This is a genomic window from Streptomyces sp. NPDC031365 (genome assembly GCF_055569765.1).
In genome coordinates this window covers 84,164-141,834 of the sequence record NZ_JBVIIM010000012.1, presented here as the reverse complement: position 1 = coordinate 141,834, position 57,671 = coordinate 84,164, and the positions used below count along the sequence as shown (strand labels likewise).

42 protein-coding genes, 1 tRNA gene and 3 pseudogenes are annotated in these 57,671 nt (G+C 73.0%); 26 read left to right on the top strand and 20 right to left on the bottom strand.

The genetic code is table 11. The features are described from left to right. Window positions 1-385 precede the first annotated feature (385 nt). Together ACZ5C2_RS19715 and ACZ5C2_RS19710 are read left to right on the top strand one after the other, a co-directional pair. Window positions 386-973, top strand: coding sequence for a rhodanese-like domain-containing protein (locus tag ACZ5C2_RS19715; RefSeq protein WP_468792589.1), 588 nt, complete (start codon window positions 386-388; stop codon window positions 971-973). A gap of 313 nt (window positions 974-1,286) precedes the next feature. After that, entirely contained in the window at window positions 1,287-1,928 is a 642-nt protein-coding gene (locus ACZ5C2_RS19710) for an OsmC family protein (protein WP_468792586.1), read from the top strand. A 212-nt stretch (window positions 1,929-2,140) separates the two neighbouring features. Here ACZ5C2_RS19710 and ACZ5C2_RS19705 read toward each other — a convergent pair. Continuing rightward, window positions 2,141-2,185: pseudogene (locus ACZ5C2_RS19705) on the bottom strand (hypothetical protein); the annotation flags it as partial. A gap of 700 nt (window positions 2,186-2,885) precedes the next feature. On the opposite strand from ACZ5C2_RS19705, the gene ACZ5C2_RS19700 reads away from it, so the two are divergent. Next, a complete protein-coding gene (locus ACZ5C2_RS19700) occupies window positions 2,886-3,578 on the top strand; it encodes a response regulator (RefSeq protein WP_468792584.1) in 693 nt (230 codons plus the stop codon). Window positions 3,579-3,715: 137 nt separating this feature from the next. Next, window positions 3,716-5,461 carry a sensor histidine kinase gene (locus ACZ5C2_RS19695; protein ID WP_468792581.1) on the top strand — a complete coding sequence of 582 codons (1,746 nt, stop codon included), beginning with the start codon at window positions 3,716-3,718 and terminating at the stop codon, window positions 5,459-5,461. Window positions 5,462-5,471: 10 nt separating this feature from the next. Here the strand turns inward: ACZ5C2_RS19695 and ACZ5C2_RS19690 are convergent. The 4 genes and pseudogenes from ACZ5C2_RS19690 to ppdK all read right to left on the bottom strand — a co-directional run. After that, window positions 5,472-5,621, bottom strand: a pseudogene (locus tag ACZ5C2_RS19690) (NAD(P)-dependent oxidoreductase); the annotation flags it as partial. Between the two features lie 70 nt (window positions 5,622-5,691). Further along, window positions 5,692-8,334, bottom strand: a complete 2,643-nt coding sequence (gene adhE / locus ACZ5C2_RS19685; RefSeq protein WP_468792578.1) for a bifunctional acetaldehyde-CoA/alcohol dehydrogenase — start codon at window positions 8,332-8,334, stop codon at window positions 5,692-5,694. 618 nt (window positions 8,335-8,952) lie between these two features. Then, a complete protein-coding gene (locus ACZ5C2_RS19680) occupies window positions 8,953-9,357 on the bottom strand; it encodes a hypothetical protein (RefSeq protein ID WP_468792576.1) in 405 nt (134 codons plus the stop codon). 101 nt (window positions 9,358-9,458) lie between these two features. Further along, on the bottom strand, window positions 9,459-12,155 hold the full coding sequence (gene ppdK, locus ACZ5C2_RS19675; protein WP_468792573.1) for a pyruvate, phosphate dikinase: 2,697 nt from the start codon (window positions 12,153-12,155) through the stop codon (window positions 9,459-9,461). Between the two features lie 541 nt (window positions 12,156-12,696). Between ppdK and pflB the strand changes: the two genes are divergently transcribed. Both pflB and pflA read left to right on the top strand, forming a co-directional pair. Then, on the top strand, window positions 12,697-14,955 hold the full coding sequence (gene pflB / locus ACZ5C2_RS19670; protein WP_468792570.1) for a formate C-acetyltransferase: 2,259 nt from the start codon (window positions 12,697-12,699) through the stop codon (window positions 14,953-14,955). Continuing rightward, the gene (gene pflA, locus ACZ5C2_RS19665) at window positions 14,952-15,698 is read left to right on the top strand and encodes a pyruvate formate-lyase-activating protein (RefSeq protein WP_468792568.1); all 747 of its coding nucleotides are present in this window, start codon (window positions 14,952-14,954) and stop codon (window positions 15,696-15,698) included. The genes pflB and pflA overlap by 4 nt, the downstream gene beginning before the upstream one ends. Before the next feature lie 49 nt (window positions 15,699-15,747). Here pflA and ACZ5C2_RS19660 read toward each other — a convergent pair whose 3' ends face one another. Continuing rightward, window positions 15,748-15,945, bottom strand: coding sequence for a twin-arginine translocase TatA/TatE family subunit (locus ACZ5C2_RS19660; RefSeq protein ID WP_468792565.1), 198 nt, complete (start codon window positions 15,943-15,945; stop codon window positions 15,748-15,750). A 148-nt stretch (window positions 15,946-16,093) separates the two neighbouring features. Between ACZ5C2_RS19660 and ACZ5C2_RS19655 the strand changes: the two genes are divergently transcribed. The 8 genes from ACZ5C2_RS19655 to ACZ5C2_RS19620 all read left to right on the top strand — a co-directional run bounded on the left by ACZ5C2_RS19655 (window position 16,094) and on the right by ACZ5C2_RS19620 (window position 27,027). Continuing rightward, on the top strand, window positions 16,094-16,483 hold the full coding sequence (locus ACZ5C2_RS19655; protein ID WP_468792563.1) for a BlaI/MecI/CopY family transcriptional regulator: 390 nt from the start codon (window positions 16,094-16,096) through the stop codon (window positions 16,481-16,483). A 5-nt stretch (window positions 16,484-16,488) separates the two neighbouring features. Then, window positions 16,489-17,421, top strand: coding sequence for a M56 family metallopeptidase (locus tag ACZ5C2_RS19650; protein WP_468792560.1), 933 nt, complete (start codon window positions 16,489-16,491; stop codon window positions 17,419-17,421). Between the two features lie 407 nt (window positions 17,422-17,828). After that, the gene (putP, locus tag ACZ5C2_RS19645; RefSeq protein ID WP_468792769.1) at window positions 17,829-21,386 is read left to right on the top strand and encodes a sodium/proline symporter PutP; all 3,558 of its coding nucleotides are present in this window, start codon (window positions 17,829-17,831) and stop codon (window positions 21,384-21,386) included. A 156-nt stretch (window positions 21,387-21,542) separates the two neighbouring features. Continuing rightward, window positions 21,543-21,992 (top strand): pyridoxamine 5'-phosphate oxidase family protein, encoded by a 450-nt coding sequence (locus tag ACZ5C2_RS19640; RefSeq protein WP_468792558.1) that lies wholly within the window; start codon window positions 21,543-21,545, stop codon window positions 21,990-21,992. Window positions 21,993-22,137: 145 nt separating this feature from the next. Continuing rightward, a complete protein-coding gene (locus ACZ5C2_RS19635; RefSeq protein WP_468792767.1) occupies window positions 22,138-22,764 on the top strand; it encodes a hypothetical protein in 627 nt (208 codons plus the stop codon). 166 nt (window positions 22,765-22,930) lie between these two features. Then, window positions 22,931-23,926, top strand: coding sequence for an Acg family FMN-binding oxidoreductase (locus ACZ5C2_RS19630; protein ID WP_468792555.1), 996 nt, complete (start codon window positions 22,931-22,933; stop codon window positions 23,924-23,926). A 741-nt stretch (window positions 23,927-24,667) separates the two neighbouring features. Next, the gene (locus tag ACZ5C2_RS19625; protein WP_468792553.1) at window positions 24,668-26,005 is read left to right on the top strand and encodes a hemolysin family protein; all 1,338 of its coding nucleotides are present in this window, start codon (window positions 24,668-24,670) and stop codon (window positions 26,003-26,005) included. Further along, a complete protein-coding gene (locus ACZ5C2_RS19620) occupies window positions 26,002-27,027 on the top strand; it encodes a hemolysin family protein (protein WP_468792550.1) in 1,026 nt (341 codons plus the stop codon). The genes ACZ5C2_RS19625 and ACZ5C2_RS19620 overlap by 4 nt, the downstream gene beginning before the upstream one ends. 311 nt (window positions 27,028-27,338) lie before the next feature. Here ACZ5C2_RS19620 and ACZ5C2_RS19615 read toward each other — a convergent pair whose 3' ends face one another. Beyond that, a complete protein-coding gene (locus ACZ5C2_RS19615) occupies window positions 27,339-27,725 on the bottom strand; it encodes a hypothetical protein (protein WP_468792548.1) in 387 nt (128 codons plus the stop codon). 447 nt (window positions 27,726-28,172) lie between these two features. On the opposite strand from ACZ5C2_RS19615, the gene selA reads away from it, so the two are divergent. After that, the gene (gene selA, locus ACZ5C2_RS19610; protein ID WP_468792545.1) at window positions 28,173-29,483 is read left to right on the top strand and encodes an L-seryl-tRNA(Sec) selenium transferase; all 1,311 of its coding nucleotides are present in this window, start codon (window positions 28,173-28,175) and stop codon (window positions 29,481-29,483) included. Between the two features lie 5 nt (window positions 29,484-29,488). Further along, window positions 29,489-31,240: pseudogene (locus tag ACZ5C2_RS19605) on the top strand (SelB domain-containing protein); the annotation flags it as partial. A 41-nt stretch (window positions 31,241-31,281) separates the two neighbouring features. Here the strand turns inward: ACZ5C2_RS19605 and ACZ5C2_RS19600 are convergent. Continuing rightward, a tRNA-Sec gene (locus tag ACZ5C2_RS19600) sits at window positions 31,282-31,374 on the bottom strand. Between the two features lie 56 nt (window positions 31,375-31,430). Between ACZ5C2_RS19600 and selD the strand changes: the two genes are divergently transcribed. After that, window positions 31,431-32,456: a selenide, water dikinase SelD gene (gene selD / locus ACZ5C2_RS19595; RefSeq protein WP_468792542.1), complete on the top strand. Its 1,026-nt coding sequence runs from the start codon at window positions 31,431-31,433 to the stop codon at window positions 32,454-32,456. A 2-nt stretch (window positions 32,457-32,458) separates the two neighbouring features. On the opposite strand, the gene fdh is transcribed toward selD, so the two are convergent. Then, entirely contained in the window at window positions 32,459-35,722 is a 3,264-nt protein-coding gene (gene fdh / locus ACZ5C2_RS19590) for a formate dehydrogenase (protein ID WP_468792540.1), read from the bottom strand. A gap of 144 nt (window positions 35,723-35,866) precedes the next feature. Between fdh and ACZ5C2_RS19585 the strand changes: the two genes are divergently transcribed. Then, window positions 35,867-36,313 (top strand): hypothetical protein, encoded by a 447-nt coding sequence (locus ACZ5C2_RS19585; RefSeq protein ID WP_468792537.1) that lies wholly within the window; start codon window positions 35,867-35,869, stop codon window positions 36,311-36,313. Here ACZ5C2_RS19585 and nrfD read toward each other — a convergent pair. The 8 genes from nrfD to ACZ5C2_RS19545 form a co-directional block, all read right to left on the bottom strand. Continuing rightward, window positions 36,310-37,221, bottom strand: coding sequence for an NrfD/PsrC family molybdoenzyme membrane anchor subunit (nrfD, locus tag ACZ5C2_RS19580; protein ID WP_468792765.1), 912 nt, complete (start codon window positions 37,219-37,221; stop codon window positions 36,310-36,312). The genes ACZ5C2_RS19585 and nrfD overlap by 4 nt on opposite strands. A gap of 71 nt (window positions 37,222-37,292) precedes the next feature. After that, window positions 37,293-38,183, bottom strand: coding sequence for a 4Fe-4S dicluster domain-containing protein (locus ACZ5C2_RS19575; RefSeq protein WP_468792534.1), 891 nt, complete (start codon window positions 38,181-38,183; stop codon window positions 37,293-37,295). An 84-nt stretch (window positions 38,184-38,267) separates the two neighbouring features. Further along, window positions 38,268-39,539 carry a hypothetical protein gene (locus tag ACZ5C2_RS19570; RefSeq protein ID WP_468792532.1) on the bottom strand — a complete coding sequence of 424 codons (1,272 nt, stop codon included), beginning with the start codon at window positions 39,537-39,539 and terminating at the stop codon, window positions 38,268-38,270. Further along, window positions 39,536-40,855 carry a bifunctional glycosyltransferase family 2/GtrA family protein gene (locus ACZ5C2_RS19565; protein WP_468792529.1) on the bottom strand — a complete coding sequence of 440 codons (1,320 nt, stop codon included), beginning with the start codon at window positions 40,853-40,855 and terminating at the stop codon, window positions 39,536-39,538. Before ACZ5C2_RS19565 ends, ACZ5C2_RS19570 begins: the two co-directional genes overlap by 4 nt. 138 nt (window positions 40,856-40,993) lie before the next feature. Beyond that, window positions 40,994-41,485 (bottom strand): cellulase, encoded by a 492-nt coding sequence (locus tag ACZ5C2_RS19560; RefSeq protein WP_468792527.1) that lies wholly within the window; start codon window positions 41,483-41,485, stop codon window positions 40,994-40,996. A gap of 12 nt (window positions 41,486-41,497) precedes the next feature. Continuing rightward, a complete protein-coding gene (locus tag ACZ5C2_RS19555; RefSeq protein WP_468792524.1) occupies window positions 41,498-42,004 on the bottom strand; it encodes a SigE family RNA polymerase sigma factor in 507 nt (168 codons plus the stop codon). A gap of 192 nt (window positions 42,005-42,196) precedes the next feature. Beyond that, on the bottom strand, window positions 42,197-42,547 hold the full coding sequence (locus tag ACZ5C2_RS19550; RefSeq protein ID WP_468792522.1) for a DUF8129 domain-containing protein: 351 nt from the start codon (window positions 42,545-42,547) through the stop codon (window positions 42,197-42,199). Window positions 42,548-42,613: 66 nt separating this feature from the next. Beyond that, window positions 42,614-42,991: a DUF6479 family protein gene (locus ACZ5C2_RS19545; protein ID WP_468792762.1), complete on the bottom strand. Its 378-nt coding sequence runs from the start codon at window positions 42,989-42,991 to the stop codon at window positions 42,614-42,616. 112 nt (window positions 42,992-43,103) lie between these two features. Here ACZ5C2_RS19545 and ACZ5C2_RS19540 point away from each other — a divergent pair, with 112 nt between their 5' ends. The 3 genes from ACZ5C2_RS19540 (at window position 43,104) to ACZ5C2_RS19530 (ending at window position 47,527) form a co-directional block, all read left to right on the top strand. Next, complete coding sequence (locus ACZ5C2_RS19540; protein ID WP_468792519.1) at window positions 43,104-43,475, top strand: four-helix bundle copper-binding protein; 372 nt, start codon at window positions 43,104-43,106, stop codon at window positions 43,473-43,475. A gap of 119 nt (window positions 43,476-43,594) precedes the next feature. Next, window positions 43,595-45,877, top strand: coding sequence for a serine/threonine-protein kinase (locus ACZ5C2_RS19535; RefSeq protein WP_468792515.1), 2,283 nt, complete (start codon window positions 43,595-43,597; stop codon window positions 45,875-45,877). A 48-nt stretch (window positions 45,878-45,925) separates the two neighbouring features. After that, window positions 45,926-47,527, top strand: coding sequence for a phytoene desaturase family protein (locus ACZ5C2_RS19530; protein WP_468792512.1), 1,602 nt, complete (start codon window positions 45,926-45,928; stop codon window positions 47,525-47,527). Between the two features lie 9 nt (window positions 47,528-47,536). Here the strand turns inward: ACZ5C2_RS19530 and ACZ5C2_RS19525 are convergent, their stop codons facing one another. Beyond that, the gene (locus ACZ5C2_RS19525) at window positions 47,537-49,315 is read right to left on the bottom strand and encodes a serine hydrolase domain-containing protein (protein WP_468792509.1); all 1,779 of its coding nucleotides are present in this window, start codon (window positions 49,313-49,315) and stop codon (window positions 47,537-47,539) included. A gap of 207 nt (window positions 49,316-49,522) precedes the next feature. Between ACZ5C2_RS19525 and ACZ5C2_RS19520 the strand changes: the two genes are divergently transcribed. Next, window positions 49,523-50,101 (top strand): TetR/AcrR family transcriptional regulator, encoded by a 579-nt coding sequence (locus tag ACZ5C2_RS19520; RefSeq protein ID WP_468792506.1) that lies wholly within the window; start codon window positions 49,523-49,525, stop codon window positions 50,099-50,101. A 180-nt stretch (window positions 50,102-50,281) separates the two neighbouring features. Here ACZ5C2_RS19520 and ACZ5C2_RS19515 read toward each other — a convergent pair whose 3' ends face one another. Further along, a complete protein-coding gene (locus ACZ5C2_RS19515) occupies window positions 50,282-52,060 on the bottom strand; it encodes an alkaline phosphatase family protein (RefSeq protein WP_468792504.1) in 1,779 nt (592 codons plus the stop codon). Between the two features lie 780 nt (window positions 52,061-52,840). Here ACZ5C2_RS19515 and ACZ5C2_RS19510 point away from each other — a divergent pair. The 4 genes from ACZ5C2_RS19510 to ACZ5C2_RS19495 all read left to right on the top strand — a co-directional run bounded on the left by ACZ5C2_RS19510 (window position 52,841) and on the right by ACZ5C2_RS19495 (window position 55,591). After that, window positions 52,841-53,083 (top strand): DUF397 domain-containing protein, encoded by a 243-nt coding sequence (locus ACZ5C2_RS19510; RefSeq protein ID WP_468792501.1) that lies wholly within the window; start codon window positions 52,841-52,843, stop codon window positions 53,081-53,083. A 146-nt stretch (window positions 53,084-53,229) separates the two neighbouring features. Beyond that, window positions 53,230-54,132: a universal stress protein gene (locus ACZ5C2_RS19505; RefSeq protein ID WP_468792499.1), complete on the top strand. Its 903-nt coding sequence runs from the start codon at window positions 53,230-53,232 to the stop codon at window positions 54,130-54,132. A 302-nt stretch (window positions 54,133-54,434) separates the two neighbouring features. Beyond that, window positions 54,435-55,037, top strand: coding sequence for a CGNR zinc finger domain-containing protein (locus ACZ5C2_RS19500; RefSeq protein WP_468792496.1), 603 nt, complete (start codon window positions 54,435-54,437; stop codon window positions 55,035-55,037). A gap of 56 nt (window positions 55,038-55,093) precedes the next feature. Beyond that, window positions 55,094-55,591, top strand: a complete 498-nt coding sequence (locus tag ACZ5C2_RS19495) for a hypothetical protein (protein ID WP_468792494.1) — start codon at window positions 55,094-55,096, stop codon at window positions 55,589-55,591. A 63-nt stretch (window positions 55,592-55,654) separates the two neighbouring features. On the opposite strand, the gene ACZ5C2_RS19490 is transcribed toward ACZ5C2_RS19495, so the two are convergent. Next, entirely contained in the window at window positions 55,655-57,619 is a 1,965-nt protein-coding gene (locus ACZ5C2_RS19490) for an N-acetylmuramoyl-L-alanine amidase (RefSeq protein ID WP_468792491.1), read from the bottom strand. Window positions 57,620-57,671 lie beyond the last annotated feature (52 nt).

Genomic DNA, 57,671 nt, shown 5'->3' with positions numbered 1-57,671 from the left:
CGGCCGGAGACCACCGCGGGCCCGGCGGCCAACCCGCCGGGGCCGGGGCCGCAGGTGTGGTGTGTGGCGCGGTGGGGACGCGGTGGCGATCACCGCCGTCCCGCAGATCGACGCGCGGCTGCCTCCCGGAGCGGCGCGCCGAGCGCAGCCCGCGCCGACAGGTCCCTGCCGGCATGCGCGGGCGACGGGCGACGGGCGGGCCGAGAGCATGCCCACGAGGAGCGTGGGGACGCTCCACGGCGGGCCGCCAAGGCCCGGTCAGCAGGGGTGCGAGGTCCGCGCCCTCGAACTCCACATCCACGACCACTCCCACGCGCAATACCCCTAGGGGTACTCTACGTGGCGATTCGATACCCCGTCGACCACGAAGGATCACACAGTCGCCATGACCAGCCCCCTCACCCCGGTCACCCTCGAAACCCGCCAGGCCGGAGTCCGGCTGCACGAGTTCACCGTCATTGACGTGCGCACGCCCGGCGAGTACGCCTCCGGGCACTTGCCCGGCGCCCTGAACATCCCCCTGGACCACATCCGCCGAGCCCTGCCGGAGATCCGGCACGCCGCGCAGCGCGGTGACCTCCTCGTCGTCTGCGCCTCCGGGGCACGCTCCGAGAAGGCCTGCACGCTCCTCGCCGAACAGGGCGTTCCCACCACCACGCTCGCCGGCGGCACCGGTGCCTGGTCGTCCGAGGGCCGGGAGTTGCACCGTCCCGCGGCCTGCGACACCCGGGCCGGCTGGAGCATGGAACGCCAGGTCCGCTTCACGGCCGGGACGCTCGTACTCCTCGGCCTCGTGCTCGGCCTGTTCGTGCACCCGGCCTTCCAGCTCCTCTCGGCGGGCATCGCGGCCGGCCTGGTCTTCTCCGCACTCACCAACACCTGCGGCATGGCCGTGGTGCTCGGAAAGCTGCCGCACAACCGCCCCCGCGCGGCCGGCCTCGACGCCGCGCTCGCCGCCCTGCGCGGTCGGTGAACAGATCGGCAGTCGGCCGGTGAGCGACGGGGTCTCACGTCCGGCCGCCCCGCACTGCCGCAACGACCAGGAGCTGTGCGTCCGCGCTCGCGGCCGGTCAGCCGGTCAGCCGGTCGTCCCTGTCCCGCGCGTCCCGTCGGCGGCCGGGAGCGTGGCCCCTCAGCCGGCGGCATGACATGCCGACCTGCTCGCCGCAGACGAGTGACCTTCGGAGCGCGGCAGGGGCTCATGGGCCCCAGACATCTCCTGTGGCGTGGCGGTGTACTGGGAGGTAGCAGGCCTTCGTGGTGGAGCGAGCCAACAAGGAGCCGAGATGAAACTGGAAACGCGCTGTGGGCGCACGATCAATGTCACCCGCTTTGCGCCGAGAGGGCTGCCTGCCCCCATGGGCCGAGTCGTGGTGGACGCCTCCTGTGCACCACATGACGGGGGTGAACTGTGGGCGTCGCTGACAGCCGAGGAGGCCCGGCACCTGGCCGGGCTGCTGTTGTTCCAGGCGGCTGTGGTGGATCCGGAACCCACGGGCAGGCCGGGCCTCGTCGAGGTGGCGCCGATCGCGGGTGACGCGTTCGAGATACGGGTCCGTGGTCACGTCGTGACGGTCGACCAGCCGCTGTCCGACGGGGGCAAGGACAGCGCCCCCACCCCGGTGGAGCTCTTCGTGGCGTCGGTCGCCTCCTGCGCGGCGCACTACGCGGGGCGCTTCCTCGACCGCCACGGTGTGGGCCGGGACGGCCTGTCGGTCCGTGCGGAGTACCGCATGGCCGACGACCGGCCGGCCAGGGTCGCGGCTCTCTCGCTGACCGTCCTGGCACCCACCCTGCCGCCGCAGCGGCTGGCCGCACTGCGCGCGGTCGTCTCCCACTGCACGGTCACCAACACCCTGGCGCAGGCACCGGAGGTCGAACTGGAGGTCCGGTGCCCGCCCGACGAGTTCGCGGCCGGGAGCGACTGAGGAGCGAGCAGCGGCACGTCCCACGTGGTCCGGGCGTGCAGCAGGACCAGGGCGGTCCCGGGAAGCCCGGCCTCGTCGAAGGCCGTCCCCACCGCCTTGTCCCCGGCGGCCGTCGACGCCCACCACGGCCGGACCATCGGGATGGGCTTCCCCCGCACCACCGGCACGGGGCAGTGTCCGTGCTTCGCGAGACGCACTGCCGTCGAGCCCGCCACCAGCCCGGCGATCCCGCCCATCCCACGGGACCCGGCCGCCACCGGATCGGCGGCCCGCGACGGTGCCTGCAGCACCGTCAACGGCGCCCCCGTCAGCACGCGTGCGAACCCTCTACCCCCGGTGCCGCACCTGACACGCTCCACCGCCTCCGCCACTGGGCGCTCGACCAGGTTGCCCGTCGGCGGTCCCGGGGGTGACGGGCCCAGGGGAGCGTGCAGCGCGGGCCGGAGGGGGCGTGCACCACCCACAGCGCGGCCGTCAGCAGCAGGGCCTCCCGCGCGGCCGTCTCCGCCGCGGCGAGACCCGACGCCGACCCGTCCACACCGACGATCACCAGACCCGTTCCAGAGCGTTCTCGCCTGTCTTCAGACTCGCCCCGGCGGTGTCCCGGTGCCATGGGGCCCGCGGCTCGTCCACAACGGCAGGCAGGCAGGCGCTCACGGTCGTCCGCGGCCGGAGGGACCGGGTGGTGGGGCACCGCGCGGGTGATCCGGTCGTCGGGGAGACGCGGGGACAGGGGGCCGAAAGCCGGGTGGCCGGACGTGAACGCGATCACGGTGAGGCGCCTGCCGCGCTGCGGCGGTGCGGCCTCCCGACGGATGTGGCCGTGATGCGTCGTCCCGGGTTCCTGCTGTGTCACACACGGTGGTGTCCCTGTCGGCAGGGACACAGGATTGGTCTTTCGCCCTCAGGTGGGTAAAGATCCCTCAGGAATCCGCCAAATGTCATGAGGAGCATGTGATGACGGACAGTGAGCAGGTCGGCGCCGGAAAACCCATCCGGGTCTTCCTCATGGACGACCACGAGGTCGTCCGGCGCGGTGTGCACGACCTGCTGAACGACGAGCCGGACATCACGGTGGTCGGGGAGGCCGCCACCGTTGCCCAGGCCCTCGTGCGTGTCCCCGCGCTGCGTCCCGACGTGGCGGTCCTGGACATACGCCTGCCGGATGGCGACGGCGTGAGCGTCTGCCGCGAACTGCGTTCGGAGATGCCCGACCTGGCCTGCCTGATGCTGACGTCGTTCGACGACGAGGACGCCCTGCTCGACTCGATCATGGCCGGTGCCTCCGGCTATGTACTGAAGCAGATCCAGGGGTCGGACCTGGTGACGGCGGTGCGCACTGTGGCCGGGGGCCAGTCGCTGCTGGACCCGAGCGCCACGGCCAAACTGATGGCCCGGCTGCGTGACGGCCAGCAGAAGGAGGAGGAGCCGGACGCGCTGATGGGGCTCACCGGCCGGGAGGGGGAGATTCTGGCACTGATCGGAGAGGGACTGACCAACCGGCAGATCGGCCAGCGTCTGTACCTGGCGGAGAAGACGGTGAAGAACCACATCTCCCGCTTGCTGGCCAAGCTCGGTGTGGAACGTCGCGTCCAGGCCGCGGTCATCGCCACTCAGGCCCAGGACCGCGCGCGACACCAGGGGCAGTAGGGCGACGCCGGGACCCCGTATACCGCAGGGCGGCATGCGCCGCGGCAGCGGGTACTCCCATGTTTTCCGCGCCCCCAACCGCTACCGTTTCGGACGAGCGGACGGTGGTCGGCTGCTTGCCGGACGGTTGGAGGATCATGTTGGCTCGCTCCGAAGAAGGACGGCAGGCCCGGAGGCAGCTGCCCCAGCTCAAGCTGGATGAGCTGCTCGAGGAACTGCAGGCCCGTCTCGACGCGGCCCGGGGGACCCGGGACCGCGTGCACAGCCTGCTGGAGGCGGTGCTGTCCGTCGGCCGGGAACTGGAACTGAGGCAGGTGCTGTACAGCATCGTGGAGGCGGCGACGGCACTCGTGGACGCGCGGTACGGCGCGCTGGGAGTGATCGGTGCGGACGGCAAGCGGCTGTCGGCCTTCCACACCGTCGGTGTCGCGGACGAGCAGATCAGCCGCATCGGGGACTATCCGGAGGGACACGGCATTCTGGGGGAGCTGATCCACCGCCCCGAGGCGCTGCGTCTGCCGGTGCTCTCGGAGCACCAGTCCTCTTACGGCTTTCCGCCGAACCATCCGCCCATGAACACCTTCCTGGGTGTTCCCATCACGGTGCGGGACCAGGTCTTCGGCAATCTCTACCTGACGGAGAAGAGGGGCGGGGCGGAGTTCGACGAGGAGGACGAGTCGGTTCTGTCCACCCTTGCCGTGGCGGCCGGCGTGGCCATCGACAACGCCCGCCTGTACGAGGAGTCCCGGCTGCGCGAGCGCTGGTTGCGCGCCAATGCGGAGGTCACCCGGCGCCTCATGTCCGGCGGCGCCCAGGCGGACGTCCTGGGACTGATCGCGGAGCAGGCGCGGGAGATCATGGACGCGGCCCTGGCGGTGGTCGCGATACCGGTGAAGGACACCGACTCCCTCGCGGTGGAACTGGCCTTCGGGGAGAAGGCGGACCTGTACCGCGGCCTCGTGCTGCCGGTGGAGGGCACCCTCATCGGGCGGGCCTTCGCCGGCGACACACCGCTGACGAGCCCGGACATCACGCACGACGAGCGGGCCTCGGCAGGTCCACCGCGATTCACCGGGCTCGGTCCCGCCGTAGCGGTGCCCATCGGCTCCGGTCACACCGCCCGTGGCGTGGTGCTGCTCGTCCGCAAGGCGGGGGGAGCGGACTTCTCCGAGAAGGAGAGGGATCCGCTGCAGGCCTTCGCAGCCCAGGCGGCCGTCGCGATGGAACTGGCCGAACGCCGTGAGGACGCCGAGCAGATCGCTCTGCTGGAGGATCGTGACCGGATCGCCCGGGACCTGCACGACCTGGCCATTCAGCGGTTGTTCGCCACGGGAATGACGCTGCAGAGCGCGGGCCGCATCATCGAGCACCGGGAGGCATCGGGCCGGGTGCTGCGGGCCGTGGACGACCTCGACGAGACCATCAAGATCATTCGGTCGACGATCTTCGGCCTGCGCTCGCGCGCCGATGACGCGGCTCCCGGTCTGCGGGCCAGGGCGGTGCGGGGAGTCGGTGAGGCGGCCCCGCTGCTGGGTTTCGCGCCCAGCGTGCGCATGGAAGGACTGCTCGACACCCATGTCCCGAGGGAGACAGCCGACCATCTCATGGCCGTGCTGTCCGAGTCCCTGTCCAACATCGCCCGCCATGCGCACGCCGACCGCGCCGAGGTCGTCCTGGAGACCGACGGGAGCGAGGTGAGCCTCACGGTCACCGACAACGGCGTGGGCATACCCGCGGGCGGCCGCCGCAGCGGGCTCGCCAACATGGCGGAGCGGGCGAGGAAGCTGGGCGGCGACATGGAGATCGGCGACCGGGACGGTGGCGGTACCAGGCTCGCGTGGCGCGTCCCGGTGCGGGAGACGGACGGTCCCTCCGGGGAGTGAGCCCACTCGTGCGTGTGCGGTCGGGTGTGTCCGAGCCCAGGTTGACCAGCGTCCGGCCTGCGAGTGATGCGGTGGCGCTGCCGCGGATGTCGTACATCGACTGGTAGTCGGTGAGGCTGAGGATCACGAGGTCACTCGCTTCGACCGCCTCGCCAGGTGTGCGGCACGCCGGGGCCGGCCGGGGTCCGATGATCCCGGCCGGCCCGTGTCCGCCCTCAGGCAGGCCGCGTTCAGCCGTAGTAGGCCGCGCGCATGAGCTCCCGCATGTCGTCGAGCATGGGCATCCTGGGGTTGGCAGGCGCGCACTGGTCCTCGTACGCGTTGAGGGCCTGCTGCGGCAGCGCGTCGAGGAAGGCGCGCTCGTCGACGCCGAGCGCCCGGAACGACGGCTGGATGCCCACGGCCTCGCGCAGCCGCTCGACGGCGGCGGCCAGCGACTCCACTCCCTCCTCGGGTGACGCGGCGGGGAGTCCGAGGGTGCGGGCGATGTCCTGGAAGCGTTCCGGGGCCCGGTAGTTCTCGTACTTCGGCCAGCCGGTGAGCTTCGTGGGGACGGTGCCGTTGTAGCGGATGACGTGCGGCAGCAGGACCGCGTTGGTGCGGCCGTGCGCGACGTGGAAGGTCGCGCCCAGGGTGTGGGACATGGCATGGACGATGCCGAGGAAGGCGTTGCCGAAGGCCATGCCCGCGATGGTGCCGGCGTTGTGCATCTTCTCCCGCGCCTGTGGCGAGCCGGCGCGGTCGTTGACCGCCGCTTCGATGTTGTCGAAGATCAGGCGGATGGCGTGGAGTGCCGGGCCGTCGGTGAAGTCGTTGGCGTAGACCGACACATACGCCTCGATGGCGTGGGTGAGGGCGTCGAAACCGCTGTCGGCGGCCAGTGCCGGTGGCAGATCGGTGGTCAGCAGGGGATCGACGATCGCCACGCTGGGGGTGAGCGCGTAGTCGGCCAGCGGGTACTTCTTGCCGGTGGCCGGGTCGGAGATGACCGCGAACGGGGTCACCTCGGCGCCGGTGCCCGAGGTCGTGGGGATGCAGACCAGCCGGGCGCGGTCACCGAGGGCCGGGAAACGGAAGGCGCGCTTGCGGATGTCGAAGAACTTCTGCCGCATGTCCGCGAAGTTGACGTCGGGCTGCTCGTAGAGCAGCCACATCACCTTCGCCGCGTCCATGGGGGAGCCGCCGCCGAGCGCGATGATCGTGTCCGGGCGGAAGTCCCGCATCAGCCCGGCGCCGCGCTGTACCGAGTCGATGCTCGGCTCCGGCTCGACGTTGTCGATGACCTGTACGGTCACGGGTTCACGCCGCCGCTGCAGCACTCGCGTGACACGGTCGACGAAGCCGAGCCGCGTCATTGTCGCGTCGGTGACGACGGTGACGCGGTGCACGTCCGGCATGGACGTCAGGTAGCGGATGGCCTGCGGCTCGAAGTAGATCTTCGGCGGAACCTTGAACCACTGGAGGTTGTTGCGGCGGGTGGACACCCGCTTGACGTTGAGCAGCTGGGCGGCGGAGACGTTGTTCGACACCGAGGTGCTGCCCCACGAGCCGCAGCCCAGGGTGAGCGAGGGCAGCAGGCCGTTGTAGATGCCGCCGATGGCTCCTTGGGAGGACGGCGCGTTGACGATGATCCGTACGGTCTTCATGCGCTTGCCGTAGGCCTCGGCGAGGGAGTCGTCCTCGGTGTGGATGACGGCGCTGTGGCCCTGGCCGTGGAAGGCGACCATGTCGGCGGCCAGGTCGAAACCCTGCCGCGTGTCCCCGGCGCGCAGCACGGCCAGCACCGGGCAGAGCTTCTCGCGGGTCAACGGCTCGTGTGGGCCGACCTGTTCGGCTTCCACGAGGATGACGGACGTGTCGGCCGGTACGGAGAACCCGGCCTGCTCGGCGATCCACGCCGGGCTCTGGCCGACGGCGGCCGCGTTCACCTTGGGCTCGCAGCCGCCGCCCGAAGCGCCGGCGGCGGGAAAGAGGAACGCCTCCAGCTTGGACTTCTCCTCGGCGGTCGCCAGGTGGGCGTGCAGGATCCGGAACTCGGCCAGCGCGGCGTCGTAGATCTCGTCGTCCAGGATGACGGCCTGTTCGGACGCGCAGATCATGCCGTTGTCGAAGGACTTGGACAGCACCAGGTCATTGACCGCCCGTCGCAGGTTGGCGCTCCTGTGCACGTACGCGGGGACGTTGCCGGCGCCCACGCCGAGGGCGGGCTTGCCGGCCGAGTAGGCGGCCTTCACCATGGCGTTGCCGCCGGTCGCCAGGATCAGCGAGACGCCCGGGTGACGCATCAGGGCGCCGGTCGCCTGGACGGACGGTGTCTCGATCCACTGGACGCAGTGCTCGGGCGCGCCCGCGGAAACGGCCGCCTCGCGTACGATCCGCGCCGCTTCGGCGCTGCAGCGCTGCGCCGACGGGTGGAAGGCGAACACGACCGGGTTGCGCGTCTTGAGCGCCATGAGGGCCTTGAAGATGGTGGTGGAGGTCGGGTTGGTGACCGGTGTGATCGCGCAGATCACGCCGACGGGTTCCGCGATCTCGACGATGTCCTCGATGTCGTCGCGGGCGATGACACCCACGGTCTTCATGTGGCCCATGCTGTGCGTGACGTGCTCGCAGGCGAAGATGTTCTTCGTGGCCTTGTCCTCGAACAGGCCGCGCCCGGTCTCCTCCACCGCCAGCCGCGCCAGCAGGGTGTGCTGCTCCAGGGCGGCGACGGAGGCCTTCTTCACGATGTGGTCGACCTGCTCCTGGGTGAGGGCCTCGTAGTCGTCGAGAGCCTTGAGGGCCGCCGTCACCAGACGGTCCACGGCGACGGCGCTGTCGGTCGGCGCGTCGGTGAGGGCCTGGGCCGTGGTTCCTTCGTCGTGTCGGCTCATGCGGAGTGCGCCTCCATGGTCAGGGGCCGTCATGATGTACGGCCGCAGGTGGGGAGGCGGCGCCGTGAGTGACGGGCACCGCTCGCGATTCCACTGTCCCCCGGGTTCGCTGTGCCGCGCAGGCGCCGAAGGTCCCCTTCCGGGACCGTCCGTCCCGGACCGCGAGGGCCGGGCGGGCCGGGCCGCCGGGACGGGCCCGGCGTCGCGCGGTTGCCGAGGCGCAACGTCGGATCGTTGCCCACACCGCCCATGCTCTCCAGCCGCACAGCCGCACAGCCGCACAGCCGCACAGCCGCACAGCCGGGCCGACGGCGTCCGGCACCTACCGCGGCGGGCGGCTGCCCGCGGTGGACGAGGCGGGCCGGCTTCACCGAGGTCGTCGCCCGCCGCGGGGTGCGGCCCGGCGCTGCCGCCCGCCGCCGTCCGGGACGGTCTCGTCGTGCTCGGCTGCCGCGTACCGCGGGGCAGTCACCGCGCCGACCGTCGACGACGGCCGGCGCGGTGACGGAAACGGTGGTCCTCCAGCAGGCAGACGATGTCCTCGTCCCGGTTCGGCGGGGTCCGGACGCGGCCCGTCGTGAACCGGCCGACGGGGTGGGCCGTCGTGACCCTCCACCGTCATCCGGTGCCGGGGTGCTCCTGATGCCGCGGACCGCCGCGCCACGGTGGCGGCTCGGCCGTCCTGCGTTCCTCCTCCCGGCGGTGCGCCGAGCGTTCCGTGCGGCTGCGCAACCGGTCCTGAAGGCGGTCGGCGAGTTCCCGCGCGCTCGCCTCGCGGGCGTGCACGACGACCAGGTCGTCCCCCACCTGGATCTCGGCCCCGGCGAACCAGGGCAGCACGACGTGGGGGACCACGGCCCTGGTGACGCGGACCTCGCCGCTGACGGGCGGGAGCCCGGGACGTCCGAGCGCCGCGCCGACCTTCTGCCGCACGTAGGCGAGGGACGCCTCGTCCACGTCGCCGTCGGCCCGTACCCGTACGGCGACGGTGACGTCCCTTGTGCCGATGTCCTTGGCCGTCATGTGCCCACTCCTTCCGATGGTTGCGCAGTGGCTCCAGACTGCTGCCGCGTGCCGCCCCGGCCCAGGGCCGCCCGGCCCGGCTGTCGGGGCCGGGGGTCCCGTCACCGGCTGTCGCTCACCTCGGTGTTCTCCAGCGCGGCCCGTCCGGCTTCCAGCCGTGCCACCGGGACCCGGAACGGCGAGCAGGAGACGTAGTCCAGGCCGGCGGCGTGGAAGAAGTGAACCGACTCCGGGTCACCGCCGTGCTCGCCGCACACGCCGATCTTCAGGTCCGGCCGGGTGGCGCGGCCCTCGGCGACGGCGATCGAGACGAGCCGGCCCACGCCGTCCCGGTCGAGCGTCTCGAACGGGGAGACCGGGAAGACACCCTTGTCGAGGTAGGCGGAGAAGAACTCGGCCTCCACGTCGTCGCGGGAGAAGCCCCAGGTGGTCTGGGTCAGGTCGTTGGTGCCGAACGAGAAGAACTCGGCCTCCTCGGCGATCCGGCCCGCCGTCAGCGCCGCCCGGGGGAGCTCGATCATGGTGCCGACGGGGCAGTCGACACGGACGCCGGACTCTTCGGAGACGGCGGCCAGGACGCGCCGCACCTCGTCGTGGACGATGCGCAGTTCGCGGACGTCCCCGACGAGCGGGACCATGATCTCCGCCCGGGGCGTGCCACCGGCCCGGGTACGTTCCGCGACGGCCTCGCCGATGGCCCGTACCTGCATGGCGACCAGCCCGGGAATCACCAGGCCGAGGCGCACGCCCCGCAGCCCGAGCATCGGGTTCTCCTCGTGCATCCGGGTCACCGCGGTCAGCAGTTCGACATCGTGCGCGGCCGGCAGATCGCCGTGCGCCTCGACCGCGGCGATGCGCACCGCGAGTTCCGTCCGGTCGGGCAGGAACTCGTGCAGCGGCGGGTCCAGCAGGCGGATGGTGACCGGCAGCCCGTCCATCGCCCCGAGGATGCCCACGAAGTCCCGCCTCTGCAGCGGCAGCAGCGCCGCCAGGGCGCTGTCGCGCTCGGCGTCCGAGTTCGCCAGGATCATCTCCTCGACCAGCTTGCGGCGTTCGCCCATGAACATGTGCTCGGTGCGGCACAGCCCGATGCCCTGCGCACCGAAGCGGCGGGCCCGTGCGGCGTCCTCGGGAGTGTCCGCGTTGGCCCGCACCTCCAGCCGGCGGACCGCGTCGGCCCGCGCCAGTGCCCGTGCCACCGTGTCGACGACCCCGGCCGTTCCCCCGTCGGTGCCGCCGGTCTCCAGGAACCGCATGACCGCCGAGTCGACGAGGGGCACCGAGCCCGGATACACGGTGCCGGCGGTGCCGTCCACGGAGATGACCGTGCCCTCCTCCACGACCGTGCCGTCAGGGGCGGTGAAGCGACGGGCCCCGGTGTCGACGGTCAGTTCCTCGGCGCCGCACACACAGACCTTGCCCATGCCGCGGGCCACCACGGCCGCGTGGCTCGTCTTGCCGCCACGGCTGGTGAGCACCGCCTGTGCGGCGATCATCCCGGGCAGGTCGTCGGGGGTGGTCTCCTGGCGGACCAGGACCACCTTCTCGCCGGCCGCGGCACGCCGCACCGCCTCCGCCGAGTGGAAGACGGCCGCTCCGACCGCGGCACCCGGAGACGCCGGGAGTCCGTGGGCGAGCGGATCGCCGTGCTCCGAGGTGTCGAAGCGCGGGAACATCAGCCGGGCCAGCCCCTCACCGCTCACCCGGGCGAGGCTCTCGTCCGGGGTGATGAGTCCCTCGTCGGCGAGTGCGGCGGCGAGGGCGAAGGCTGCCTCGGCGGTGCGCTTGCCGACCCGGGTCTGGAGCATCCACAGCGTGCCGCGCTCGATGGTGAACTCGATGTCGCACAGGTCCCTGTAGTGCCGCTCCAGCGTCTCCATGTGCGCCCGCAGCCGAGCGTAGGACGTGGGGTCCAGGCGCTCCAGCTCGCTCAGGGGCACGGTGTTGCGGATGCCGGCGACGACGTCCTCGCCCTGGGCGTTGGGCAGGTAGTCGCCGTACAGCCCGGGGTGCCCGGTGGCCGGGTCACGGGTGAAGGCGACGCCACTGCCGGAGTCGGGGCCGAGATTGCCGAAGACCATGCGCTGCACGGTGACCGCGGTGCCCAGGTCGTCGGGGATGTGTTCGCGACGGCGGTACAGGCGTGCCCGCTCCCCGTTCCAGGACTCGAAGACGGCCAGGATCGCCCGGCGCAGCTGCTCGGAGGGGGACTGCGGGAAGTCCTCGCCGGTCTCCCGGCGGATCACGGTCTTGTACGTCTCCACCAGCTCGGCCAGGTCGGCGGCGTCCAGGTGCACGTCGTCCGGGGCGCCCCGCAGTTCTTTCAGCCCGGCCATCTCCCGCTCGAACAGCCCGGCGTCGACGCCCATGACCGTACTTCCGAACATCTGTACGAGGCGCCGGTAGGAGTCCCAGGCGAAGCGTTCACTGCCGGAGACCTTGGCCAGACCCGGGACGGAGTCGTCGTTCAGCCCGATGTCGAGGATCGTCTCCATCATGCCGGGCATGGAGAAGCGGGCCCCCGAGCGGACGGACAGCAGCAGCGGATCGTCCCGCTGCCCCAGCCGCCGGCCGGCGGCCTTCTCGACGGCCGCCAGGTGGTCGGAGACCTCGCGCGACATGCCCGAAGGCTCGCCGCCGGTGGTGAGGAAGGCCCGGCAGGCCTCGGTGGTGATGACGAAACCCGGCGGGACGGGCAGGCCGAGCCGGGTCATCTCGGCCAGGTTCGAGCCCTTGCCGCCGAGCAGGTCGGCCATCTCGCGACCGCCCTGGGCGAAGTCGTACACGTAGCGGACCATGACACCGTGCTCCTTCTCTAGGGGCCTGATACCTCCAGCGTCGGACCGGCGCGCCCCGGGCGCGAGGTGCCGGGGGACCCGGACGAGGGGCCGATGGGCCCCGTCGCCGCCTGCCGACGACAGAGGGCGAAGGGATCCGCGCGGGCGCTGTGCCGCCCCTGGGCGCCGGTCACGGACGGGTGAGCGAAGGCTCGAGGACGTCAGGGGGACCGGACACGATCCGGCCGCCCGGAAGGGGCGCACACGCCTCGCGACGCAGTAGCGGGGCCGGCTCGGTGCCACACCGGTCGGTGACCCACACCGGTCGGTGACCCACACCGCCCTCCACCACGTCGCCTGTCCCGCCGCCGTGGTACCGCATGTCCGAGCCCTCCGGTCGCTCGGCCGCCGACCGCCCGGCCTGCCCGCGTCCCCCGCCCGCCGAAGGTCCCGGTCCACGAGGGCCGGACGGAACGGGTGCGGTGTCCTGTCCGGCACTCCTCGCGATCCCCCCGGACGACGAGCATCGACGGTGAGAGCCCACCCGAGAAGAGGAGCCGTGATGACTGCGACCGTGACGGCCGTCCCCCGGACCACCGACGCCTGGCGGCAGTTCGCCGGGACGGGGTGGCAGGAGCGCATCGACGTGCGCGACTTCATCCAGGCCAACTACACCCCGTACGAGGGTGACGCCCGCTTCCTGGCCGGGCCGACCGACCGCACCCGCGCGGTGTGGGAGAAGGTCAGCGCCCTCTTCCCCGAGGAGCGGCGCCGGGGCGTGTACGACATCGACACCGCCACCCCCTCCACGATCACCTCGCACGACCCCGGCTACATCGACCGGGACCGCGAGCTGATCGTCGGCCTGCAGACGGACGCCCCGCTCAAGCGGGCGATCATGCCCAACGGCGGTCTGCGCATGGTGGAGGCCGGGCTGAAGGCGTACGGCTACGCACCCGACCCCTTCGTCACCAAGGTGTTCGGCTCCTACCGCAAGACGCACAACGACGGAGTCTTCGACGCCTACACCCCCGTGATGCGCGCCGCCCGCCGGGCCGGCATCATCACCGGGCTGCCCGACTCCTACGGCCGCGGCCGGATCATCGGCGACTACCGGCGTGTCGCGCTGTACGGCACCGCCCGGCTGGTCGAGGCCAAGCGCGCCGAGCGCGCCCTGCTGGACGCGCAGCCCTCCAGCCCGGACGTCATCCGCGACCGGGAGGAACTGGCCGAGCAGATCCGCGCGCTGGACGAGCTGACCGCGATGGCCGCCTCGTACGGCTGCGACGTCTCACGCCCCGCCGCGACCGCGCACGAGGCGGTGCAGTGGCTCTACCTCGGCTTCCTGGCGGCGGTGAAGGAACAGAACGGCGCCGCGATGTCGCTCGGCCGCACCTCCACCTTCCTGGACGTCTACCTCCAGCGGGACCTGGACGAGGGCACGATCGGGGAGACCCGGGCGCAGGAACTCATCGACGACTTCGTGATCAAGCTGCGGATCGTACGGTTCCTGCGCACTCCCGAGTACGACACCCTGTTCTCCGGCGACCCCACCTGGGTGACGGAGTCCATCGGCGGCATCGGCGAGGACGGCCGCCCGCTGGTCACCCGCACGTCCTTCCGCTTCCTGCAGACCCTCTACAACCTCGGCCCGGCCCCCGAGCCCAACCTGACCGTCCTGTGGTCGGCGCGGCTGCCCCTGGGCTTCAAGCGGTTCTGCGCGCAGGCCTCCATCGACACCAGCGCGATCCAGTACGAGTCGGACGAGCTGATGCGGCCGCGTACCGGAGACGACACCGCGATCGCCTGCTGTGTGTCGGCGATGGCGGTGGGCAAGCAGATGCAGTTCTTCGGGGCGCGGGTCAACCTGGCCAAGGCGCTGCTGTACGCGATCAACGGCGGCAAGGACGAGATGACCGGCGAGCAGGTCGCCCCCGCGGCGCCGGCGCTGACAGGGGAGTACCTCGACTACGAGGAACTCTCGGCGGCGTACGACCGGGTGCTGGAATGGCTGGCACAGACATACGTGGAGGCGCTGAACGTCATCCACTACATGCACGACAAGTACGCCTACGAGCGCATCGAGATGGCGCTGCACGACTACCCCGTGCACCGGTTCATGGCGTGCGGCATCGCCGGACTGTCGGTCGCCGTGGACAGCCTGTCCGCCGTCAGGCACGCGCGGGTGAAGGTCTTCCGGGACGCCACCGGACTGGCCGTCGACTTCCGCACCGAGGGGGAGTTCCCTGCCTACGGCAACAACGACGACCGCGCCGACTCGATCGCCGTCGACCTGGTGGAGTCGTTCATGGCCAAGGTGCGCGAGCACCCCACCTACCGCGGCGCCGAGCACACGCAGTCGGTGCTGACGATCACCTCGAACGTGGTGTACGGCAAGCACACCGGCAACACGCCCGACGGCCGACGGGCGGGAGAGCCCTTCGCGCCGGGCGCCAACCCGATGAACGGACGCGACCGGCACGGCGTGGCCGCCTCGGCCCTCTCGGTGGCCAAGCTGCCGTACGAGCAGGCCCGGGACGGGATCTCCCTGACCACGACCATCACCCCCGAGGGGCTCGGTCACGCTCCCGAGGAGCGCGCCGGCAACCTGGTCGGCATCCTCGACGCGTACACGGCCTCCGGCGGCTTCCACATGAACGTGAACGTCCTGAACCGAGCGGTACTGCGGGACGCCATGGAACACCCGGAGAAGTACCCGGAGCTGACGATCCGGGTTTCCGGTTACGCGGTCAACTTCGTCCGCCTGACCCGCGAGCAGCAGCTCGACGTGATCAGCCGCACCTTCCACGGATCACTGTGAACACCACGGTCAAGCCGGTGACGGGCCGGGTCCACTCCTGGGACCTGTCCACGGGAGTGGACGGTCCCGGGACCCGGTTCGTGCTGTTCCTCAGCGGCTGCCCGCTGCGCTGCCTGTACTGCGCCAACCCGGACACCTGGCACATGCGGGACGGCAAGCCGGCCACCGTCGACGAGGTGATGGCCGAGATCGGGAAGTACCGGGCCTTCCTCACCACCGCCGGCGGGGGAGTCACCCTCACCGGCGGTGAGGCGCTCCTCCAGCCGGCGTTCACCGCCGCGGTCTTCCGCCACTGCAAGGAGCTCGGTCTGCACACCGCTCTGGACACGTCCGGTTTCCTCGGCGCCCGCGCGAGCGACGCCCTGCTCGCCGACACCGACCTGGTGCTGCTGGACATCAAGTCCTTCGACGCGGGCACCTACCGCAGGCTGACCGGCGGCGACCTCGCCCCGACGCTGGAGTTCGCCAGGCGCCTGGACCGGCTCGGCGTCCCGGTGTGGATCCGCTACGTACTCGTACCCGGCTGGACCGACGACCCGGCCGCCGTCGACGGCCTCGGCGGCTTCCTGGCCGGCCTGGGCAACGTCGACCGGGTGGACGTCCTGCCGTTCCACAAGCTCGGCGCCCACAAGTACGACGCGCTGGGCATCCCTTTCGCCCTGCGCGACACCGCCGGCCCGGATACGGACCTGACCGAGCGGGTGCGCGGACAGTTCCGGGCACACGGCTTGCGGGCCCTGTAGCGCGGGCCGTACCTGATGTCGTCGCCGGAGGCGGAGCCAGGGATGCGGCTTACGGCCTGCCGTCCTGCGGCGGCGTGGCACCCGGGTACTCGGTCCGCTCGGGTGCGGGCGACCTCAGGGCGCGGGTCTCGGCCTTGAGGATGCGGGCCGACTTGCCTGCCGAGCGGACGAGTTCCGGGAGTTTCCTGGCGGCGAGGACGGCGATGACGACGATGAGGATGACGGCCAGCTCGCTCAGTCCGAACATGGAAGTCCTGCTCCTTCTCCGGGGCCCGGGTCACGGCTCTACATCACTGTAGAGCACGTGTGGGCCCCTGTGGGCCGCGCGGGATACCGGGACGGCGTCGATACGATGTCCGCCCGGGAGACCGGGGGTGGCGGAAGGGAGTCAGGGCGTGACGGAGCAGCGGCAGCGTTCCCGGCGGCGGGGGCAAGGCGAGCTGGAGGCGCTGATCCTGTCGGCGTTGCGGGAGGCGGACGGCCCGGTGACGGCCGGCTGGGTGCAGGAACGCCTCGGCACCAACCTCGCCTATACGACCGTGATCACCATCCTGACCAGGCTGCTGGCCAAGGGCGTTGTCACCCGTACGCGCGCGGGCCGGTCCTTCGCGTGGACACCCGCGTCGGACCACGCCGGCCTGGCCGCGCACAAGATGCGCAAGGTGCTGGACGCCGAGAGCGACCGGGAGGCGGTGCTGGCCAGCTTCGTCACCGGCCTCGGGCCGGACGACGAACGCCTCCTGCGGGAGCTGCTGGGCCGGCCGGGGAACGACGGGGAAGACTGACCGCCATGGGGGTGTTCGTCTTCCTGCCGCTGGTGCTGCCCCTGACCGCCTGGCCGATCGCGCGCCTCGCCGAGCATCATCTGCACCCGCGCACCGCGACCCGGCTGCTGACCGGGGTGGCCGCGGTGATGGCGGTCTGCAGCACGGTGTGCCTGGGGCTGGTCATGGTGGTCGGCACCGCCCAGCTGCCCGGCAACCCCCTGCCCGACGGCTGGTCGGACCCCGAGGTGCGCGCCGCGGTCCCGTACGACGAGGTCGTCGGGAAGGCCGCGATCCCCGCCCTGTGCGCGGTCCTGGTGGCGTGCGGCCGGACGCTGTGGCGGCACCGCCGGGTGCGTCGCCGCGCCCACCGGGCGCTGGCCGGGCTGCGGGAGACCGAGGTGGCGGTCCTCCCGGACGGCGTGCCGTACGCGTACGCGCTGCCGGGCGGGCGACGGGACCGGGTGGTGGTGACCACGGGGCTGCTCGAGCACCTCGGACCGGCCGAACGCCGGGCGTTGTTCGCGCACGAACGGGCCCATCTCGCCGCCCGGCACCACCGCTTCCTTCTCGCGGTCCAGCTGGCCGCCCGGGCCAACCCCTTCCTGCTGCCACTGCGGACGGCGGTGACGTTCACGGCGGAACGGTGGGCGGACGAGGACGCCGCGCAGGCGGTCGGCAGTCGCAGCGTGGTGGCGCACGCGATCGGCAGGGCGGCCCTGGTGTCGCGGGGCCTTCCGGTCCCGACCCTGGCGGGCTTCGCCGCGGCCGGTCCGGTGCCGCGCCGGGTGGCGGCCCTGCTGCGGCCCGCCCCGGCGGTGCGATGCTGGCCGTCACTGTTCACCCTGGTGGGGCTGGCGGCGTGGGGCGCCGCCGCCGGGGCCGCCGTGTCCGCGATGTCGTCGGCGAACTCCGCCGTGACGATGGCCCTCATCCTGTACGCGGCCACACCCCTGTGACCTGACCCTGACCGGCGCGGGCCCGCCACGTGCTCCGGCCCGGCCGGCCCGCGGGTCCGTACGGAGGCTGCGGAGGATGCCGCCGACGGGTCGGGTGGTCCGCGTGCTCGGTGGGGCGGCGTGGCCGGGAGTTCCTGTCGCCCTTGTCCGGGGTGGAGGCCGTGGGGGATGTCGGTGACGGGTCCGGTGGGTTTCCGTACCGGCCGGCGGGACGGGGCCCCCGCTCCGCACGTCACCGCGCCGTGGACGACGCGCCCAGGGCCGGTGTCCGGCGGCCCCGGAGTCACGTCGTGAGCGCCCACATGGTTGCGTAGGTGTTAAATCGGTAGATTTGACGCCAAACTGGCGAACTGTCGGCTTGACGGATGGGCGTACCACTGATCGCGGACTTCCCGGGCGAGGACCAGATGTTCAATTTGAGTGCGCCGATCGTGACCACGTTCATCCTGTACGTGGCCGCCATGGTCGGGACAGGGCTCTGGGCCTGGACGCGCACTCGCACCTTCTCCGACTTCGCCCTGGGCGGGCGCCGGCTCAAGCCGTCCGTCGCCGCCCTGTCCGCGGGGGCCAGCGACATGTCCGGCTGGCTGTTCCTGGCGCTTCCCGGGGCCGTCTACGCGGCAGGCATCGGCTCCGCCTGGATCGCGCTCGGCCTCGCGGCCGGCACCTATCTGAACTGGCTCTTCGTCGCACCGCGGCTGCGCACCTACACCGAGCGGGCCGGCAACGCCGTGAGCCTGTCCGCCTATCTCGAGGAGCGGTTCGAGGACCGCACCCGGATGCTCAGGCTGGTCTCGGCCGCGGTCACGCTGGTGTTCTTCACCCTGTACGTCAGCAGCGGCCTGGTGGCGGGCGGACTGCTGTTCGAGACCGTATTCGATCTCCGTTTCGGGCTGGGAGTCACCCTCACCGCCCTGGTCATCGTCATCTACTCGTGCCTGGGTGGCTTCCTGGCGGTGAGCCTGACGCACGTCATGCAGGCCACGCTCATGTTCGTCGCGCTGGTCGTGCTGCCCGTGACCGCCCTGGTGACCCTCGGCGGCTTCGGCGCCCTGGGCGACGCGCTCGACAGCCGGGAGCCCGCACTGCGCGATCCCGGGGCCCGGGTGGGCTACGGGGGCGGTCTGTGGTCGGCCGACGGGACGCTCGGTGTCGTGGCGATCGCCTCGTTGCTCGCCTGGGGCCTCGGCTACTTCGGCCAACCGCACATCCTGGCCCGTTTCATGAGCATCCGCAGCGTCCGGGACGTCCCCGCGGCCCGTCGCATCGCGACCGCGTGGGTGGTGGTCGTGCTCGCCGGCGCCACGCTCGTCGGCCTGGCGGGGATCGGGGAGCTCGTCCCCTCGCTCGCCGCGCCCGACACGGTGTACATCGCCCTGTCCCAGGCCCTGCTCAACCCGTGGGTCGCCGGGGTGATGCTGATCGCCGTGCTCGCCGCCGTCATCTCGACCGCGGACAGCCAGCTCCTCGTGTCGTCCGTGGCGCTGACGGAGGACTTCTACCGGGCCTTCCTCAACCGGCGCGCCACCGACAGAACGCTGGTGTGGGTGGGACGCGGCACGGTGGTCCTGGTGATCCTCGTGGCCTTCGTCGTCGCACTCAGGGGCGACGGACTGCTGAGCATCGTCGCCCACGCCTGGGCGGGCTTCGGAGCCGCCTTCGGCCCGGTCGTCCTGCTGTCGCTGTACTGGCCCCGCATGACCTGGGCGGGAGCCATGGCCGGCATCGTGGCGGGTGCGGGCACCGTGCTGCTGTGGGACCGCGTCAACCCCCTGCTGGGACCCCTTGAATCGGGTATTTACGAAATGGTCCCGGGTGTCCTGATGGCCACGGCCGCCGCCCTCGTGTTCGGGCGGTACGTCGGCCGGCCGCCGAAGCGGGCCTTCTGGCGGATGCCCGGGGGAGGTATGAGCCAGCTGATGCTCACCTCGTTCCTCGCCCATGCACCGGTCGGCCTGGCGGTGCTGGACACCGATCTGCGCTACGTCTGGGTGAACGATCCGCTGGACCGCCTGGTGCCCCTGGGTGACCGTCTGGGACGGCAGGTGGGCGATGTGCTGCCCCCGGCGGAGGCCGCCCTCTTCGAGGAGAAGATGCACTCGGTCCTGACCACAGGACATCCCGTCATGGACTGCGAGTTCCGCACCACGGACGATCCCGAGCGTGCCCGTGCGATCTCCGCCTCCTTCTTCGGGCTGAAGGACCGCCGCGACCGCACTGTGGGCATCCTGTACATGCTCATCGACGTCACCGAACGCCGGCGTGCCCAGGAACGCCTGGCCCTGCTGAACGACGTCGGCGCCAGGATCGGCAGCACGCTCGACATCCGGCGGACCGCGCAGGAACTGGCCGACGAGGCGGTGCCGCCCCTCGCCGACTTCGTCGCCGTCGACCTGCTGGACTCCGTCATGAGGGGCGAGGAACCCGCTCCGGGCCCGGTGGGCATGGCACCCGTCATCCGCCGCGCGGGGCAGGCATCGCTGCGCGAGGGCTGCCCGGAGGGCTCCCTTGCCGTGGGGGAAGCGGTCCGGCGCGCACACTCCTCGCCCGTGACGCGCTGCCTGCTGCAGAGCAGGACCCTCGTGGAACGCACGCTGGACCGCGCCGCCAGCCCCTGGGTGACCGAGGACCCCTCACTGGGCGCGTCGATCCTCAACTACGACTTCCGCTCGCTGATGGTGGTCCCGGTACGGGCGCGCGGCGTCACCCTGGGCGTGGCGACCTTCGCCCGGTCACGGCGTTTCGCGCCCTTCGAGGAGGACGACGTCCGCCTCGCCGAGGAGATCGTCTCCCGCGCGGCGGTGTCCATCGACAACGCCCGCCGCTTCACCCGCGAGCGCACCGCGTCCCGGGCCATGCAGCAGTTCCTGCTGCCGCAGGCCCTGACGGGCGGATCCGCGCTCGACGTCGCGTCGTGGTACCGGCCGGCCGGCGTCCCCAGTGGCGTGGGCGGCGACTGGTTCGACGTCATCCCGCTGTCCGGGGCCCGGGTCGGCCTCGTCGTCGGGGACGTCGTCGGACACGGGATGAACGCGGCGGCGACCATGGGGCGGCTCCGTACCGCGGTGCGTACGCTCGCCAACCTGGACTTTCCCCCGGACGAACTGCTCGCCCATCTCGACGACCTCGTCATCGGCCTCATGGGGGCGCACGACGACAGTGAGGAGGCGGCGGCCGCGGGCGCCGGATTCATGGGTGCCACCTGTCTGTACGCCGTGTACGACCCGGTCGGCGGACGGTGCACGCTGGCCCGCGCGGGTCATCTCCCGCCCGTCCTGGTGACCCCCGGGCACACCACCGAGATCCTGGACCTGCCCGCGGGACCGCCTCTCGGCCTGGGGTACCTGCCGTTCGAATCCGTCGAACTGGAGCTGGCCGAAGGGAGTCTCCTGGCGTTCTACACCGACGGCCTCGTCGAAACCGCCGACCGGGACATCGACGTGGGAATCTCGCGGCTGGGTGACGTGCTCGCCGTGCCCGGACCCACGCTGGAGGAGACCGGCCGGCGCGCGGTCGACACCCTGCTGACCGGGCCGCCGCCCGACGACGCCGCGCTGCTCCTGGCCCGGACCCGGGTCCTATCGCCGGATCAGGTCGTGTCCTGGGACCTGTCCGGCGACCCGGCGGCGGTCGGCGACGCCCGCGGTGCCGCGGTCCGGCAGCTGTCGGAGTGGGGTCTGGACCACCTGGCGTTCACCACGGAGCTCATCGTCAGCGAACTGGTCACCAACGCCATCCGCCACGCGTCCGGACCGGTCGGTCTGCGGCTGATCCGGGACCGCAACCTCATCTGTGAGGTATCCGACGGCAGCGGCACATCACCGCGCCCGCGCCATGCCCGCACCACGGACGAGGGCGGACGCGGACTGATGATCGTGGCCCAGCTCGCCCACCGCTGGGGCACCCGCCACACCTCCGCCGGCAAGGTCATCTGGACGGAACAGCCCTTCGTCGTCGACCTCTGAGGGGTCCGTGCGGACCGCCCGGCCCGCCGGCGGCGGGGACACCGGGCCGTTCTCCGGCATCAACGGGGACCGTCGGCCCTCACATCCGGGGCGCCACCGGCCCAGGGTGGAAGGACGCAGCACCGCTGTACCGGCGACGAACGGACGGACTGGCAGATGTATCCCAACGACGGTTTCCGTGAACTCGGGCGGCAGGAAGCCTTGCGGCTGATGGCCACGGTGCCCGTCGGCCGCATCGTCTACACGCGCTGGGCCATGCCGGCCGTGCTGCCGGTCAACTTCGCGCTGGACCGCGACGGTGCCGTGCTGCTGCGCACCGCGGCGGGCTCGGCGCTGGTCCACGCGGTCGACGGCGCGGTGGTCGCCTTCGAGACCGACGACGTCGACGCGACCCGGCACGCCGGATGGAGCGTGGTCGTCACGGGCCCGGCCGCCGTGGTGACCGACCCCGTCGAACGCGAGCGGCTGTCCCGCACCGGCCCGGTCTCCTGGGTGCCCGCGCGGCAGGAGGTCTTCGTCCGCATCGAACCCGAACTGGTCACCGGGCGCGAACTCGTCGGCGGACGGAGCCTGTACGGCGTGGACCTGGCGGAGGTGGACTGCTGACAGCCGAGAGGTCCCGGACCGAGGGCCGTTCGGACCCGCTGCCCGGGCCCTGGGGCCCCTCCGGCGGAAGCCGGGGGCGCGAGACATTGAAGGAGCACCGAAAGCCATCCAGATCCGGCGCCACCCCCTTGAAGGGATGAGCACCATGGCAGTCCACGACCACCCCCGCCGCCCTCCGGGCCTCCGCGTCCCGTCCCCGCACCGCCGGGCCCGCAGGGCCCCCGCACCCACCGCGACCACGACCGGGGCGGCCACCGCGACCGGCGCGTACGTGTTCGCCGGGCTCCGCCTGCTGACCGGTTTCGTGTTCCTGTGGGCGTTCCTGGACAAGACGTTCGGCCTGGGCTACGCCACCCCCTCCGACAGGGGATGGACCGACGGCGGCTCGCCGACCCAGGGTTTCCTCAGCGGCGTCGCCGTCGGGCCGATGGAGTCCACGTTCCACTCCTGGGCCGGGGCCGCCTGGGCCGACTGGCTGTTCATGCTCGGTCTGCTCGGCACCGGACTCGCACTGGTCGCGGGCATCGGCCTGCGGCTCGCCGCGGTCGCCGGCACCGCCATGATGGCGCTGATGTGGATCGCGGAATGGCCGCCGGCCCAGCAGCTCTCGGACGGTTCGCCGAGCATGTCGACGAACCCGTTCGCCGACTACCACCTGATCTACGCCGTCGTCCTCGTCGCCCTCGCCGCCGCGGGCGCCGGCGCCACCTGGGGACTCGGCCGGGCCTGGGCGCAGCTGCCCCTTGTCAACCGCAACCGCTGGCTCCTGTGACCGGCGCGAGGACCCGGGCATCCCGCTCACCACCGGTGCCCCGTCGTACGGTAAGGCGGCGCGGTCGTCCGGGGCGCCGCGCGGACCGGGTTCCGGACGAGGGAAAAGGGAACCCGATCGGGTAACCGGGGGCCGGGCGCCCGCCGGCCGGTGCGAGGAGGATGGGATGGCTTCGCGACCACTCGACGACAAGACGGTGGCCACGCTGGTCGCTGCTGCGACCGCGGCACCGTCGATGCACAACGCGCAGCCGTGGCGCTTCGGCTACCGCAGAGCGGAGCGTCTCCTGCTGCTGCGGGCCGACCCGGAGCGGGCGATGCCCCGCTCCGATCCCGACCGGCGGGCGCTGCACATCGGCTGCGGGGCGGCACTGTTCAACCTGCGGGTCGCCACGGCCCACTCGGACCTCGTCGCCGACACGGCCCTCCTGCCCGAGCCCGGCGATCCCCTGCTGCTCGCCGCCGTCCGGCTGTCCGCCCCGGTCCCGCACCGCCCCGCGGACGTCGAGCTGAGCCGACTGTACCCGGCCGTCCGGCAGCGGCACACCAGCCGCCAGCCCTTCGCCGAGAAGGACATCCCCGGCGAGGTGCGGGCCGTCCTGGAGAAGGCCGCGGCCCAGGAGGGCGCCATGCTGCTCTTTCCCGGCTCCTGGCACGCCGAGACCGTGCTCGACCTGGTCCGCGACGCGGAGAGCCGGGACCGCACGGACTTCGGTGCCAACGAGGACGTGCTCCGCTGGACCCGCCTCGGTGCCGAGGCGGACACCGCCGTCGACGGCGTCCCCGAGTACGCCTTCGGGCCGCGCAAGCAGGGCGGCCGGGCCCCTGTCCGGGATTTCGCGGGCCGCCGGGCGGTGGCCGACCGCGGTACCACCGCCTTCGAGAGCGCACCGCACCTGGCCCTGCTGAGCACCCGTGGTGAAGGCCCCGCGGACTGGCTGCGGGCCGGGCAGGCCCTGGAACGGGTACTGCTGGAGGCCACCCTGGCCGACCTGGCGACGTCCCTCACCTCGCACGCCCTGGAGGCGCCGGAACTGCGGCTGCTGGCCCGCGACCCGGCGTCGGGCACCGGCCAGGTGCACATGGTGCTGCGCCTCGGCTACGGTCCGCGGGGCCCCGCCACCCCCCGCCGCCCCGTGAAGGACGTACTGGAGATCACCTGACGCCGCCGCACCCGTCCGGACGGGTGCGGGCGCCCCGCGCGGCACGGGCGCGTACTCCCGCAGCGCGGGCGTCCTGCCCCGGACGGCTGTTTCGGTGAGGCCCTGAACCGACCCCTGCCCCGGCGACCTCCTTCGGCGGACGGCACCGTCCTCGGCGGACGCCCCACCCTCACCGCGGGCGCCCTGGTGGCCGCCGGGGTGGCGGTCACCCCGACCGGGTTGCGGCCAGCACTCCGGGCGGCACGACCGCCACGACCCCGGCCGCGGTCCCCCGACGGCGACGGCCGCCAAGGCCACGCTGGTGGCGGGGACACCGTCCGCGCTCCTGCCGGGCCTCGTGCACGAGGCCCGGCTCCGGGGCGACGAGGCCCTCGCCGGCTCCGCCGAAGGGCGGCGGGCACCACCCCGACGGCCGTGCCGGAGAAGCTCACACGGACCTCCGGCGCGAGCCCGGAGGCGGTCGGCGGCATGGGTGCCCGGCCGCCACTCGTGCAGGTCACGGCGCACACCGTTCTCGCCCCGGCGGGAGCGGCGCCGGTGCGGCGAGGCCGTGGTGCCTGACACGGTGACTTTGCGGCTCCTTTACAGTTGGCGTGGAAGCAGGACATCCTGCTTCCACCACTTGACTCCCCCGTGTCCGAAAAGGAGCGACGGTTACCCGATGGGTGATCCTCCCAGTAGCAGCCGTGCCACCACCGCCCGTCCGTGCCATACGGCCAGTGAGGGAGCGGGGGTGGCACGGTGACCGCGGTCCTGCTGCTCCTGCTCGCCCTGCTGCTGACCCTGGCCTGCGCGGTCTTCGTCGCCGCGGAGTTCTCCCTGACCACCGTCGAGCGCGGTGAGCTGGAGCGTGCCGCCAGGGCCGGCGAGCGCGGCGCCGAGAGCGCGCTGCGCGCCGTCCGGCGTCTGACGCTCCAGCTGTCCGGCGCCCAGCTCGGCATCACCGTCACCTCACTGGTGATCGGCATGCTCGCCGAGCCGTCCCTCGCCGCGCTGCTGCGCGGCCCCCTGCGCACGGCCGGCCTCGGCGCCGCCGCCCCGACCGTGGCGACCCTGCTGGGTGTGGGGTTGTCCACCGTGGTGCTGATGGTGATCGGGGAGCTGGTCCCGAAGAACTGGGCGATCTCCCGGCCGGCCGCGGTCGCGAAGGTCGTCGCGGGACCCCAGCGCGCGTTCACCGCCGCCTTCGGTCCGTTCATCGGGCATCTGAACGGCACCGCGAACCGCTTCGTACGCCGCTTCGGACTGGAGCCCGCCGAGGAACTGGCCTCCGCGCGCACCGCCGAGGAACTGGGCGCGCTCGCCCGGCGCTCGGCCGCAGAGGGCGCCCTGGAGGCGGACTCCGCCGAACTCTTCGTACGCACCCTGCACCTGAGCGAGCTGACCGCCGAGAACGTGATGACCCCGCGGGTCGACGTCAAGGCCCTGGAAGCGCACGCCACGGCCGCCGACGCCGCCGCGCTCAGCCACGCCACCGGACTGTCCCGCTTCCCGGTCTACCGCGACAGCCTCGACGAGGTGGTCGGCACCGTCCACATCCGCGACGTACTGGCCCTGGAGCCCGAGCGGCGTGCGGGGACGCCCGTGACCGAGCTGACCACCCCGCCCCTGCTGGTCCCCGACAGCCTCCCCGCCGACCGGCTGCTGGAACGGATGCGCGCGCACCGCACCATGGCCGTCGTCATCGACGAGTACGGCGGCACGGCGGGTGTGGCCACCGTGGAGGACATCGTCGAGGAGGTCGTCGGCGAGGTCCGCGACGAGCACGATCCCTTCGAGGCCCCCGACCTGGCACCCGCCCCGGCCACCGAGGACGGACGCGCCGTGTGGGAGGCCGACGGCAGTGTCCGCCTCGACCGGCTCGCCGGCATCGGACTCACCGCGCCGGACGGCCCCTACGAGACCGCCGCCGGACTGATCGCCACCCGCCTGGCCCGCATCCCCGTCAAGGGCGACGTGGTGGACCTCGACGGCTGGCGGCTGGACGTGCTGGAGGTCGAACACCACCGCGCCGACCGGATACGTGTCACCGAACCGGCCATGGCCGGGATCGCCCAGTCCATGGAGGGAGCCCGATGACCGCCCTGCAGCTCGCCATCGGCGCCCTGACCCTCTTGACCAACGCGTTCTTCGTCGCCGCCGAGTTCGCCCTGATCTCGGTGCGCCGCAGCCAGATCGAACCACGCGCCCAGGCGGGCGAGAAGCGCGCCCGGATGACGCTCTGGGCGCTGGAACACCTGTCCGCGATGATGGCCACCGCCCAGCTCGGCATCACCGTCTCCTCCCTGGTGCTCGGCGCGGTCGCCGAACCCGCCATCGCGCATCTGCTGGAGCCCGGCTTCGAGGCCGTGCACATCCCGCAGGGCCTGGTGCACCCGATCGCGTTCGTCATCGCCCTGAGCCTCGCCACGTATCTGCACATGCTCATCGGAGAGATGGTGCCCAAGAACATCGCGCTCGCCGCACCCGTGCCCAGCGCCCTCCTGCTCGGTCCGCCGCTGGTGGCGCTCACCCGGGCGCTGCGGCCGTTCGTCTTCGGCATCAACGCCTTCGCCAACGTCCTGCTGCGGCTGCTGCGCGTCGAGCCGAAGGACGAGGTGGAGTCGGTCTTCACCGACGACCAGCTCGCCCGGATGGTCGTCGACTCCAGCGAGGCCGGTCTGCTCGGCCCCGCCGACGGACAGCGGCTGCGCGACGCCCTGGAGCTGGGCACCCGCCCGGTCGGCGAGATCGTCGTCCCCGTGCCGCGGATGCGCACCGCCGACCACACCATCACCCCGGCCCGGCTCGAACGGCTGGCCGCCGAGGCCGGCCTGTCCCGCTTCCCGGTCACCGGCCCCGACGGCGCCGTCCTCGGCTATCTGCACGTCAAGGACACCCTCGGCGTCACCGACCGCGACCGGCCCTTCCCACGCACCGCGCTGCACAAGGTCACCCGGGTACGCATCGACACGCCGCTCGACGACACGCTCACCGCCCTGCGGGCCGAAGGCAGCCATCTGGCCGCCGCCGTCGGACAGAGTGGCACCGTCATCGGCTTCGTGACCATGGAGGACGTGCTGTCCGAACTGGTCGGACCGGCGGCCCCGGCGACCGCCTGACCACCGTGGCCGGGAACACGGCCCCGGACGGATTCGCCGACAGTCCCCACACCCGCAGAAGGAGCACATACGTGTCCGCCAGACCGACGGACCCCCCGGGGGCACGGTCCCCGACCATCCCGCCGCGCGACACCTGAGCACGGCACACGGCGGCATGCCCCGTCACCCTCGACACGCCGCCTGGAGCCGCGGCAGCCGGCAGGCGGCGTTGCCGGTCGCCTCGTCCTGCTCGGCGGCGCTCGAGCGGGAGGGACCACCAGGAGCGGGGGCGCACCCGCCGCCTCCGCTGCCCGGGGCCGACCCGGCGCCGGTCACTCGTCCATCCGGCGGCGCCGCTCGTTGTGCCAGGCGATCGCCCGCCGGATGTCGGGCTCGTGGAGCCCGGTCCGGCGGGCGAGCCGGCCCATGGAAAGCGCCGACGGGCCGGACGTCATGACCCGGTCGATCTTGGCGGCCCAGAGCTCCTCGTCCACGAACGGGCGGCGCCCGTACTCCTCCCTGATCACGTCGAGGTGAGCCTCGCAGCAGGCGGTGACGCAGCGCAGACCGTCGTGCCACTCGTCGGTGGGATGGACGGACGAGGAGTCCGCGACGTATCCGCGCACCGCCTCACCCGCCGGGAACGTGGCCGCGCACAGGTCGCACAGTTCCGGCGCGAAGGTCTCCGGGCGCCGTGCGTGCTTCCTGCGTTTCCACATGGTCAGCTCCCGGGGGCCGGATACGGCCAGGGTACTGCGCCCACCGGCCCCCGCACCCGCCGGCGTTCCCACGTGTGCGGCGGGACCCGTACGGAACCAGGCACCTCCCTGGCAGTGTGACGCGCGCCCGTCCGGCCGGGCGCGCGTCAGGTGAGCCTCCCGCAGCGGATGGAGGAGTGAACCGCGCCCGGTGAACGTGGCGGAAGGGACGGTGGACGGGCCGGCCGGCGGACCGCCGCGCGAGATCCCCCGCACCCGACACAGCGCGACCCGCGCGGGTGGCGCGCCGGCGGCAGACGGCGCGCTGATCCGGGCGGACCCGTCCATACGTGGGACGCTTCGCCGCCGGGCCGCGTCCCGGCGTGTCGTGTGCCCGGCCCGGGGCACTGGTGGACGATGAAGGTCCGGCCGGCTACCGGGCCTGAACGGAGGACTCGGGTGGACCCCATGGGGACAGGCGCAGACACGGACGTGCGACGGCGGATCCCGCGCACCGACGCCGTGCTGCGCGATCCGCGTCTGCTCCGGGCGGCCCGCCGGCTGGGTGCGGTACGGGTGAAGTCGGCGGTCCACCAGGCCCAGCAGCGGGCACGCGAGGGCACCGTGGCGCCGGACGCGGTCGCCGACACGGCCGTGTCCCTGCTCCCGGCATCGGCCGGCGGTCTGCGGCCGGTGATCAACGCCACCGGCGTGCTCCTGCACACCAACCTCGGCCGGGCCCCGCTCTCGGCGGCGGCCCGGCAGGCTGTGCAGGAGGCGGCCGGACCCACCGACGTCGAACTCGACCTGCGCACCGGCGTCCGGGCCCGCCGGGGCCGTACCGCCCTGGCCGCCCTGCGCGCCGCCGCGGGGGCCGCCGAGGCCGCACACGTCGTCAACAACGGGGCCGCCGCCCTGGTGCTGGCCGCCACGGCGCTCGCCGCCGGGCGCGAGATCGTCGTCAGCCGGGGGGAGATGGTGGAGATCGGCGACGGCTTCCGGCTGCCCGACCTGCTGGTGTCCACCGGCGCCCGACTGCGCGAAGTGGGCACCACCAACCGGACGACGGCCGCCGACTACGCCGCCGCCGTCGGACCCGGGACCGCCTTCGTGCTGAAGGTCCACCCGTCCAACTTCCGGATCAGCGGATTCACCAGAGCGGCGGATGTCGGCGAACTCACCTCGCTGGGCGTCCCGGTCGTCGTCGACATCGGGTCCGGTCTGCTCGTCCCGCATCCGCTGCTGCCCGAGGAACCCGACGCCCGGACCCAGTTGACGGCCGGGGCGGCGCTTGTCACGGCGAGCGGCGACAAACTGCTGGGCGGGCCGCAGTGCGGACTGCTCCTGGGGCGGCAGGAGCTGATCGGCGCACTGGCCCGGCACCCGCTCGCCCGCGCCCTGCGCGTGGACAAGCTGACCCTGGCCGCGCTGGAGGCCACCCTGACCGGCCCCGCCACCCCGACGGCCGAGGCGCTCGGCTCCGCCCCGGAAGGGCTGACGCGGCGCGTCGAGCGGCTCGCGGCCCTGTTGGGAGCGGACGGCATCGACGTACGGGCCGTCCCGAGCGAGGCGACCGTGGGAGGGGGCGGAGCACCCGGGGTGACCCTGCCCAGCGCCGCCCTGTCGCTGCCCGAGTGGTACGCCGGGGCTCTGCGCACCGGAGCGGACCCCGTGGTGGGACGGCTGGACGCCGGGCGCTGTCTGCTCGACCTGCGGGCGGTGCCCGCGGCCGACGACGAGCGCCTCGCCGAGGCCGTCCGGTCCGTCGGGAGGAGGTAGCGGGCATGCGGGTACTGGCCACCGCCGGGCACGTCGACCACGGGAAGTCCGCCCTCGCGCGGGCGCTGACCGGGATGGAACCCGACCGGTTCGAGGAGGAGCGCCGTCGGGGCCTGACCCTGGACCTCGGCTTCGTGTGGACCCGCCTCGACCCGCCCGACGGCGAGCACCTGGCCCTCGTCGACGTGCCGGGTCACGAACGTTTCGTCGCCACCATGCTGGCCGGCGTGGGACCCGTGCCGGCGGTGCTGTTCGTGGTGGCCGCCGACCAGGGCTGGCAGGAACAGTCGCAGGAACACCTGGAGATCCTCGACGCGCTCGGCGTGCGCCACGCCGTGCTCGCCGTGACCCGCGCCGACCTGGCCGACCCCGAACCCGTGCGCGTGGACGCCGTGGAACGCATGGCCGCCACCTCCCTGGGCGCCGTGCCCTCCGTCGCCGTGAGCGCGGTGACGGGCGCCGGAGTGGAACAGCTGCGCAAGGAACTGGCACGCCTCGCAGGCGCGTTGCCCGTCCCGCCGGCCGACGCGGATGTACGGCTGTGGCTCGACCGCGCCTTCACCGTGCACGGTCACGGGACGGTCGTCACCGGCACCCTGGGCGCGGGCACCCTGCGCGTCGGCGACCGGCTGGTGACGGGCGACGGTACGACCGGACTGCGGGTGCGGGGGCTGCAGTGCCTGCGGGAGGACCGCTCGGCCGTGGGCGGGGTGGCGCGCGTGGCGGTCAACGTCCACGGAGTCCCCGACTCCCGACTGGGCCGGGGCCAGGTCCTGTTGACGCCGGACCGCTGGCCGCTCACCGGGACCTTCGACGTCCGTGTCACCGGAACGCCCGCCGGGGATCTCCCGCGGGGGACCACCCTGCACCTGGGTACCGCGGCCGTCCCGGTGACCGTCCGGCCGCTCGGCGCGGACACGGCCCGGCTGACGGCCGCCCGGAGGCTGCCCCTGCGGGTCGGGGACCGGGCGGTGCTGCGCGAACCCGGCGGACGACGGCGCACACCGTGCGGGGTGACCGTACTGGACGTCCGGCCACCGGAGCTGACCCGGCGCGGAGCGGCCCGCGCCCGGGCGGCCGAACTGGCGGACATGACCGGCCACCCGGACGGCGCGGCGGAACTGCGCCGGCGCCGCCTCGTCCGCCGCGACGAGCTGGAGGCCATGGGCGCAGCCGCCCCCGTACCGCCCGTGGCCGGGGAGTGGCTGGCCGACCCGGAGCACTGGGCGGCGCTGCGGGAGCGTCTGGGCGCCGAGGTGGAACGGCACGCGGCGTGCCGTCCGCTGGACCCCGGACTGCCCACCGAGACGGCCCGCCGGCTGCTGGGCCTGCCCGACCGGGCCCTGGTCGACGCCCTCGCCGACGCCCCGGGCGCGGTGCCGCTGCACCGGAGCCACGGGCGGCTGCACGGTCCCGGCCAGGAGGGGGCCGCCCTCCCGCCGCGGGTCCGGGCCGCCGTCGACGCCCTCCGGGCGGACCTCGAGCGGTCGCCCTTCCACGCACCGGAGGCCGGACGGCTGGCCCAACTGGGCCTCGGTCGCCGGGAACTGGCCGCCGCCGTCACGGCGGGCGCGCTGCTGCGGGTCGCCGACGGCATCGTCCTGCTGCCCGGAGCGGACACCCGCGCCGCCGCCGTCCTGCGCGGCCTTCCGCAGCCGTTCACCCCGAGCGAGGCCCGCCGCGCCCTGGACACCACCCGCAGGGTGGCCGTACCGCTGCTGGAGTTCCTGGACGGGCGAGGGCTCACCGAACGGGTGGACGACCGCACCCGGCGCTGCCGGTCCGTCGACGCGGAGAGCGGAGGCGGACGGGAATCGAACCCGCCTGCCCGAGATCCTCGGGCACCTCGGTTTTGAAGACCGGGAGGGCCACCAGGCACCCACACGCCTCCACCGCCCGCCCAGGCTACCGGCTCACCCACCCGATCCCCGACAAGGAGCCAGGCACATGCACTCCCCGACCCGAGCGCCCGTTCGTCTCACCCAGTTCGCGCACGGCGGCGGGTGCGCCTGCAAGATCCCGCCCGGAGAGCTGGAGGACGTACTCGACGGCCTCGCCGCGCCGGTGACCGTCACCGGCGACACCCCGCTGCTGGTGGGGCCCGCCACGGGGGACGACGCGGCCGTGGCCGCCCTGCCGACGCCGACCGGGGCCACGCCGCAAGCGGTGGTCTGTACTGCCGACTTCTTCACCCCCGTCGTCGACGACGCCTACGACTGGGGGCGGATCGCCGCCGCCAACGCCCTGTCCGACGTGTACGCGATGGGCGGGCGCCCCGTCCTCGCCGTCAACCTCCTCGCCTGGCCCCGGGACGTGCTGCCCATGGAACTCGCGCGGGAGGTGCTGCGCGGCGGACTGGCCGTCGCCGCCGAGGCGGGCTGCCATGTCGGCGGCGGGCACAGCGTGGACGACCCGGAACCCAAGTACGGGATGGCCGTCACCGGTCTGGCGGACCCCGGCCGGCTGCTGCGCAACGACACCGGCCGGCCGGGCGTGCCGCTGTCGCTGACCAAACCGCTCGGGCTGGGCGTGCTCAACAACCGGCACAAGGCCACCGGCGAGCGGTTCGAGCAGGCGGTGGCCACGATGGTGGCCCTCAACCGGGACGCCTCCGCCGCCGCCCTGGCCGCCGGGGCGACCTGCGCCACCGACGTCACCGGCTTCGGCCTCCTCGGCCATCTGCACAAACTCGCCCGCGCCTCCGGCGTCACCGCGGTGATCGACACCGCCGCCGTGCCCTACCTGGAGGGGGCGCGACACGCGGTGCGGGACGGATACGTCAGCGGCGGCACCCGGCGGAACCTGGACTGGGTGACGCCGTTCACCGACTTCGGGACCGTGGACGAGGACACCCGGCTGCTCCTGGCCGACGCCCAGACCTCGGGCGGGCTGCTGGTGGCGGGAGAGGTGCCGGGCGCCCCGGTCGTCGGGGAACTCGTCCCGCAGGGCACGCACACCGTCGTCCTCGGGTGAGTTCACATCCCCGTACCGGTCTCCTCGTCGACGCCCGCCCGCGCCCGGTAGGCGCGCACCAGGTCCCGGGCGGCCGGGCCTCTCGGGCGGCGCCCCGGCCGGATGTCGACGGCGAACGCCTTCGCCTCCTGGATGTGTGTGTTGGGGTCGAGGGACAGATGCAGCAGCTCATTGGCGGCGTCACCGGTGCTGTAGCCGTTCGGGCCCCAGTGGTAGGGCAGCCCCACCTGGTGCAGACGGCGGCCGTGCACCGTCAGTGAGGCCATCCGGTCGGTGACCAGCACCCGTGCCTCGATCACCGCCCGGGCGCTCACGATCGTCGCCCAGCCGGTGTGCGCCAGACCCCGCTCGGCGGCGAGCTCCGGTGACACCTCGCAGAAGAACTCCGGCTGCAGCTCGGCCAGATAGGGCTGCCAGCGGGACATGCCGCCCGCCGTGTGATGCTCGGTGAGCCGGTAGGTGGTGGCGACGTACGGGAACACCTCGCTGCCCGGTTCGGCGCCGCTCGGCTGGTAGCGGTTGTCCGGGTGGGGCGGTTGCAGCAGATGCCGTACGGGGTTGCGCTGACGGCCGTACAGCAGGTTGGGGAAGGGCGAGTCCTGCGGCTCGTAGTGCGTCGGCAGGGGTCCGTCGGTGAGGCCGGACGGAACGTACAGCCAGGCCTTGCCGTCGGCCTGCATGATGAACGCGTCGGTTCCGGACAGCGCCTCGGGACCGGACGCGTCCTTCGGCGGCCGGTGACCGGGGGACCTGTCCTTCTTGAAGTCGGGGACGTCGTGCCCGGTCCACTCGCCCCGCTCCGCGTCCCACCACACCAGCGCCTTGCGCTCGCTCCACGGCCTGCCGTCCGGGTCGGCCGAGGCGCGGTTGTAGAGCACCCGGCGGTTGGCGGGCCAGGCCCAGCCCCACTCGGCGGCGATCCAGTCCTGCTCCTCGCCCGGCTTGCGGCGGTCGGCCTGGTTGACGCCGTCCGCGTGTACGCCGCAGTAGATCCAGCAGCCGCAGGAGGTGGAGCCGTCGTCCGCGAGCTGTTCGTAGCCCGACAGCGGGGCGCCCTCCGCGTCACGACCGTTGATCTCGGCCAGCACCGCCTCGGCGTCCGGTTCGGCGAGCTCACCCGCCGTGGGGTAGTCCCACGTCAGGTCGAGCAGCGGACGGTCCGCCGGATCGGTGGACGCGGCGAGCTTCTCCCGGATGATCCGCCCGAGGTGGAAGGTGAACCAGAGGTCGCTGCGCGCCTCGCCGGGCGGCAGCACCGCCTGGTGGTGCCACTGCAGCAGCCGCTGGGTGTTGGTGAAGCTGCCGTCCTTCTCCGTGTGTGCGGCGGCCGGCAGGAAGAACACTTCCGTGCCGATGTCCTCGGTGCGCAGTTCGCCCGTCTCGGTCTCCGGGCCGTCCTTCCACCAGGTGGCCGACTCGATGAGGGAGAAGTCCCGTACGACGAGCCAGTCCAGGTTCGCCATGCCCAGGCGCTGCAGCTTGGCGTTGGCGGAGCCGACCGCCGGGTTCTCGCCCATCAGGAAGTAGCCCTTGCAGGTGCCGTCCAGCTGGGCCATGACCGTCTCGTACGTGGAGTGGGAGCCGGTCAGCCGCGGCAGGTAGTCGAAGCAGAAGTCGTTCTCCGCGGTCGCCGCGTCACCCCAGTACGCCTTGAGCAGGCTCACCAGATAGGCGCGCATGTTGCCCCAGTAGCCCTTGGGCGCGGCGTCGGCCTGGACGAAGGCGTCCAGGTCCTGCCCCTGATGGGCGTGGGGCATCGGGATGTAACCGGGCAGCAGGTTGAACAGCGTGGGGATGTCCGTCGAACCCTGGATGGAGGCGTGTCCGCGCAGCGCGAGGATGCCGCCGCCGGGCCGGCCGATGTTGCCGAGCAGGCTCTGCAGCACGGACGCCGCGCGGATGTACTGCACACCGACCGTGTGCTGGGTCCAGCCGACCGCGTACGCGAGGGCGGTGGTGCGGTCCCGCCCGGAGTTCTCGGTAACCATGTCGCACACGTGGCGGAACAGGTCCTGGGGGACACCGCATATCCGTTCCACCATGTCGGGTGTGTATCGGGCGTAGTGCCGCTTGAGGACCTGGAAGACGCACCGGGGGTGGGTCATGGTCTCGTCGCGTTCCGGCTCGCCCTCGGGGATCGTGGGACCGCCGGAGCCGTGGGACTCACCGCGTGCCGCCTCCGTGACGTCGGGGGCGGACTCGTTGCGCCTGTCGAACTGCTGGTCGCGCTGTCCGGAGGCGGCCTGGACATCGACGCCCCGGTACTGCCAGGTCTCCGGGTCGTAGCCGCGGCTGTCGGCGTCGAGCCCGGAGAACACGCCGTCCAGGTCCTCGGTGTCGCGGAAGTCCTCGCGCAGGATCACCGGGCCGTTGGTGTAGGCGACCACGTAGTCCCGGAAGTACGCGTCCGTGCGCAGCACGTGATTGATGATCCCGCCGAGGAAGGCGATGTCGGAGCCTGCCCGCAGCGGCACGTGCACATCGGCCAGGGCACTGGTGCGGGTGAACCGCGGGTCGATGTGGATCACCTTCGCTCCGCGGGCCCTGGCCTCCATCACCCACTGGAACCCGACCGGATGGCATTCGGCCATGTTCGAGCCCTGGATGACGATGCAGTCGGAGTTCCGCAGGTCCTGCTGGAAGGTGGTCGCGCCGCCGCGGCCGAACGAGGTTCCCAGACCGGGAACGGTGGAGGAGTGTCAAACACGCGCCTGATTCTCGATCTGGACGGCACCCAGAGCGGTGAACAACTTCTTGATGAGGTAGTTCTCCTCGTTGTCCAGCGTCGCCCCGCCCAGGCTCGCGATGCCGAGGGTACGCCGGGTGCGGGTCTCGTCGACCTCCCACTGCCAGCCCGCCCGGCGGGCCTCGATCACCCGGTCGGCGATCATGTCCATCGCCGTGTCCAGGCCGAGGCGTTCCCAGTCGGTGCCGTGCGGACGCCGGTACAGCACCTGCTGTTCGCGCGCGCCCCCGGTGGTCAGCTGCAGACTGGCCGAGCCCTTGGGGCACAGCCGGCCGCGTGAGATGGGGGAATCCGGGTCGCCCTCGATCTGGGTGACGCGGCCGTCCTCCACGTACACGTTCTGGCCGCAGCCGACGGCACAGTACGGGCAGACCGACTTCACGACCCGGTCCGCCGTGGCGACCCGGGGCGCGAGCCGCCCGCTCGGCCCGCTCTTGGCGGCGGCGCCGCAGCCCAGCGGGTCGGTCCCCCTGAGCTGGCGGTAGACCGGCCAGGAATCGATCCAGGTGCGCACGCCCATGGCGCCTGCCCCTTCCGGAGAACGTACCTGCCCGGGCGGGGTACCCACTGTTCCGTGCTCCAATCCGGATCGCGCAGCGCGCGGAACTGCACCATGGTCGACGGCACGAACGGGATGAACGACCCCAAGTCAGGATGATGCGGAATGGCTCTGAGGCATGTGGCCCACGGAATCCGGGCGTCGCTGCGCAACAACGGTCAGGCTTACGGCTTCTCCGTGTCGATCACCATCGCGCTGGGGCTGCTGAACGTCGAGGCGAAGGTGCCCGGTGCGGTGCACTACGTCTATTTCGCGCTGGGCGCGTCCTTGGCCTTCAGCGTGCTGGAACTCCTGGCGACCAAGGGGTTCCGCACGTCCCTGGAGGAGGAACCGAGCACGGTCACGGCCATGGGCGTGTCACTCAGTGTCGTCTCCGTCGGCGCCTCGGCGCTCCTGGCGTGGGCCACGGCGTCCTTCGTCGGGGGTGTGGCCGCATGGCCGGTGACGGCCTTCGCCGTGTCGGTCGTCTACCTGTTGCTGGCCGGGACGGAGTTCGCCCTCGCGGAGCGGGCCCGGCGTTCCGGGCCCGTGGACGACCGGGACGGAGTCTAGGACTGCCCGGCCCGCGACCGGGCCGCCAGCCGTTCCCGCTGCGGTACGACCGTGTACCGGGGGTCCTCGGCCGACGCGACGCCGGCGTGGAACACGCCGAGCCGCAGGGCCACGGATCCGGCCATCAGGGCCGTACCGGCGACGGCGGTGAGCGCGCGGCCCCGACCTCCGGCACGGAGCGCCAGTGCGGCGCCGCCGGCCGTGAGCCCCTCCGCCGCGCGCAGCCATGTCCGCGCCCCGTCCTTCTCGTACGGTTCGGCCGCCAGGCCCATGTTCCGCTTCATCAGCCGGAAGGCGCCCAGTTCGAGCATCGCGCCCAGGACGGCCGTACGTCGGGCCGGACCGCTCTGTCCCGGTGGTGCCGCGGCCAGGGCCAGACCGGCCGCCGAGGCGGCGGCGGAGCCGGCGAAGACGAACGGCATCTCGCGGTACCCCTCGTGCCACGACGGCACCGCGGTGTCGGAGATCAGCACGGCGGTGTACGTCGCCACCGCCGGAGCGAGCGCGGCGGCGGAGGCCGTGGCGGCGGCACCCATGATCCGGTACCTGCCCGTGAGGTCGGCGGCGGCCGCGGCCATCGTGAGCGGTGCGTAGCCCGCGAGAAGCCACGAGCCCATGCTCATGGGGGAGGTCGGCTTGAAGACGCGGAGCATGTTGAGGAAGCGGGCGGGGCGGCCCAGGTCGTGGACGAGTGCCGCCAGCGACAGGGATATCGCCCCCGCCGCGCCCAGCTTCGCCGTGCGGGCAAGGGCGGGCCGGGCGGTGACGTCCGCCCCCGCGGCCAGCAGTGACGACGCCCCGGCGAGGCCGCCGAGCCAGAGATAGCCCGCGACGTCCAGCGGCTTCCACTCCGGCCGTTTCAGGACCGGCCTGCCGTAGTAGGACGCGAACTCGGCGTCCGGGACCATGGCCTGCTCGCCGCGGCCCCGGCGACGACCACGGCGCCGGGCGCCCCCGGCCCCCGCCGGGGACAGCCCGCTCATCGTGGCCTCCCGGCGAAGCCGGCCGCGGCCAGCGCGGCGAGTGTGGCGGCCGCCGCCGCCGCGTGCCGCCACATGCCGGGCAGATCGCGGGTGGTGACGACCGGATCGGGCGGCAGCCCGTACACCTCCGGCTCGTCCCGCAGCAGGAAGAACGCTCCGTCGCCGCCGACCCCGTCCTGCGGGTCCTCCCCGTACAGGCGGGCGTCGCGGTCCCCGGCCGCGTGCAGCTGCGCCACCCGCCCCGCCGCGCGCTCACGCAGCTCCTCCAGCGGGCCGAACTGGATGGAGTCGGTGGGGCAGGCCTTGGCGCAGGCCGGTTCCATCCCGACGCCGAGCCGGTCGTAGCACATGGTGCACTTCCAGGCGCGCCCGTCCTCGGGCCGCCGCTCGATGACACCGTACGGACAGGCGGACACGCAGTAGCCGCAGCCGTTGCAGATGTCCTCCTGCACGACGACCGTGCCGAACTCGGTGCGGAACAGCGACCCGGTGGGGCACACGTCGAGGCAGGCGGCGCTGGTGCAGTGCTTGCACACGTCGGACGACATCAGCCAGCGCACCTCGTCGCCGCCGGGGGAGTCGACGAGACCCCGGGCGGCGTCGAAGACGTCGACATCGGCATGGCCGTCTCCGCCCCCGGATGCCGCACCGGCCGCCGGCACGCGCTGCTCGATGAAGGCCACATGCCGCCAGGTGCTCGCACCGAGGCCCTGCGTGTTGTCGTACGACATGCCGGTCAGCTCGAGGCCGTCCTCGGGGATCGCATTCCACTCCTTGCACGCCACCTCGCACGCCTTGCAGCCGATGCACACCGAGGTGTCCGTGAAGAAGCCCATGCGCGGCGGCGGATCGGTGTGCCCGGCCGCGCGTGCGATGTCGTCCGTCATGGGGACCTCCTGCCTCGGCCGCCCACGAGTGCCCGCCGCGGGTACGGCCGAAACAGTGGCCCGGGGGACAGGCTCCGCGGCCGGCTAGGGCACGCCCAGCTCGAACAGGACGTATCCCGCGTACGACCCGGAGGCCAGGGCCGCCGTACCCAGCACCGTGGCCAGCGAGGGCCACTTCAGACGGCTCATGCCCAGGGCGAGCGGGACGAACAGCGGGAACAGGGGGAGCAGATAGCGGGAGACATTGCCGAAGTACTGCTGGGTGGCCATCACCATCAGATAGGACAGCACCGTGTAGACGACGAGGACGGCGGGCGGGCGCAGCCGTATCAGCAGCACGGTCAGCACCGGGACCAGCAGGACCACCCCGACGCCGATCGTGTCCTCCATGGGCATCGCGAACAGGTAGTCGAAGTGGCCCACGGGCACGGAGGTGAGCACGTCGAAACTGTGTTTGCCGTAGTCGAACTTGTGTCCCCAGGCGCCGTCCTGCAGCTTGTTGTAGCCGCCCCAGTCGCCCATCCGGTGGCCCACCCAGCCCAGGTAGCCGAACACGCCGAGCGGGGCGATCGCCACGGCGGTCAGCGGGCGGCGTATGCCCTCCTGCCGGCGCCACACCGCGAACAGTCCGGCGACGGCGAGCGCGGCGACGAGGGTGACCGCGGTGGGCCGGGCGAACCCGGCAGTGAACGTCAGCACCCCGGCGGTGAGCCAGCGGCGGGTCATCACGGCGTAGCAGGCCCAGGCGGCCAGCGCCGTGTACACGGACTCGGAGTACACCGCCCACTCCGCACCGGAACCGGGCCACACCGCCCACAGTCCGACGGCGACCAGACCGGCCCGGTTCCCGCCCAGCCGGGCGGTGACGGCGTGGATGCCGAGCGCCGCGACGAACGAGAAGACGACCGACACGGTCATGCCGGCGCCGTACGGGCCGAGCCCGGTGCCTTCCGAGACGATCCGCATCAGCGCCGGGTACAGGGGGAAGAACGCCGCGGAGTTGCCCTGGAGGGTGATCATGCCGGTGGCGCCGGGGACGGGCTCCAGGGCGGGGTCGTAACCGTGCACGGCGATCTGCTGGTACCACCAGCCGTCCCAGCTGCCCAGCACGTCCCAGGCGTGCGCGCCGCCCCCGAACCGCGGATGCTTCTCACGGAAGTCGCCGGCCGAGTCCAGCAGGAACAGGAAGACGGCGAAGCCCGCGAGCTTCAGCGCCCCGTACGTCGCGAACACGGGTCCGCAGTACGCGGCGGCCCGGCGCACTCGCTCGCGCGGGGCGGGAGCGGCAGGCGGGGAGGCGAGGGGCAGGGAAACGGACGGGGCCGGGCCGGCCTGGCGTGTCCCGACGGTGGTCATGAGGCGGAGGATCCTGTCGTACGGCGGAAGCGGTGGTCGGGGAACACCCAGGCCCGCAGGAGGAGGAAGCGCAGCAGGGTGGCGGCGAGGTTGGCGGCCACCAGCGCCAGCAGCTCCACGCGGTGTTCCGCCCCGGGCGCGGCGCGGTGCAGGACGGCCAGCGAACCGCTGGTGAGGGCGAGACCGGCGAGGAAGGCCGTCAGCCCTTTGAGCTGATGACGCAGCGCCCCGCCGCGGCCCCGCACCCCGAAGGTGAGCCGGCGGTTCGCGGCGGTGTTGGCGACGGCACTGGCCAGCAGGGCCAGGGCATTGGCCGCCTGGGCGCCCGCCGCGGGCCGGAGCACGCTGTAGAGCAGCAGGTAGAACAGGGTGCTGGCCGCCCCGACGGCGGCGAAGCGGAGCAGTTGGGGGACCAGGGCCGGCGGCAGCCCGGCGGCCCCGTCGAGACCCTCGGGGCGGCGCAGCAAGGCCAGCGGCAGCCGGCCACGGGTCAGTGCACGTCCCAGCCGGGCCATGCCGCGCAGATCCGCCAGCGACGTGGAGAGGATGTCGACCCGGCTGTCGGGATCGTCCACCCAGTCCACCGGCACCTCGTGGATGCGCAGCCCGGCACGCTCGGCGATCACCAGCAGTTCGGTGTCGAAGAACCATTCCCGGTCCTCGACCAGCGGAAGCAGCCGCTCGGCGACGTCCCGCCGTACCGCCTTGAAACCGCACTGGGCGTCGGTGAAGCCCACCGCGAGGGTGCCGCGCAGCAGCCCGTTGTAGCAGCGGGAGATGATCTCCCGCTTCGGTCCGCGCACCACCCGGGAGCCGCGGGCCAGACGGGTGCCGATCGCGATGTCCGAATGCCCGGAGATCAGCGGGGCCACCAGCGGCAGCAGGGCCGCGAGGTCGGTGGACAGGTCCACGTCCAGATAGGCGAGCACCGGGGCGGGCGACCGCGACCACACGGTGTGCAGGGCGCGGCCGCGTCCCTTCTCGGCCAGCCGCAGCCATTCGGTGCCGGGCAGCTCCCCGGCCAGCCGCTCGGCGATGCGCGGGGTGCGGTCCGTGCTGGCGTTGTCGGCGACGGTGATCCGGAAGGGATAGGGGAACGTCTCCGCCAGGTGGGCGTGCAGCCGGCGGACACAGGGCTCGAGGTCGTTCTCCTCGTTGTGCACGGGCACCACCACGTCCAGGACGGGTTCCTGGTGGTGCGCGGGCAGCGGCGCCCGGCGTGGCAGCGCGGCGGCCTCTGCCGAGGGCGCGGTCTCTGCCGGGGGCGCGGTGGCTGTGCGGCAGCCGGTCGGGGCCGGCCGCCTCGCGGTTCGCATGACGGATTCACGGTCTCTTTCCGGCGTCACGGCATGACGGAGCCCTGGGCCCGTGTGGGCATGCCACAGACGCCCGGGTGGTGGTCGGACGGGAGGTCCGGGGCGGAACACGCCCGGAAGGGGGCCGGAGTGGGGCCGTCAGCCGCTGTCGGCCGTCGTGGTGTGACTCCCCGCCTCCTCCGTGTACGACGGTGTGGACGGCGGCCCCGTGGAGACCGGAGGCGCCGGCGCGGTCGTCACCGGCATGCTCGCGCCGGGCGTGCTGGACGGGGGATAGGTCGGTGTCCCTCCCGAACCGGGTTCCGTGCTCCCGTACGTGCTCGTGGGCGGGAAGGACGCGCTGGGGGCGGGGGCCGTCGGCGTCCGGGACGCCGGGGACGGCGTAGGACTGGTCGCCGGCAGGGGCGGTCGGTCGGCGGGCAGGGAACGCGACCCGGTGCCGGGCAGCAGGGCCAGCCCGATGCTCAGCCCCGCCACGGCGAGGGCCGAGCCGCCGGCCCGCCACAGCACCCGCGACCGGCGCCGGACCCGGATTCCCTCGTACAGGCGCGCCTGCTGCACGGGCTCGAAGGGGATGTGCCCGTGGCCGTCGCGCATCATGCGCGTCAGCTCGCGCTCGAAGTCGTCCATCGCTGCTCCCCTTCACCCCACGGGTCTGACGGAGTCGGAAAGGATCTGCCGCAGCCGTGCCACTCCGCGCGACGCGTGGGAGCGGGCGGTGCCCACCGGGCAGCCGAGCGCCTGCGCCACCTGGCCCTCCGGCAGGTCCTCGCAGTAGCGCAGTACCACCGCGGCCCGCTGCCGTGGCGGCAGCAGGGCCAGCGCGGCCTCCAGCCGCGAGCGTTCGGCGACGGCCGCGGACACATCACCCGGCCCTGCCCGGTCGGGCAGTTCTCCCACCGGACGCTCGCCCCACCAGCGCCGACGGGCCGAACGGGCCGCCATGCGCACCAGTACCTGGCGCACATATGCCTCCGGCGCCTGTTCGGCGACCTTCGGCCAGGCGAACCACAGCTTCACCAGGGCCTCCTGGACGAGGTCCTCGGCGCGCTGCCGGTCGCCGCCGGTGAGCAGACGCGCGACATGAAGCAGCGCCGACCAGCGGGCAGCCACGAACTCGTCGAAGCCGTCGGCCCGAAACCGCTCCATTCCCACCCGTCCCGCCTGCGGACAACCCCTTACATCCGTTGAAAGACCCGGGGCCCGGCGAAACGATGCACCAAAGTGCTGTGATCCACCTCACTCCCCACGCGAAAGGGCGGGCCGTGTGCCCATGACCGCACCACGGCGATCGATGGGCGCACGGTCCGCCCCGTGCTGCGAGCGGTGGCCGGCCCTTGTCTACGTACGGTCACCCTTCGGCTTGCCACGCTGGTCCGGGGTGCCGTGCGGCGGCGGGCTGAACGGCTGCGGCGAGGTGGCGGGCGTGACCGGGGACCCGCTCCTGCTCGCGCCCTGCTCGGGGCGCACCGCGCCGGGATCGCCGGACGTCGGCTCGGCGCCCGCCCTGAGCTGGTCCAGCCGGGCCGTCAGCAACTCGGTCGCCGGCACCCGGTCGGCGTGCGACCGCTCGTAGGCGAGCAGTTGCTCGATCTCACCCGCGCTCAGCGAGCGAATCCGGCTCTCCAGACCGCCGAGGGGCAGATGGTCGTAATCGGGCAGCGGCAGGGTGCTGCGGGCGGGATCTGCCATGGGTCTCACTTCCCTGTGGACGACGTTGCGAGGTCCGCCCCGGGGATGTCCGCCGGGGCGGAGCGGTCAGTGACTGCCGGGTCCGCCGCCGCCGAACGATCCACTGCTGCCCTCGTCCCAGCGGGGCCGTTCCTGCGACGGGCCGGCGTGGCTGTCGGCGTCGCCGTGGCCGTTCAGCTCGTGCGGCGTCAGCCGCTCATCGCTTCTGGGCACCTCGTTCGGTTCACGCCGCTCCCGCACCTCATGGACCGGTCCGCCCTCAGGCATCCGCGGCTGTTCCTCGGGCCGGGGCCTGCGTGTCGTGCTGTTCCTGGTCCGGCGGCTGCCGAGGACGAACATGCCGATCAGCAGGGCGACTACCACCAGGGCCGCCGCCCCCAGCCCGATGCCGAGCGCGCCGCGGCCCGCCGCGAGGTCTGCCGTCTCCATCCATGAGGTGTTCATCATGGCTCGCGGGTACCCCCCGACCCGGGTGCGAACCCGCGCACCCGGTCGCGACGGGGCCCGCGCACCGCGCCGACGTTTGACCCCCGGGACGGCGGCAACCCGCTGCGGTGTGACCACGACATCGCAGAAGGAGCTGTTCCGGTTCCTGGAAGACCGCTTCGCCTGTGCCCAGGCCTGCACCGAGTGCGCACGGGCCTGCGCGACGCGGGCCAGTCTGGTGGACCCGGACGGCACCGGGAACCAGGAACTCGTACGACGCAAGGGCATCATGTGCGCGGAGGTCTGCGACGCGACCTGCCGGGTGCTGTCCGAGCAGAACCAGGTGGACGAGGCGACCATCCGGACCCAGGTGGAGTGGTGCCGGCAGGTGTGCCTGGAGAGCGCTCAGGCGTTCGACGGCCCTACCGGGGCGGAGGAGACGGCCGAGGCGTGCCGTGCCTGTGCCCGTGCCTGCACGGAGTTCCTCGCCACCCTGAACTGACCGGCCCCGCCGGTGGAACGGCCGCGCCCGTCGGGCCCCGTACAAACTCGGGCGAGTTGTCGCCATACTGGACGAGCCAGGGGAGGGCGGGCGGACAGCGACGGGGGCGGGCGAAGGAGATGGGGGACAGCAGGCTGCTCCATGGCCGGTACCGGTTGCTCGACCGGATCGGGCGCGGCGGCATGGGAGAGGTGTGGCGGGCACGGGACGAGTCACTGGGCCGGCAGGTCGCGGTGAAGTGCCTCAAGCCCGTCGGCCCGCAGCACGACCAGTCGTTCAGCCGTGTGCTGCGCGAGCGGTTCCGGCGCGAGGCCCGGGTGGCCGCGGCCCTGCAGCATCGCGGGATCACCGTGGTGCACGACTTCGGGGAGTCCGAAGGCGTGCTGTATCTGGTGATGGAGCTGCTCCAGGGACGCAACCTCAGCCAGCTCCTGGAGGACAACAAACAGCATCCGCTGCCGGTCGACGAGGTGGTGGAGATCGCCGGGCAGGTCGCCGCGGCCCTCGCCTACACCCACGACCAGGGCGTCGTGCACCGCGACCTGAAGCCCGCCAACATCGTGCGGCTGGACGACGGCACCGTGAAGATCTGCGACTTCGGCATCGCCCGGCTGGGCCACGACATCGGCTTCACCTCCCGGCTGACCGGCACCGGCGTCGCCATGGGCACTCCGCACTACATGTCGCCGGAGCAGATCAGCGGCTCGGAGGTCGACCGGCGCAGCGACCTGTACTCCTTCGGCTGCGTCCTGTACGAGATCGCCACCGGCGTACCGCCGTTCGACCTCGACGACGCCTGGGCGATCCTCGTCGGCCACCGCGACACCCCGCCCCGGCCGCCGCGCGGCCACCGCGCCGAGCTGCCCGAGCGACTGGAGCGGATCATTCTGGACCTGCTGGCCAAGGAGCCCGGCGGCCGGCCGGACAGCGCCCGCGAACTGGCCGGCCGTGTCGAAGCGCTGAAGGCCGCCCCGGCCGTGGTGGCGGCCGTCCGTCCGCGGCTCACCGGCCCGCCCGGTACGGCCGGACGCGCGGCCGGTGACCCGCACGCCGGAGAGCCGGAGCCGGAGCCGGTGGGGCGGGCGGTCCGGCTGCCGTCCTGGACCCGCGGCATGACCACCGGCCGCAAGGCGGCCGGCGCCGGACCGCGCACCACACCCCCCGACCCGGCGGCCGGCCTGTCCGGTGAGTGGATCGCCCGCCCTGCCACCGGCCCCCGTCCAGGGCCCGTACCGCAGGAGCGGCCCGCCCCGGATCCGGAGATGCTGACAGCCCTGGCCGCGCGGCACAACGCGGCCCTGAGCCTGGCACGTCTCGGCCGCTGGACGGAGGCGGGGGAGGTGCACCGCGCGGTCGCCGCCGAGCGCGAGCACCTCCTCGGCCCGGAGCATCCCGACACCCTCGCCAGCCGCTACGAGGTCGCGTTCACCCTCAGCCGCACCGGCCGTGCCGCCGACGCGCTGCGCGAGTACAAGCACGTGGCGGGGGCCCGTATCCGCGCGCTCGGCGCCGACCATCCCGACACCCTGGCCGCCCGCCAGGAGATGGCGTACGTCCTCGGCCGGCTGGGCCGCCCCTTCGACGCGCACCAGGCCTACCTGTCGGTGCTCGCCGCCCGGGAGCGGACGATGGGATCCGACCACCCCGACACCCTGCGCTGCCGCCACAACCTCGCCTTCAACCTCGGCAGACTGGGCCGTCTGGAGGACTCGTACGGCATGGCGGGCGAGGTGGCCGCCGCCCGTGCCCGGGTCCTCGGACCCGAGCATCCCGACACCCTCGTCACCCGGTACGAGGTCGCCTACGCGCTCGGTCAGCTGGGCCGCTGGACGGAGGCCCTGGAGACCTACCGCGAGGTGGCCGAGGCGCGGGCCAGGGCCCTCGGCCCGGACCACGCCGACACCCTGGCCGCCCGCTACGAGACCGGGATCAGTCTGGGCCGGCTCGGCCGCACCGGGGAGGCCCTCGACCTCTACCGCGCCCTTGTCGAGGACCACACCCGTGTGCAGGGGCCCACCCACCCCGAGACCCTGCGGGCCCGGCACGGCATGGGTGTCAACCTCGGGCGGCTCGGCCGCTGGGTGGACGCCCTCGCCGAGTCCCGTGACGTGTGCGCCCTGCGCGAGCGGGTCCTCGGCGCCGACCACCCCGACACCCTGGTCAGCCGGCGTGAGGTCGCCGTCGGCCTCGGCTGGCTGGGCCGCTGGGTGGACGCGCTGGCCGAGTACCGGCGGGTCGCCGACGCCCGTGAGCGCGTCCTCGGCGCGGATCACGCCGACACCCTCGCCGCCCGCAACGACGAGGCGCACTGCCTGGAGCGGCTGGGCCGCGGCCGGGAGGCGGCGGAGCTGTACCGCCGAGTGGCGGCACTGCGGCAGCTGCCGGCGGCCGGCGGGGCGTGACCCGTATCGCGTCTGGCCGGTGCGGATTCTCGCGTGCTACGAAGAACCATGACCGCACCCGAGGGATCCCGGACCTACGACGCCGTCATCGTCGGCGGGGGCCACAACGGCCTCGTCGCCGCCGCCTATCTCGCCCGGGCCGGGCGCTCCGTACTGGTGCTGGAGCGGCTGGACCACACCGGCGGGGCGGCGGTCTCCACCCGCCCGTTCGCCGGCGTCGACGCCCGGCTGTCCCGGTACTCGTACCTGGTCAGTCTGCTCCCCCCGAAGATCGTCCAGGACCTGGGGCTCGACTTCCGGCTGAGCACCCGCACCATCTCCTCGTACACCCCCACCGAACGCGACGGACGACCCACCGGGCTGCTCGTCGGCGGCGGCGAGCAGCGCACCGGTGAGGCATTCGCCCGCCTCACCGGCTCCGAGGAGGAGTACCGGGCCTGGCAGCGCTTCTACGACATGACCGGCCGCGTCGCACGCCGTGTCTTCCCCACCCTCACCGAACCGCTGCCCACCCGCGACGAACTGCGCCGCACGGTCGACGACGAGGAGGCGTGGCGGGTCCTCTTCGAGGAACCCATCGGCGTCGCCGTCGAAGACCGCTTCGCCGACGACCTGGTGCGCGGTGTCGTGCTCACCGACGCCCTCATCGGCACCTTCGCCGAGGCCCACGACCCCTCGCTCCGGCAGAACCGCTGCTTCCTCTACCACGTCATCGGTGGCGGCACCGGCGCCTGGGACGTGCCGGTCGGCGGCATGGGGGCCCTCACCGACGCGCTGGCCGACGCCGCCCGCGCCGCCGGCGCGGTCATCGCCACCGGCCACGAGGCGGTGCGTGTCGACACCGACGGCCGCACGGCCGAGGTCATCCACCGCACCGCCGACGGCGAGGGCGTCGTCACCGCACGGCACGTCCTGGTCAACGCCTCCCCGCGGGAACTGGCGGCCCTCACCGGTGACACGCCCCCGCCGCCCGCCGAGGGTGCCCAGCTCAAGGTCAACATGCTGCTCAAGCGGCTGCCCAGGCTGCGGGACAGCTCCGTCGACCCGCACGAGGCGTTCGCCGGCACCTTCCACATCGCCGAGGGGTACGACCAACTGGCCGCCGCACATGCCCAGGCCGCCGCCGGCCGGCTGCCGGCCGCCCCTCCCTCGGAGATCTACTGCCACTCCCTCACCGATCCGACGATCCTCGGCCCCGACCTCGCCGCACAGGGCTACCAGACGCTCACCCTGTTCGGACTGCACACTCCCGCCCGGCTGTTCGAGCGGGACAACGCCGCCGTACGCGAGGAGTTGCTGACGGCGACACTCGCCCAGCTGGACGCCCATCTGGCCGAACCCCTCGCCGACTGCCTGGCCACCGACGCCGACGGACGCCCGTGCCTGGAGGCCAGGTCCCCGCTGGACCTGGAACGCGACCTCGGGCTGCCCGGCGGCAACATCTTCCACCGCGACCTCTCCTGGCCCCACACCCAGGACGGCACCGGCCGCTGGGGTGTGGAGACACGGAACGCCAATGTCCTGCTGTGCGGCGCGGGCGCGGTGCGTGGCGGCGGGGTGAGCGGAGTGCCGGGCCACAACGCGGCCATGGCGGTCCTGGAGGCGGGGGAGGCGTGCCACGCCCTCAGCCGGCGGGACCGGGGAGCGTGACGCGCGCCCTCAGTCGGCCGACCGGGTCCAGCCCTCCGCCCGGAGACAGGCCGCGTCCGCCGGGCGCGCCTCGTCGAAGAGCCGTCCGCCGGGCGCCTCGACGCGCACGGTGCCGACGTAGGCGCCGCGTCCGACGTACAGCCGGTCCGTCGTGTACCGCCAGCGCAGGGTGAGGCCCCCGGCGGCGGGCAGGGCGGCGGTCAGTTCGTGCCAGACCCGGCCGGACCAGCCGGTGGCCGTGCCCGACGGGTGCCGCTCCGGCTGCGCGCCCCGGCGCCGCGTGGTGAACGGCACCGGCTGCCAGGCCGCCCCGTCGTCCGTGGACGCCTCCAGGACCAGGACGTCGGCGCGGGGCTCCGTGTCCCACCACAGCGCGCAGCGCAGCCGGGCCTCGCCGGACGAGGTGTCCAGTGCGGGCAGCGTCAGGGTCGCCGACGCCGAGCTCGCCGTCCCGGAGAACCACGCCGTGCGGCCCCGGGCCGGCCGTACCGGCACCGCGCGGGCCAGCTGGTTCGCGGCGGCGACGCGTGGCGCGGAACCGGAACGCCAACTGCGCACGGGGTGTACGGAGTTGCCCAGGACCACGAGGAACGAGTCGGTTGTCGGGTCGAGCACCAGGGACGTTCCGGTGAAGCCGGTGTGGCCCGCCGTGCGCGGCGTGGCCATCGCACCCATGTACCAGTGCTGGTAGAGCTCGAAGCCCAGACCGTGCTCGTCCCCGGGGAAGGCCGTGTTGAAGTCCGTGAACATCAACTCCACCGACTCCGGCCGCAGGATCCGGTCCCGTCCGTAGGCACCGCCGTTGAGCAGCGTCCGCCCGAGGACCGCCAGGTCCCAGGCGTCGGAGAAGACCCCGGCGTGCCCCGCGACCCCGCCCAGGCTGTAGGCGTTCTCGTCGTGCACCTCGCCCCACACCAGCCCCCGGTCGAGACCGGACCACGGCCTCCGGGCGTCCTCCGTGGCCGCGATCCGCGCTTTCCAGGACGCCGGCGGGTTGTAGCGGGTGCGGCGCATGCCCAGAGGGCCGGTGATCTCCTCTCGCAGCAGGACATCCAGTGAGCGGCCGGTGACCTGCTCCAGGACCAGCTGGAGCGAGATCAGGTTCAGGTCCGAGTACCGATACACGGTCCCGGGCGCGCCGGCCGGCGTCTCGTCGTAGAGGAGCTGGACCTTCTCCTCGTACGTGGGCGCGTTGTACAGCGGGATCCAGGCGCGGAAGCCCGAGGTGTGGGTGAGCAGGTGGCGGATCGTCATGTCCTGCTTGCCCGCGCGGCCGAAGCCCGGCAGATACGAGGCGACGGTCGCCTCCAGTCCCAGCCTGCCCCGCTCGACCTGTTGCACGGCGAGGATCGAGGTGAACAGCTTCGACACCGACGCCAGGTCGAAGACGGTGTCCTCGGTCATGGGGATCTGCCGGTCCGCCGGGAACTCGACGCCGGTGTCGGTCTTCTCGTCGTACGCCTGGTAGCGCACCGCCATACCGATGGGCCGGTGCAGCGCGACCGTACCGCCGCGTCCGGCGAGGAGCACGGCACCCGCGTACCAGGGGTGTTCGGGGGACGGGGCGAGGAACGCCTCGGCATCGGTGACGAGTTGCCGTAGCGGAGCGGACAGCAGTCCGGCGCGGCGCGCCGATCCGTGCCGCAGAGTGGTCCGCCCGTCGTGCGAGGGCACGGCCGCCGAGGCCGGGTCGGCCGGAAGGGACGCGAACGCCAGTGCTCCCCCCAAGGCCAGTGCACCTCCGCCCAGTTGACGTCGGGTGATGCCTCTCGCCCCTGCGTCCGCCATGAATTTCCTCCCGGGTCGTGGCCCCTCGCGGGGCTGAAAGAATTTTTCGGGGAACGCCGTGCGCGTGAAACTTTCCTGTCAGGGGGCGGGATGTGTCAATGGGGCGTGCGCGGTTGCCGGAGGTGTCTGCCCGAACGTGTATGACTCCGGACGTAGTACTCTGGCTGAAGTGGTGCGAGGGGATACCCGGCGGGGGGAGTGGTCTCAGTGGTGAGACGGAACGAGCAGCGGCGGGCCGCGCTGGTGGATGCGGCGATCGAGGTGCTGGCCAGGGATGGTGCCCGCGGCCTGACCTTCCGGGCGGTGGACATCGGGGCCGCCGTGCCGCTGGGCACCGCGTCGAACTACTTCACCTCGCGCGACGACCTGCTCACCCAGGCCGGCGCCCGGGTCTACGAGCGGCTCCAGCCCGACGACGAGACCATCGCCAGGCAACAGGCCGCCGGACGCGACCGGGAGGTCTACGTCACGCTGATGCGTGAACTGGTCGGCCGCATCGCCGCGTTCCGCACCGGCTACCTCGCCCTGCTCGAGCTCCGGCTGGAGGCCACCCGCCGGCCCGGACTGCGCGAGGTGCTCACCGAGCGGGTCCGTGCCGACATGGAGGCCAACATCCGCTATCACGAGGCGTCCGGCCTCCCCGGTGACACCACGGCCGTCAAGCTGCTCTATCTCGCCCTGAACTGGCTGATCGTCGAACAGCTCACCCTGCCGGACGTCTTCACGCCGGCCGAGCGCGACCGGCTGGTGACGGCCGCGGTCGAGCGGATCGTGGCCGCCGAGTAGCCCGGCCGGGTCCTCGTCCCGCTGCCCGCGCAGAGCCACGTTCCAGCGACGTCGGAGGGGCTGACTCCATGCCCTTCGGCGTTCGAGGAGCGGGGGTCCGGGGACAGCGCCCCGGGAACGGGAGGGGCGGCGGGGCGAACACCCGGCAGCGCACCGGATCGCGGCGCGTGGCGCACTTTCTCACGGGGCCGGCGTGGCGGCCTCCCCGCCCCGCGGTCCGTATGCCGTCATGAAGCGGTCCCGGAACTTGTCCATCCCCCAGCGCGGAGCGTCCGGCGCGGGCTTGAGACCGTCGGTCCAGCCCCAGTCGGCCACCCGGTCCAGCACCGCCGGATCCTTGGCGACGATGGTGACCGGCACGTCCTTGCCGGTGCTCCCGGCGGTGACGGTGGGCACCGGCTGATGGTCGCCGAGGAAGACCAGGACCGTGTCCTCGTCGCCGTACCGCTCGACCCACTCGGTCAGGCTGCGCAGCGAGTACTCGATGGCCCGCCGGTACTCGGTGCGGACCCGCTCCGGGTCCTTCCAGACCTCCTTGGGGTCGGTGCCCTCCTTCTTGATCTCGTGGAACACCGAGCCGTCGCCGAGATCGTCCCAGTCGGTCATGCGGGCGATCGGAGACCACGGATTGTGGCTGGAGGCGAGAATGATCTCCGCCATGATCGGCTCGCGGTCCTCCCTGCCGTGCTCCAGGCGTTCGAAGGCCTCCAGGGTGAACTGGTCGGGCACGGGCGTCCAGCTGAAGTACGGGCCGTGATAGCCGAGGTGCTCCGAGTCGTAGATGTGGTCGAGGCCGAAGAACTTGCCCTCCGGCCACGCCCGCCGCACCCCGGGCACGATGCCGACGGTGCGCCAGTCACCTGCTTTGCGGAAGTAGTTGGTGAGGGTCATACGGTCACTGGTGGTCAGGCTGCGGTACCGCTGCTGGTTCTTGATCCACAGTCCGGACAGGAAGGTCGAGTGGGCGAGCCAGCTGCCGGCACCCGTCACCGGGGACGTCAACCAGCCACTGCGGGAGGTGAAACCGGCCTCCTCCAGCCTTCTCGTACCGTCCTTCAGCGCGGCGTCGACCGGCCCAGCCATCGCCGGGTCGTCGATCGCCACCCGGCCGTAGCTCTCGATGAAGGTGAACAGCACGTCCTTGCCGCGCAGCCCGGTGAGCAACTGGTCGGGCGGCGTGTCCGCGAAGGCGTCGACGGCGGCCGCCTTCTCGAAGACCTGCGCGTCGCGCAGTCCCGCGCGCACCTGCTCCACCCGGTTGCCCAGCAAGTCCACGTTGCTCTTGGCGGCGACCGGCACTCCGGAGTTCTGCACGCCCAGCGTGACGCAGGTGACCCAGGCGACGCCCAGGACCAGCGTCGTGCGGGCGGCGACGGGACGGTGGCGGACCAGCAGACCGGTCAGCCGGACCATCGCCAGCGCCATGAGCACCACCACGGCCAGGAACAGTACGATCACGCCGATCACGGCGAGCACCTGCCCACCACGCCCGAACGACTCCCGGACGAAGTCCGTCGCGTCATCGAGCAGAATCCAGTCGAGCACCAGGTCGAAGGGTCGGGCCAGCACCTGGTAGAAGCCCATGTCCACGAACTTCAGGACGGTGATCAGACCGAGGAGCACCCCCGCGACGACCGCCGTGACACGCCGGAACCCCGGCGGCAGCACGAGCAGCAGGGCCGCGAGCACGATCGCCTCGGCGGGCAGCCTGAGGAACGCGACCAGGTCCACGCGTTCCACCCGGTTCGGCAGCAGAAGCGCGGCCGCCACCAGTGCCCCGGCCAGGACGGTGGAGCCGATGGTCACGGCGCGTGCCGTCCGTGGCCTGCGGTGCCGCCACCCGAACCACCCGGCCGGTGTGCTTCCGGCGGCCTCCTCCGGCACGGCCGGGTCGCCGCCCCGGTCCGCTCCGCCCTCGGTGGTGTCCGACAGCTGACGGGAGCGAATGAAGAGCGACACCCGGAGGGTCCTTCCGTGCGGTACTGCGGTGGCATGGCAAACGGGACCCGGTCGACGGGCCCGCCCCCATCAGTACGGCCGCACGTCGTCACAGGTTCAGATCGCTCCGTCCCACTTTCCCGGGGCGAGCGGCCGGGGTCCAGCAAATCCCGTCCCGCACACCGCCGCCGAGGACTCCCGACGTGAGCCGTTCCCCCGGCGTCGGGCCGACGCCGCCGCTGCCGCCGGGGAGTCCGGCGGGACGGGTGCGGACCGGACGACGGAGCCGGCACGCCCCCGGCGACACCCTCCGGCCGAGGGCGGGTGCGCCACCCGTGCCACCGAGGGTGGCCCTCGACGACACAGTCGGCGTCCCGGTACGCCCGAGCGACGGTCCCGTCGACCTCCCGAGGCTCCGCCGGACGCTTGACGGTGACGCTCCGCCCGGCGGATCCGGACGCGTCTTCGCAGAGTGCGGTGCCCTCGGCGCGCGTCGGGCCGGCGGCGACGGCGCCGACCCGGACACCGGCGGAGCCCCTGACGGGAGCCACGGCGAGTGCGCTCCTCGTACAGGCCGAAGGCCACGACGCAGGACACGGCGTCGTCGGGGGCGGCCGCCACCGGCTCCGCTGCGCCGTCGAGGTCCGGCAGGACGTCCGGCGTACGGAGGCCGCGTCGCGCGCGGTGTCACGCACGGCCATCGTGACGACCCGGGCCCGCCGGTACTTCCTTCGCGGCCTGTCGGGGCCACGACCCGGTCGCTAGGCTGACCGCGGACGACGAATCGGGAGGAGCACGGACGTGGCCGACAGCACCACCCAGCAGCGCCCGCTCACGGGCTGGGACAAGCCGGACCTTGACCTCAGCAACGCGCAGTGGCAGTCCAGCAGCCGAGGCAGGGGCGATGTCCAGATCGCCTTCGTGGAGGGATTCATCGCCATGCGCAACAGTGGCCGCCCGGAAAGCCCTTCCCTGATCTTCACCCCCGCCGAGTGGGGCGCGTTCGTTTCGGGAGCACGCGAGGGGGAGTTCGACCTGACCTGAGCGGTTCGCCTCCGGACGGCGGCCGGCCGCGGGGGAGTGTTCCCCGCGTTTTTCCGGACACGCGAGCCGAAGTGCCGACGCCGGGCCGTGCCTGAGTCAGGCTGGCCCCGGGAAGGCGAAGATCGTACTCCGGAGGCGAGGAACTTATGAGCACCCAGCCGGTCGTCGCGGCGGTCGACGGTTCGGAAGACAGCCTGCTAGCCCTTGAGTGGGCCCTCGACGCCGCCCGTCGGCGCGAGGCCCCGCTGCGGATCGCGCACGTACGCCAGTACGCCCCCTGGACGCGACCGGAGGTGCTGGCCGCCGGGCCGCCCGACCCCGGCGAGGACCCCGTTCTCGACCAGGTGCGTGGCCACCTGGCGAAGCAGATCGCACTTCCGGCCGTCGAATATGTCGCGCTGGAGGGCGCGCCCGGGGCACTGCTGCCCGAGATGGGGGCGACAGCCGGGCTACTGGTGCTCGGCTCCCGGGGGCGCGGGGGTTTCGCCAGCCTGCTGCTCGGTTCCAATTCCCTGGCAGCGGCCCGCGATGCCGAGTGCCCCGTCGTCGTGGTACCCCGGCCGGGAAACGGTGCCGACGGCGACCGGCCCGCCGGGGCGGGCCGGCCCGTGGTGGTCGGCCTGAACGCGGACAGCCCCGACGAGGCCACGCCGGCCTTCGCCTTCGCCGAGGCGGCCCTGCGCGGTGCCCGGCTCCGGATCGTCGTCGCCTATCCGTGGCCGTTGCGGACCTGGATGCTGCCGGGTGAGATGCCGCCGCCGGACATCGACCAGGACGCGGTCGAACACGAGACACGGTTGCTCGCCGAGGGGTTCCTCGCCCCGCACCGGGAACGGCACGCCGGGGTCACCGCCGAGCTCGAGGTGCTGCCGGGCGACGCCGCCGGTCATCTTGTCGAGGCGTCCCAGGACGCGGAGTTGGTCGTCGTGGGGCGGCATCGGCGCCGGCTCCTGGCTCCCGCCCGGATGATGGGGTCGGTCACCCAGGCGGTGCTGCTCCACGCGGCGAGCCCGGTGGCGGTCGTACCGCCGACTCCGCCGGAGGAGTAGCCGGGCGCGGCTGCGGACCGTCGTGCCGCCGGGGTGGCCAACCACGGAGTCTGGGCGGAACCACGGAGTCTGGGCGGGTGCGGGTGCGGGTGCGGGTGCGGGTGCGGGTGCGGGTGCGGGGTGCGGCTCGGCGCGCCGGGCGGGCCCTCCGCTCTCGGCTTCCCCCCTCCCGGCTTCGCCCGATCGGGGGGATCCCCATCGCCCCGGATGCCTCCGGGCCCACGAGGCACCGGGAGGAGGCGCGACGGCCCGCAGCCGGCCGGGGCCGGCTCATGGGAACGGGCGCCTTTATCATGACCGGCATGCGGGACTCGACCAGCCGGGACACCCGGCTCGCACTGGACCTCGCCCTCACCATCCGCCATGACGGCAACGGCGGGGTCACCGACGACCTGACCGATCCCGCAGGCCTCACCGCGTGGGTGCACACGCACCCGGAGACGCTCCCCGGCGCCGACCGTTACCGTGCCGGCGCCGCCGACCTCCCCGCCGTCCGCGACCTCCGCACCGCCCTGCGCACCCTCCTGGCCCATGCCGTCCGCCCGGCGCGGCCGAGCTCCGCGGACGCGGCCCGCCTCCTGCCCGTGCCCGAGGCACTGCGGTGCCTGAACGAGGCGGCCGCCCGCACCCCCACCGTCCCCGCCCTGGCCTGGGACGAGGGCGACGACCCCGTCGTACGGCGCCGGCCCGCCCCGGCCGGCGAGGACGACCTGACCGCCGCCCTCGCACAGGCCGCCATCGGGTTCCTCGCGAGCCCCGACCGGGAGCGGCTGCGCGCCTGCCACGCGCCGCGCTGTGTGCGCTACTTCCTGAGGGATCACCCGCGCCAGGAGTGGTGCAAACCGTCCTGCGGCAACCGCGCCCGGGTGGCGCGCCACCACGAGCGGCAGCGGCGGGCCGGGTAACACCGACGGGCTCGCCCGGGCGTCCCCATGCCGGTCCGGGCACGTACCATGGCGGCATGTCGTTCCTCCGCCGCCGCAGTGCCACGCCCGCCGGGCCCGACTTCGACGTCCTGGCCATGGACCCGGGCGACTGGCCCGGCAACCTGGGTGCCGGACTGCTGCCAGCCCCCGACGGAAGCTGCCAGGGTGTCTTCCTGCGGTACGACCTGTTCGGCGGTCGCGGCCCGGCGATGATCATCGGCAATCTGCCCGAGGGCTCCCCGGCGCGGGAGGTCCCCGAGGGCGAGGTCCCCTTCGAGGTCGGACAGCTGCTGCTGGCGCTGGAGAACGACGAGGAGGTGACCGTCGTCGCTACCGAGGACGTGCCCGTGATGCAGGGGGACAACCTGCTGATCGTGCGCCGCGTCAAGCTCTCCGAGAGCCGGATCTCCTGCGTGCAGTTCGACCGCAGCGACAACGTCCTGGTGACCATCGCCGCCTGGGACCGCCCCATCACCGACGACCTGTACGCCCTCCTCAAGCCGCTGCCGGCGGAGCTGTTCCAGCAGGGCTGACACGAGAGGGCCGGGTCCTGTGGGCTGTGGGGACCCGGCCCTCTCGCTACGTCCTGCGCGCCGCTACGACGACTTCACCGTGACGTCCGCCGCGCGTACGAAGCCGACCCGGTGGCCGAACTGGATCTCGTAGTACAGATCCTTGCCCCGCACCACCCGGTGCGAGGCCCCGTCGAAGGTCACCGCGTAGTAGTACTCGCCGGGCACGGTGCCCCCGGTCACGTACTTCTGGCCGCTGAGCACCGTGTACGGCAGCGGTGACACCGCCTGCGCCGGTACGCCCTCCGGGTAGGCCTCCTTTTCCGGGTACGCCCTCCCGTACACGGGCACCGAGTCGAGTCCCTCCCTCGGGGTCACGACCCTGCCCTTCGTGGGGACCGCGGTGGGGTGCTTCCCGGGGTTCCTGAACCAGGCCTTCTGACCGAGGTACCAGATGGCGGTCCAGTCGCCCCAACGGTCGGCGACCGCGTACTGCTGGCCCGTGGAGACCCGCGACGACAGGTCGTTCACCCCGGTGGTCGGGGCCGAACCGAGACCGATGTCCCTGATCAGCGGGGAACTCTCGTCATGGTCGGAGTACAGTCGCACGGCGCTGGACCCGTGGGTGGCGCACGGCTCACCCGCCGTCTCGCAGCCGGTGAAGACCGGCCGGTTGGCGGCGTAGCCGGGCCGGATCGTCACGACGCCGGAATGCTTGCCGGCCGTTGCCTCCAGCGGGCGGCCGAGCAGCTCGAAGTAGTGCCGCCAGTCCCAGTACGGTCCGGGATCGGTGTGCATCCCGGGAATGTTCGCCGAGGTCGGCCCGGGCACCGTGTCATGGCCGAGGATGTGCTGCCGGTCCAGCGGAATGCCGTACTTCCTGGCGAGGTACGTCACCAGCCTGGCCGAGGACCGGTACATCGCCTCGGTGTACCAGGCGTCCGGTTCCGCCAGGAAACCCTCGTGCTCCAGGCCGATCGACCCCGCGTTGACGTACCAGTTGCCCGCGTGCCAGGCCACGTCCTTCGCCTTCACATGCTGGGCGATATGACCGTCGGTGGAGCGCAGGCTGTACTGCCAGGACACGTAGGTGGGGTCCTGCACCATGTCGAGGACGCCTTCCCAGGCGCCCTCCGTGTCATGGACGACGATGTACCGGATCGGTTGCGACGCCGGCCGGTTTCCCAGGTCGTGGTTGCCGTAGTCGCCGTCCCCGAACTCCTCGTACGGCGCCGGGATCCACTCGCACGACACGGTCTTCGGGCATTCCGTGCCGGCGGCGGAGGCGGTGCGCAGCCCGGCGCGGTCCAGTGCCGAGGTGTCGGGCAGGAGGCCGGGGCGGGCGTCCAGGGTGACCTGCTGTCCCGCGTCCGTGACCCGAGCCTGGCCGGCGCGGATCACCTCGTACACGTCGTTCGCGTACGTCACCGCCGACGTGGTGTCGTCCGCGCCGGAGAAGAGCGCCACGGCCGCGTACCAGTCCGCGGGGTCTTCGGTCTTCGGCCCGCCCAGCTCGCGTTGGGCCTCGGCCAGCAGTGCGGCGCCGCCCGCCACGTTCGCGGCCGGGTCCTCGCGCAGCTGTCCGGGGCTCAGACCGGTCAGCCGGGCCGCCCTGGGCAGCGTGGTGAGCCGGTCCGGCAACTCGGCGGTGTGCGGCGTCCCCGCCCCGGGGCGCAGCGGTGGTCGGGCGTCGTCGCCGCGGGGATCCTCCGTGCCCTCGCCGTGGTGGTCGGCTGCGGCGAGCGCGGTGCGTGCGTCCGTGAGGTGCATCGGCCCGTAGCCGCCGGTCACACTCGGGGCCCCACCGTGCGCGTCCCAGCGGGACTGCAGATAGGAGACGCCCAGCAGCACGCTCTGCGGCACGTCGTACTCGGCGGACGCGGCGGCGAACGCCTGTTGCAGGCGGGCGGTGGCCGGCGGGGCCGGGGTGGGCGCTGCGCCCAGCAGGGGCAGCGTCAGGGCGGCAGCGGCGAGGGCGCAGAGGGCGCCGCGGACGGCGCGGCGTGACGGCCCGGCCGTGCGGCCGGGGTCGGTGGGGGGGTGTCGCAATGCAGCCTCCTGGGACGGACGGGCACGGTGCGCCGGGGTGCGCCGAGCGGTG

Excerpts from the sequence above, each read along its gene's own strand:
- ACZ5C2_RS19715 (WP_468792589.1), top strand. The coding sequence starts at position 386 with ATGACCAGCCCCCTCACCCCGGTCACCCTCGAAACCCGCCAGGCCGGA.
- ACZ5C2_RS19710 (WP_468792586.1), top strand. The coding sequence starts at position 1,287 with ATGAAACTGGAAACGCGCTGTGGGCGCACGATCAATGTCACCCGCTTT.
- ACZ5C2_RS19700 (WP_468792584.1), top strand. The coding sequence starts at position 2,886 with ATGACGGACAGTGAGCAGGTCGGCGCCGGAAAACCCATCCGGGTCTTC.
- ACZ5C2_RS19695 (WP_468792581.1), top strand. The coding sequence starts at position 3,716 with ATGTTGGCTCGCTCCGAAGAAGGACGGCAGGCCCGGAGGCAGCTGCCC.
- adhE (WP_468792578.1), bottom strand. The coding sequence starts at position 8,334 with ATGAGCCGACACGACGAAGGAACCACGGCCCAGGCCCTCACCGACGCG.
- ACZ5C2_RS19680 (WP_468792576.1), bottom strand. The coding sequence starts at position 9,357 with ATGACGGCCAAGGACATCGGCACAAGGGACGTCACCGTCGCCGTACGG.
- ppdK (WP_468792573.1), bottom strand. The coding sequence starts at position 12,155 with ATGGTCCGCTACGTGTACGACTTCGCCCAGGGCGGTCGCGAGATGGCC.
- pflB (WP_468792570.1), top strand. The coding sequence starts at position 12,697 with ATGACTGCGACCGTGACGGCCGTCCCCCGGACCACCGACGCCTGGCGG.
- ACZ5C2_RS19660 (WP_468792565.1), bottom strand. The coding sequence starts at position 15,945 with ATGTTCGGACTGAGCGAGCTGGCCGTCATCCTCATCGTCGTCATCGCC.
- ACZ5C2_RS19650 (WP_468792560.1), top strand. The coding sequence starts at position 16,489 with ATGGGGGTGTTCGTCTTCCTGCCGCTGGTGCTGCCCCTGACCGCCTGG.
- putP (WP_468792769.1), top strand. The coding sequence starts at position 17,829 with ATGTTCAATTTGAGTGCGCCGATCGTGACCACGTTCATCCTGTACGTG.
- ACZ5C2_RS19640 (WP_468792558.1), top strand. The coding sequence starts at position 21,543 with ATGTATCCCAACGACGGTTTCCGTGAACTCGGGCGGCAGGAAGCCTTG.
- ACZ5C2_RS19635 (WP_468792767.1), top strand. The coding sequence starts at position 22,138 with ATGGCAGTCCACGACCACCCCCGCCGCCCTCCGGGCCTCCGCGTCCCG.
- ACZ5C2_RS19630 (WP_468792555.1), top strand. The coding sequence starts at position 22,931 with ATGGCTTCGCGACCACTCGACGACAAGACGGTGGCCACGCTGGTCGCT.
- ACZ5C2_RS19620 (WP_468792550.1), top strand. The coding sequence starts at position 26,002 with ATGACCGCCCTGCAGCTCGCCATCGGCGCCCTGACCCTCTTGACCAAC.
- ACZ5C2_RS19615 (WP_468792548.1), bottom strand. The coding sequence starts at position 27,725 with ATGTGGAAACGCAGGAAGCACGCACGGCGCCCGGAGACCTTCGCGCCG.
- selA (WP_468792545.1), top strand. The coding sequence starts at position 28,173 with ATGGGGACAGGCGCAGACACGGACGTGCGACGGCGGATCCCGCGCACC.
- selD (WP_468792542.1), top strand. The coding sequence starts at position 31,431 with ATGCACTCCCCGACCCGAGCGCCCGTTCGTCTCACCCAGTTCGCGCAC.
- ACZ5C2_RS19585 (WP_468792537.1), top strand. The coding sequence starts at position 35,867 with ATGGCTCTGAGGCATGTGGCCCACGGAATCCGGGCGTCGCTGCGCAAC.
- nrfD (WP_468792765.1), bottom strand. The coding sequence starts at position 37,221 with ATGGTCCCGGACGCCGAGTTCGCGTCCTACTACGGCAGGCCGGTCCTG.
- ACZ5C2_RS19575 (WP_468792534.1), bottom strand. The coding sequence starts at position 38,183 with ATGACGGACGACATCGCACGCGCGGCCGGGCACACCGATCCGCCGCCG.
- ACZ5C2_RS19570 (WP_468792532.1), bottom strand. The coding sequence starts at position 39,539 with ATGACCACCGTCGGGACACGCCAGGCCGGCCCGGCCCCGTCCGTTTCC.
- ACZ5C2_RS19565 (WP_468792529.1), bottom strand. The coding sequence starts at position 40,855 with ATGCGAACCGCGAGGCGGCCGGCCCCGACCGGCTGCCGCACAGCCACC.
- ACZ5C2_RS19560 (WP_468792527.1), bottom strand. The coding sequence starts at position 41,485 with ATGGACGACTTCGAGCGCGAGCTGACGCGCATGATGCGCGACGGCCAC.
- ACZ5C2_RS19555 (WP_468792524.1), bottom strand. The coding sequence starts at position 42,004 with ATGGAGCGGTTTCGGGCCGACGGCTTCGACGAGTTCGTGGCTGCCCGC.
- ACZ5C2_RS19550 (WP_468792522.1), bottom strand. The coding sequence starts at position 42,547 with ATGGCAGATCCCGCCCGCAGCACCCTGCCGCTGCCCGATTACGACCAT.
- ACZ5C2_RS19545 (WP_468792762.1), bottom strand. The coding sequence starts at position 42,991 with ATGAACACCTCATGGATGGAGACGGCAGACCTCGCGGCGGGCCGCGGC.
- ACZ5C2_RS19535 (WP_468792515.1), top strand. The coding sequence starts at position 43,595 with ATGGGGGACAGCAGGCTGCTCCATGGCCGGTACCGGTTGCTCGACCGG.
- ACZ5C2_RS19530 (WP_468792512.1), top strand. The coding sequence starts at position 45,926 with ATGACCGCACCCGAGGGATCCCGGACCTACGACGCCGTCATCGTCGGC.
- ACZ5C2_RS19525 (WP_468792509.1), bottom strand. The coding sequence starts at position 49,315 with ATGGCGGACGCAGGGGCGAGAGGCATCACCCGACGTCAACTGGGCGGA.
- ACZ5C2_RS19505 (WP_468792499.1), top strand. The coding sequence starts at position 53,230 with ATGAGCACCCAGCCGGTCGTCGCGGCGGTCGACGGTTCGGAAGACAGC.
- ACZ5C2_RS19500 (WP_468792496.1), top strand. The coding sequence starts at position 54,435 with ATGCGGGACTCGACCAGCCGGGACACCCGGCTCGCACTGGACCTCGCC.
- ACZ5C2_RS19495 (WP_468792494.1), top strand. The coding sequence starts at position 55,094 with ATGTCGTTCCTCCGCCGCCGCAGTGCCACGCCCGCCGGGCCCGACTTC.